The sequence below is a fragment of the Providencia sp. R33 genome, assembly GCF_019343475.1.
Taxonomy (GTDB): domain Bacteria; phylum Pseudomonadota; class Gammaproteobacteria; order Enterobacterales; family Enterobacteriaceae; genus Providencia.
This window is the reverse complement of the sequence record NZ_CP072453.1, coordinates 1,664,034-1,721,704: the sequence shown is the minus strand read 5'-3', so window position 1 is coordinate 1,721,704 and position 57,671 is coordinate 1,664,034. Positions and strand designations below refer to the sequence as shown.

The window sequence follows — 57,671 nt, the reverse complement described above, 5'->3', positions numbered from 1 at the left end:
TAAAGCGAAAACGTTGTTGTTAGCCAGCCCTTTTGATTACGAAAGCCAAACGATGCTGTGTGTTCCGCGTTTTTTACCTGAGCCAAACCAACGGGGTAGCGCGCAGAAGTTGGCAACCATGTTGCGGCCGTTGATTGAAAAAAATCAGGGGCGTTGTTTTTTTCTCTGTACGTCTCACTTAATGATGCGAGAGCTGGCTGAAGAGTTTAAAGCCTCGTTGACCCTGCCCGTGATGATGCAAGGGGAAAGCAGTAAAAATAAATTACTTGCCCAGTTTATTGCCGCAGGTAATGCGGTGTTAGTCGCGACGAGTAGCTTTTGGGAAGGCGTAGATGTGCGTGGTGATGAGTTAACCTGTGTGATCATCGATAAACTACCCTTTACCGCGCCCGATGACCCCCTATTAAGAGCACGTATTGAAGATTGTGAACTGCGTGGCGGTGATCCATTCGCGGATGTGCAATTACCCGATGCAGTGATCACCTTAAAACAAGGGGTGGGGCGTTTAATTCGTGATACCAGTGATTACGGGGTGATAGTGATTTGCGATAATCGCTTAGTCACGCGTCCTTATGGTGAAGTATTTTTACGCAGTTTGCCACCATCACCACGAACCCGCAGTTTAACCAAAGCGATAAATTTTCTTGCGAAAAAGAGGACACAGGCCGCTGCGAAATAACTGCGTGTTTTTCTGCAATCCTGTCGGCGGTTTATGTTACTATAAGCAGCATCTTTCAATTGAAATCTGTTAATTTGCCGGAGTTTAGGCATGTCGAGTCGTATTCTTGCTGTCGATACAGCAACTGAAGCCTGTTCTGTCGCACTATTATGTGGTGATGACATTATCTCACGTTTTGCTATTTCACCTCGCGAACACACGCAAAAAGTTTTACCAATGGTCGGGGAAGTACTAGCAGAGGCAGGTGTCACTTTAAATCAACTAGATGCACTCGCGTTCGGCCGCGGGCCGGGAAGTTTTACTGGTGTGCGTATTGGTGTGGGCATTGCTCAAGGCTTAGCACTCGGAGCTGATTTACCGATGATTGGCGTGTCATCGTTGATGACCTTGGCGCAAGGGGTATTTCGTACAACCAACCAATCAAACGTGCTGGTGGCGATAGATGCCCGTATGTCTGAAATCTATTGCGCACAATATTCACGTGCTGCTGACGGTGCTTGGCAGGGTGAAGAAACTGAAGCGGTCTTATTACCTGACGACTTTAAAACCAAATTTGCTGGTATTTCAGGGCAATGGAGTTATGCAGGAACAGGGTGGGAAGCATATCCATCATTACTAGACGGTTATGAATCTCTCAATAACAGCCAAATAACCCTACCTGCTGCACAAGATATGCTGCCTATTGCTGCGCAATTATGGCTTCAAGGTAAAACCGTTGCGGTTGAAAATGTGGAACCGACCTATTTACGTAATGAAGTGACGTGGAAAAAACTTCCAGGTCGCGAATAAGTCTAACGACAAAATCATCAAAATGAATAGGCTATTTTTCACAGATAGCCTTTTTTTGATGGATAAAAAAACACATCGAATCCTTCATAAATATAGGATATGATTAATAAGTATCCTATTTATATCTATCCGATTTAACATATTGTGTCTTCTTTGATACAGACTATTTTAAACCGTATGACCTAAATTTATACTGTTGCTAATCGGAGGTAGTCTATGAACATCGAATTGAACTGCCGTAATGCACTGAAAGGCCTTTTTGTTGCAAGCGTATTAGCACTAACTGGGTGCGTTTCAATACCCGCATCAATTCAAGGGTCAGTTCAGAATCCCGCAGATAGCTTAACATCTGTACAAAATGCACCTGAAATGTATATTGGTCAGGAAGCACGTTTTGGTGGTAAAGTTCTCGCAGTGGCGAATGAACCTACCCGGACACGTTTAGAAATTGCGGTGATGGCACTCAGTAAATACGACGCTGCGCCAGAACTTAATGCGCCATCTATTGGCCGTATTTATGCTTATATTAATGGTTTCCGTGAGCCAAGCGACTTTACCAATCGCTATGTGACTGTTGTAGGAAAAATTACCGGAGAACAACAGGGGAAAGTTGGGCAAGTCCCCTATAAATATGTCACTTTAGATGTGACAGGCTTCCAGCGTTGGAATGTCGCGCAAAGTGTGATGATCCCGCCGTCAGGCCCATGGGGCTACGGCTATTATGGCGACCCGTACTACTATAATCACCCTTGGGGTTATGGTTACGGTTATCCAGGAGGCCCTGCACAAGTCCATACCTACCTAACTGAATAATCATTAATCTCTTTCAAAGCTGGCATTCATGTACCGAATGTCAGCTTTGTGCTTTTTCATACCAAACTTCATCACGTTATCTAGCATTAGATAAATATACGTAAATAATGCTTTAAAAGGTGCTTTATCCCTCATTAACCTTTAATTCCCATGCTTACAAGTTGAATTGGTTACAGATTCTTCCGATAACATCTCCAAAATTAGTCTAGATCAGTGTATAATTAGGCATAACTTATGCAGATTTACATCTGATTAACGAAATTTAAGAAAACTGGGCGGCGTATGTCGCCCAGTTTTTTCTTGAAGGAACAAAATTTATTTAGTGATAGACCTCTCAACCTTGACATTGTCTGTTTTTCAAACTGGTACAATGAGTTAATAATTTGTTAATGAGACGTTGAGTATAATAACTTCACTAAATTCAGGAGCAACATTTTGGAAAAAATCTGGCTAAAAAATTACCCTGCTGATGTGCCGGAAGAAATCAATCCTGATCGCTTCGCTTCTTTAGCAGAGTTACTGGAAAACGCGGTTTCTCAATATGCCGATCAGCCTGCTTTCATTAATATGGGCGCAGTGATGACCTATCGGAAATTAGAAGAAAGAAGCCGCGCCTTTGCTGCCTACTTACAAAATGGACTGGGACTTAAAAAAGGTGACCGTGTTGCCTTAATGATGCCTAACTTATTGCAGTACCCAATTGCTTTATTTGGAATATTGCGAGCGGGAATGGTTGTTGTGAATGTGAATCCGCTCTATACCCCAAGGGAGTTAGAACATCAGCTTAATGATAGCGGCACAACTGCGATTGTGATTGTCTCAAACTTTGCCTCTACACTTGAAAAAATCGTCTATAACACCAAAGTTAAACACGTGATTTTAACCCGTATGGGGGATCAACTTTCGCGGCCTAAAGCGACGATTGTTGATTTTGTCGTTAAATACGTAAAACGCTTAGTACCAAAATACAATTTACCCGATGCCATCTCATTTCGCCGTGCTATGCATTATGGTTATCGGATGCAATACATTAAACCCAATATTTCAGGTGGTGATTTAGCCTTCTTGCAATATACAGGGGGAACTACTGGGGTGGCGAAAGGAGCGATGTTAACCCATCGCAACATGTTAGCTAACCTAGAACAAGCAAGAGCCGCATACGGCCCTGTATTGAAATTTGGTGCTGAATTTGTGGTGACCGCGTTGCCGTTGTACCATGTGTTTGCATTAACCGTAAATTGCTTACTTTTCATCAATGTGGGTGGCGTTAATTTACTTATCACTAACCCGCGGGATGTCCCTGATACCGTCAAACAACTGGGGCGTTATCCTATCACCTCAATTACTGGGGTTAACACGCTGTTTAATGCGTGGATCCACAATGCTGAGTTTCAAAAGTTGGATTTTTCACGCTTAAGGTTGTCAGTAGGCGGTGGGATGCCGGTGCAAAAAGCCGTGGCTGAAAAGTGGCAACAACTGACAGGCAAACATTTGCTTGAAGGTTATGGCCTAACAGAGTGTTCACCGCTGGTGACGGGGAACCCGTATAATCTCACGGCATATAGTGGTAGTATTGGTTTACCGGTTCCATCAACGGATGTGAAATTTCTTAATGATGAAGGCCAAGAAGTCCCTCTAGGTGAACCTGGTGAAATGTGGGTAAAAGGCCCGCAGGTGATGAAAGGGTATTGGAACCGTCCAGACTCCACCGCTGAAGCTATCGTTGATGGCTGGATAGCGACAGGGGATATCGCAGAAATCGACAGTGAGGGTTACATCCGCATTGTTGACCGTAAAAAAGACATGATCATTGTTTCAGGGTTTAACGTCTACCCTAATGAAATTGAAGATGTTATTGCAACTCACCCTGATGTCATTGAATGCGCGGCGATTGGCGTGCCAAGCGAAAGCACAGGGGAAGCCGTGAAAGTTTTTGTTGTCACGAAAAATGCGAATTTGACGGGGGATGAGCTAAAAACATTTTGCCGTCGTTCATTAACTGCGTATAAAGTGCCTAAAATATTTGAATTTCGCGAAGAATTACCTAAATCAAACGTTGGAAAAATCCTACGAAAAGACTTACGCGATGAAGAAAAATTGAAAAGAAATAAGTCACCCGCCTAAAAGTGATTTAGAATGTATAAATATAACGAATAGATGACGCCGGTTTATACCGGCGTCTCTGTACTGAAAATAGACAAAGAGAAACGTGTTTTGAATTATCGTTTAGTGACCACAGATAGCGAACTCGCCCAAATATGCCAAGAGGCCAGCGATGCACCTTGGCTTGCACTGGATACTGAGTTTGTTCGTACAAGAACATTTTATCCTCAATTAGGTTTGCTACAGCTGTATGATGGAAAGCAAGTTTCGTTGATTGACCCACTTTCAATATCGGATTTCAGCCCTTTTAAAGCGCTGCTGACGAATCCAAACCAGCTTAAATTTTTGCACGCAGGGAGTGAAGACCTTGAAGTGTTTATGCATGATTTTGATTGTGTACCGGAGCCTATGATTGATACTCAAATCGTTGCTGCTTTTCTGGGGTACCCAATTTCATGCGGCTTTGCATCATTGGTTGCAGAGCACCTAGGTATTGAGCTGGACAAAAGTGAATCACGGACAGATTGGCTAGCACGTCCGTTAAGTGCGAAACAATGTGACTATGCCACTGCGGATGTGTTGTATTTGTTGCCATTAGCTGAAATTCTCATGCAAAAGGTTACTGAAGCAGGCTATTTAGATGATGCTAAAGATGAATGTCTGCGTGTGGTTGCCCGTCGCCAAAAAGCCCTGAAACCAGAAAAAGCGTACTTAAATATCCACAATGCGTGGCAGTTACGTGATGAGCAACTCGCTTGCTTGCAACTACTTGCTGATTGGCGTTTGAACCAAGCCAAAGCACGGGACATGGCGATTAACTTTGTGGTGAAAGAAGAACATTTGTGGAAAGTTGCTCGTTTCTTACCGACTTCCCTTGGCGAGTTAGATAGCCTTGGTTTGACAGGGCAAGAGATCCGTTGCCATGGTAAGCGTTTGCTGAGCATTGTTGAGCAAGCTAAGAAGCTTGATGCAAGCCAATACCCAGCACCAGTGGCGAATATTACCGAACAAAGCCAATATAAAAATGTCTTTAAAGAAATTAAAGCGGTAGTTAAAGATATTGCTGAAAATGAAAAATTTAATGCTGAGTTATTAGCATCAAGGCGCCAAATAAATCAGTTGTTATCTATTCACTGGGGAATTAAATCTTCCAGCACACCACCTGAATTATTGGCAGGCTGGCGGGGTAAATTGCTTGCTGAGCCGCTCACTAAATTATTATCGAGCTTGTAATTAAAATTTAGTCTAAAAATGACATGCAAAAAAAGGAATAATTAAGGTTATTCCTTTTTTTATTTCTCCTTTTTATATGTTTTTTATTTTTAATGAAATTATTCTATTTTTTAAATTGAACTTAGTCCTAAAATCCCATCTATTTAAGTAAAATATTAACACTTAATTTTAATTTATACCCATTAATACAATATGGGCTATCAAATAATTTATTGAAATAAAAAGAAAATAAAACTCTATTTGAATTAATTATTTAAATTCAAATTATAATTATCTTATTTGTAAATGAAAATCATTTTCATATACTCAACCTCGCTTTAATGGAATGACTAAATAGGGTTAGTCATCAATATGAGGATAAACCTCGTTAATCATAGACAAGGGAATTCAAATGAAAAAATTAACATTAGTTGTATTAATGGCGTCATTATCAGGGGCTTCTACCAGTGTATTTGCAGAGGCAACATCACAGCAAAGCCAAAGTTATACTGACGGTGTTGTTGATATTCGTATCGATAAAACTGAGGCAATGGGGGGGCCTCATGGTGGAGTTGCGGGTACACCGGGTATCGGTTATCGCGGTACGCATAATGGTAAGACAATTGCATTTTCAGGTTTGAAGGGGATGGCTACGCAAAAACCTGATGATGTGTACCAGTTAGAAAGCAGCGGCGGCCGCCATGTCAATATGGGTAAATTTCAATTTAGCCAAGTTGCGGATGCTGAAATCTATTATGGGGATTGGTCACAAACTGGGGTAAATGGCGATAGCACACATACCGCTTATTTTTCAGGTAACAATGCGAGCACCGAAGTTCCCACCAATGGAAGCGCCGTATATAACATCGAGGGAGTTAACCAATTTGATGGTGAAGGTAAGTTAACAGGTACCTTTAATGTCGACTTTGGTCAGAAGTCGTATGTGGGCTTACTGGAGGGGAATGAATTAAAGCAGTCCATGGAAGGGGATGTTTTTGAAGATGGTAAATTTAAGGGAACAGCCGAAGCCATTTCCCATGATTCTCTTCTAGGGGATAGTATGGGGCAATTCTTTGGGGATAATGCGGAGCATGTCGCCGGTATCACCTCATTCAAAGATAACCATGAGTTAGACACCGCATTTGGTGGCAAAAAAGCGGACTAATTATTACTAAATAACCAATCTTAAATATGTAAGAGTAAAAAGTAGGCACAATGCGTTGCCTACTTTTTATTTTATAAAGGTAAACTATTTATGTTTAATACTATTAAAATTGGAATTAATTTTTTTATTGTTATTTTATTATCATGTTTGTCTTTTTTTGTTTCATCTCAAGCTGAAAAACAAAAACCTTTTGTTGATATTTTAAATAAAGCAAATAATCACAATCAACAACGCTCTTATTATTTAGAAGAAAATAATCAAAAAAATATCGACGAAATGGGTTTTCTCCTTTATGATTTCCTGCGTAAAAAAGAGCTAAAAAAAATTGATGCAATAATTAATGAATATATACGCTATCAACAGCATGATAAAAACTTGGTGAGATTTATTTTTGCCGAAAAAGAAATAATAAATCGAAATTATGATAAAGCGATTTTATATTACCAAGAAATATTAAGGGATAAACCAAATACACTCGCTGTTGAATTAAAACTAGCAAGGATTTTATTTGATATTAAACGCGACCAAGATGCGTTATCTGTATACCAAGGAATACGCCTTAGTTACAAAAATAAGTTACCGATAAGAATAAAAGAGTTTGTTAACCAGCAAATAACCTACTTACAAAATAAAAATAGTTGGCAAGGCGTCATCAAGCTTGGTTCCAGTTATAATTTGAATTTAAATGAGGCTTCAAATAAAAACAAACAACATTGTGCATATCGAATTTGTATGGGCAGTGGAAGTAAACCGATAGCGGGTGGAAAATGGCAGTATAGCGTTGACCTCTCCAAACGGTACCCAATATACCAACAGCACGCGGGGAAATGGCTGTTGAGTGGTTCAGGTATCGAACCCATGAAAGATATAACAAGCCGGAGAAATAGCTTATTTATTGGTGCGGGTTATCAGTTTGAGGATGACGTTAAAAAAGTTGAGTTATTCCCTGTGTTCAAAACACACTGGTGTGATAACCAATTTCGACATGCAAGTGTCGGTATTAAATCGGCAATAGGCTATTCGTTAGATGAACAAGTATCATTATCCGGTTATTTATCAGTCGATAAAAATTATCATATTGCTAATTATGATTTTAATGATGGCCTTGAAGTGTCTTATTTTCTCATGGGGCGACATATAATAACCCCAAGTACAGTATTATCATTAAGTTTTCATGGCGTGAATAGGGATAAAAAACTATCGAGTGATAGCTATCAACAGCAGGGCATTAAAGCTGATATTTTAAATTATTATGATTTGTTCGAACTATTAATAAGTACGGGGTATAAGAATACGCAGTTTAAGTCCTTTGACAGAAGTATTAATGTTAAAAGGGAAGACCATAATTGGTATTTAAATACACAGTTATCACTCAGAAATAAAAGTATCTTTAAATTTACTCCATCTATCTATTTTAATAATCAATTAAACAAAAGCACAGCGGATGTTATTTATTCTTTTAAGCAAAGTGAAGTCGGTGTCAATTTTATTAAGCGATTCTAATTTTCACCGGAAGGATTAATGAAAGTAAAGACAGTAATAGCAATCAATATTGCAACAGGGTTATCCCTATGCTGCATGCCAAGCGTATTATCTGCACAATTACGTGAAGATATTGGTGCCATTCAGGTTAATGACAAAGCCAATACGATCAAACAGCGGGATAAAAAAAAGGCGGATGAACAGTACGATAAAGATGAATCAAACATCTATATTGGTAAAGAGGAAGTGGAACGTTATAAAGGCACCAACCCCGCGGATACCATTAACCATGCAGTTGGTGTTTACAGCGGTGATGCACGTAACAGTGGCGCATTAGACCCGAATGTCCGAGGGATACAAGGGCAAGGGCGAGTTCCTGTAACTGTTGATGGTACAGAGCAAGCAATCACGGTTTGGCGGGGCTATAACGGAGCGAACAACCGTAATTATATCGACCCTAATATGATTAGCAGTATTTTGGTAATGAAAAGCGCAACATTAGACCGTGATGTGCGCACATCAACAGGGGGTGGCATTGCAATCAGTACAATAGGTATTGATGATGTGGTTAACCCTGATGACAAATTTGGTTTTGATATTAAATTAGAAACCAGCAGTAATACCACTAAGCCAAGGCTCGGCACATTAAACCATGGTATAGATTATCGCGACGATAAACGTTTATTTGACTCATTAAGTTATGACCGATTTTGTGCCATTTTTTTTCAAGATCAAGAGGTATTAATTAACCCACACGCTAAGGGCAGCGCCAATTTTTTTAATTTACAGGATAACGCAGCACGTATTGCCATCGGCACACGACAAGAAAAATTTAATGTAACGATGGCATACAGTGTTCGCCATCAAGGTAACTATTTTGCGGGAAGCCGTGGGGCGGAGCAATATGATGAAGAGATGATTACCTATGATGGCAATTATGGCAAAAAACAGATTGACCCTTACATTCCTTTCGCGGCTAAAGTTTATGGTCGAAATAAAGAGGTCGGAAATACTTCAGCGAAAATGTCGACATGGTTGACCAAGCTAAATTTTATGTTGCCGAACGGGCAAGATGTGTCCTTCGGTTATTACCGAACGGGCAGTCATTATGGCGAAATCATGCCATCCAAAATTCGTTATAATGATTTGGATGGCAAAGTGGTCCAATGGCCTTTAGCTAACCTCGCCTTAAATACGTTTTATGCAAATTATGCATTTAAGCCAGAGACGCATAATTGGGTGGATTTTCGTTTAAGTTATTGGCTAACTCGAACAGATTTAAATTCAAATACGGCAGGGGGGCAGCCGAGAGAACCCTTTGATAGAGATTGGCAGCATGAGTTTAAGCACCTGAACAAACCAAGAGACCTCAATATTGATGGGACACTAGTCGATGGCATTAAATTAAGTCAGCTGAATAACCGCCACGGTGTTTCACTTTCGAATAAATTCCAGCTTACCCCAGACTTTAGCTTAACATTGATGGGCAATTTAATTGATGAGCGTATAGATAGCCGAGTTGATGTTTATAGCTCACGCACTACCCCTAAATCAGGCATGTTTAGAGCCGTTCCACGGGAAGGTCAGCGCAGGGAATATAACGGCGCAGTTAGGTTGGATTGGCAGCCCACAGATAGGTTAAAGTTCAATGCAGGGGCGCAATACATCAGCTATTGGTCGAAAGATACTTTAAAAGAAAGGCGAGTGGCAGCCAAAGATGAACGGTTTGCCTTATATAGTGAAAAAACGGCAAGAAACTTCCAGTTATCCCGTGTACTGACACCTGAAGAGTACCAAAAAATCCAAAGCTATGTTGATAGAAAAGGGCAGACTTTTGAAGAACTAAGAAATGGGCGACCATATGAGCGAGAACGACTTGTTGAAGAAGCATTAGGCATGCCTGCTCGTTCTTTAGAATATGCAAAGTTTTGGCGTGGAAGGGGAGATAAAAAAGACTTGGAGTTTCGAATTTTAGAAACAAAGGGAATAGCTAAATGGCAGGCGGATGAAAATAAACGCTTTACCCGTAAAAATAACCCTTTTTATAACGGTGAAATAGATTTAAAAGAAACGGTTGTTGACCCCGTCACGCAGCTCACCACCGTAAAATATAGGGCAAGTGATGCGCAAAACCGCTGGGATGAAATTAAATTCAAAGGTGACGAACGGTTTAGACCACCAAAAAGAAAGGAAGATGCTGCGTGGGCACCTGCATTAGGGGCAACTATTTATGTGACAGAAAATGACCGTATTTTTGCACGTTATCTAGAAACGGTCAGAATGCCCAGTATTTTTGAAAGCACTGTCGGTTTTTCTGGTGGATCAGTGGATAACTATATTGCCCCCACATTTTTACCAGAGCGCAGCCACACCATAGAGCTGGGTTATGTGCGTAATTTCCAAGAGTTATTGAATGCACAAAACCACGCTGATTTACGAGTCAATTACTATAGTACCGTAGTGGCGAATGCCTTTGATAGGGATATGGACCTAAACTTTACCCAAGTTGATAAACACAACACGGCGGGGTTAGAGCTACTTGCCCGTTACGATAACGGGGCTGTTTTTGGTGATATTGGTATTGATTACCGCTTAAAAAATGAGGTGTGTGACCAAGTCAATTTTATGTTGATGGACCCTAAAAATGAATTTGGGGGTTCTGAATGCATAACCGCAGGTTTCCCCGGTGGTTATTTGCGCACTCAATTGCAGCCGAAATACAGTATTCATGCCAACTTAGGACTACGTTTCTTAGATGAAACATTAGAAGTTGGTAGCCGTATGCGTTATCACAGCACGGCCAAAAATGAAGACGAAGCGGAATTTATGGATAAATACCCGTATCAATTTATGCCATTAAATAACAGTCCAATGCGTTGGAATGCGGTGTTTACGACGGATGCTTACGCAAATTTCCATGTGAATAAAAATCTATCGTTGGAGTTTATTGCGACAAACCTTCTGGATGAATATTACATTGACCCACTGACACGTAGCATGATGCCAGCGCCAGGGCGGGCTTTCCGCTTTAGTGTCACCAGCAAATTCTAACTGTAAGCCCTTTGTACCTCGGTATAAGGGGCTTTTTATTGGAATGTAAAATGACGAATTCACGTTTTCTATTTGCCATAATTGGCTCTCTTGCATTGCATGGTGGGCTGGTGTATTACCACCTATTGAATCACAGTGATTCGAGCAAAATCATGATGCCAATAAATGCGCCGGTTATCGCCATCGCAGTGACCCAAGCAGTGATTGAGAAACACATCGTTAAAGTCGATGAGATTATTGATGACAGTGGTGGGGCAATTCATTCGCCTATTGAGGTCGATAAGGCTGCTATTGAAGTAGCAAAAGCGCGCAGCGAGAAAGCCAAAGATGGTCAGTCATCTAAAAAGCCAATTATCCCCACAAAGCCAGAGAAACCGCGCAAGATTGAGCCTAAAAAACGCATTGAAACGGAGAAAAAAACAAAAAAAGACCAAAGTGATGAAATCGAACAACAAGCAAAATTGGGGGAGAACCAAGCCGAATCTGTCGCCAGCGGTGAAGCGGGGACGCAGAAAAATTCAGTCGCAGGGGAGAATATTACGGACATTCGGCTCGCATATTTAGCCAAAGTGCGCAATGAATTAGAGCGCCATAAACAATATCCACGGCGAGCACGAGCGATGCAGATTCAAGGCGCTGTTGTGGTACATTTTCAAATTACGCAACAAGGTGATTTGGTGAATGCCACGATAGTTAAATCTGAGCGCAGTGAAATATTGGGAAAGGCGGTGCTTGATGCAACAAAACAGTATAAATCGGTAGGGGAAAGGCCTGCGGGTGTATCTCCGTTAGTAAGCTTAGTGATCCACTTTAATTTAGATAAATAAAACCAATAGGGAAACGTTGGCGCTTGGCACCAAAGAATGGGGGAATATTTAACGTAAAAGCAAGCCGCCATACAACATAGCGGCTTCTTTGCAAATTATTTTTCTGTTGTTGTAGTTTTAATTTCGTCACCTTCTGGTAGCGTGACGTTTAACTCAAGAACAGAAATATCATCGTCTTTTTGTTCAAATTGTACGGAGAGCATCTCAGGGTCAACTTGAACATATTTACAGATGACTTGCAAAATATCACGTTTCATATCAGCAAGATATGCGGGTTCGCTATCACCGCGGCGGCGTTCCGCAACGATGATTTGTAATCGCTCTTTTGCGATATTCGCTGTCGTCTTTTTTCTCGACAGAAAGAAATCCAATAAAGCCATTATTTACCCCCCAAATAGGCGTTTTAAGAAGCCTTTCTTCTCTTCTTCAATGAAACGGATAGGGCGATCTTCACCTAAAATGCGCGCGACACAGTCGTCGTAAGCTTGGCCTGCTTCAGACTCTTTATCTAAAATAACAGGTTCACCTTGGTTAGATGAGCGCAAGACAGATTGATCTTCTGGAATAACCCCAATTAATGGAATGCAAAGGATTTCCAGCACATCTTCCATACTTAACATATCACCGCGGGTAACACGCCCAGGGTTATAACGCGTCAATAGAAGGTGTTCTTTTATTGGGTCTTGGCCTTTTTCTGCACGGCGTGATTTAGAGGCTAGGATGCCTAAAATACGGTCAGAGTCACGAACTGAAGATACTTCTGGGTTGGTGGTAATAATCGCTTCGTCAGCAAAATACAGTGCCATCAATGCACCGCTTTCAATACCCGCAGGTGAATCGCAGACGATAAAATCAAAACCAAGGTTATCACCAAGCTCATCAAGGATTTTTTCAACACCTTCACGAGTTAGTGCGTCTTTATCGCGCGTTTGCGAAGCAGGTAAAATAAACAGGTTTTCGGTGCGTTTATCTTTAATTAAAGCCTGATTAAGCGTTGCATCACCTTGGATAACGTTGACGAAGTCATAGACAACCCGACGTTCACACCCCATGATGAGGTCAAGGTTACGTAGACCGATATCAAAATCGATTACGACGGTTTTTTTCCCTTTTTGTGCTAGGCCAGTTGCTATGGCCGCGCTTGAAGTGGTTTTACCAACACCACCTTTACCAGAAGTCACTACAATTATGCGTGCCATGAATAATTCCTTGTAAATAAGGTCTAATTTAAATATTCGATGTTAAGTTTATTATCAACTAAACGAAGTTTAGCTGCTTTGGCGAGAAATTCAGCAGGGATTTGATCGCTCAGCCAATATTCACCTGCAATAGAGACCAACTCTGCTTGCAAATGCGTACAATAAATCTGACTTTCAATATCACCAGAAGCACCTGCTAAGGCACGACCCCGCATCACACCATATATATGAATATTACCATCTGCTAACAGTTCTGCACCTGCACTCACGTTACTTGTGACGATAAGATCACTATTTGGCGCGTAAATGCGTTGCCCAGAACGAACAGGGGTATTGATAATTCGAGTCTTACGATAAACCGGCTCATTTTGTACTGCGGCAACACTTACCTCAGTATGAATTTCAACAGGTTTCTGGCTTTTACCTTCACTTAATATCGGTAAGCCAGCTTCATTGGCTTTTTGGCGCAATAAAGGGTCTGTACACCCACTAACTCCAACAATACGCAACCCCGCAGAAACTACAGATTTATGAATGCTGTATAAATCTGCCTGTGCAGTTAATTCTGCAATATTGATGACAACAGGGGCATTTTTAAAGAAATCAGGGGCTTGATTTACTTTATCTTGCAGCGCTTTTTTGATGAGTTTAGGCTCTTCACTGTGTAAGTGAATAACTGAAAGAGTAAAACTGCTGCCTTTAAGTTCTATTGGCGATTGTGGCATCTATCTAGACTCAGCAAATTAAAATTTCCGAAACAATCCTCGGGCGAAGATATTCTGTAAAACAATAGCATGTTATAGTTACTGTATTCTTCAAGCAAGCTAATGAACTAAGAAAAAGAGTTAAATATAATGATTTGTGCAATTTATAGAAGCCCTAAGCGTGAACAAACCTATCTTTATGTTGAAAAGAAAGATGATTTTTCACGCGTTCCTGAAGAGTTATTAGCCCAATTTGGAACACCTCAATTCGCCATGGTGATTGCGTTAGATAAGCGTGAAAAGCTTGCTAATGCTGATTTGGCGCGAGTTAAGGCCGACTTACAAGAAGTTGGTTATTATTTACAATTCCCGCCTCCAGTGGAGGATCTGCTTTCAGAACATAAAGAGCTTAATATTTAAAGCAATTTAAGAAAAACCTGAAAAACCCTTGTGTGTTCTGGAGGATACAAATGAAGCCAACGTTATTATATACATTAGTCGCTGGTTTGCTTTTAGCAAGTTGCTCAGTGAAACAACATGAAACAGTTACAGCTCAACCGATTACGGCAGAACAAAATGCCGCGATTGTCGAAGAAGTTGCTGCACTTGATAAAGCATTTCCTATTGAACAGCGTGAACCTTCGCAATTCCCTGCTTATGTGGAATTATTGAAAGAACATGCTATTGCGCAAGGGATCAAACCTGCCACGATCGAACGTGGTTTCGCTAACATTCACTTTATAGAACGAGTGGTAAAAGCGGATAAAGGACAGCCAGAAAAAAGAGCTACGGTTACATTAGCCAGCTACTTGAAAAATGTCCTCCCACAATCACGTATTAATGCGGGATATGACAAGTATATTGAAAACAAGGCACTGCTTGATTCAATTAGTCAAAAATATGGTGTTCCGCCGCAATTTATCGTTTCCCTATGGGGGCTTGAAAGCGGGTTTGGTCGCTCACAAGGCAAAGAAGACGTCATTTCAGCACTTGCCACATTATCTTTCGAAGGGCGTCGTGAAGCGCTTTTCAGCAAGCAATTACTGGCAGCACTTGAGATAATGGATAAAGGCTATATCCCTGAAGACCAACAATTAAAAGGCTCATGGGCTGGTGCGATGGGCCAAAGTCAGTTTATGCCAACATCCTATTTGTCCTATGCGGCAGATGGTGATGGCGATGGAAAGATGGATATTTGGAATAATAAAGCGGATGTTTTCGCGTCAATCGCCAATTATTTATCAACAGAAGGTTGGCAATCCCAATTACCCTGGGGTTACCAAGTCAATTTACCGGCGGACTTTAACCGAGCTTTAGAAGGCGTTAAAGCAGAGCAAGGCAAAACCGTCAGTGATTGGCAGCAATTAGGGGTTAAGTTACCTGCATTTGCACAATTATCGCCGGATGTAAAAACATGGGTTGTTATTCCGGATGATCCTGAAGGTAGAACATTTTTAGTGACTGAGAACTTTCGCACCATCATGCATTGGAATCGCTCATACTATTTTGCATTGAGTGTAAGTTTGATGGCCGACGGCATCGCTCAAAAAATACAATAACGATAATAGGAGTTACCCTTATGTATCAACATCGTGACTGGCAAGGTGCTTTACTTGATTTCCCAGCAAACAAAGTTGTTTGTGTAGGTAGTAACTATGCCAAGCATATCAAAGAGATGGGCTCAGCAATACCCGAAGAGCCTGTTATCTTTATCAAACCTGAAACCGCGCTTTGTGATATAACTCAATCAATTGTTATTCCAAAAGATTTAGGCGAGGTTCACCATGAAGTCGAAATGGCAATCTTGATTGGTATGCCATTAAAAAATGCAGATGAAGACCGTGTTTCCCGTGCAATTGCAGGTTATGCCGTTGCGTTGGACTTAACATTGCGTGATTTACAGGCAAAATTTAAGAAAGCGGGCCAGCCTTGGGAAAAAAGTAAAGCATTCGATGGCTCATGCCCAATTTCTGGGTTTATTCCTGTCAATAATCCAAGTGAGTTGCAGAATGTTCAGCTATCACTGGAAATTAATGGGGAAATTCGCCAAGAAGGCTCAACGCGTGATATGATCACACCGATTTTACCTCTTATTAGCTATATGTCCCGCTTCTTCACATTACGTGCAGGGGATGTCATTTTGACGGGGACCCCAGAAGGTGTTGGTCCATTGGCCTCTGGTGATATGTTAAAGCTATCGATTAATGATCACTCGCTGACTACTCGAGTTATTTAAGTATAGGATTAATAAGTATTATGTCGCAGTTCTGGCAGGTTAAGACACTAGATGAAATGACGGATGATGAATGGGAATCTTTGTGTGATGGATGTGGGCAATGCTGCTTACATAAACTAATGGATGAAGATACTGATGAAATCTATTTCACTAATGTGGCTTGCAACCAATTAAATTTAAAAACCTGCCAGTGCAAACACTATGAGAACCGCTTCGAATATGAAGCGGATTGCATCAAACTCAATCGTTATAATTTAGAAACCTTTGAGTGGCTACCAACGACGTGTGCTTATCGCTTATTACTTGAAGGAAAAACCTTACCCGCTTGGCACCCGTTAAAAACAGGTTCTAAAGCCGCAATGCACAATGAAAGAGTATCTGTGCGCCACATTGCTGTCAGGGAAATTGATGTGGTTGATTGGGAAGACCACATCATGAATAAGCCAAAGGGTAGGGGTTAGCCTATTGGTTTTATTCGATTAAATGGTTATCTATTTAACACCTGGGGCATGAGCGGGGCATTTTCTTCAAAACTTAGGTTTAGTAATGCTATCTGGCTATCACTTTTATCAGACATCCATTTTCCATATACAGCATAAATCACCTACACTGATATATGCCCTATCTGATTTGCAATAAAACTAGGGTTTGCTCCAGCACTTAGAGCCCAGCAAGTATATGTGTGCTTAGACTCATATGCTTTCCTGTGTCTGATGCCCGCCCATTTTTAATGTAGCCTTCCAAGTTGTCCCTATTGAGCCAACAGAAAGATATGTGCTTCACTGTTATTGCTAGATAGTATAGGGGAAGGCAACCCTGTTCTATCCTTGCTTACCTTACCGTGTATGTTTCGTGATCCAGGTCTAAAACAGTTATGTGGGCACTTCACATTGGTGGTTTTTATATTGCTAAAAATCACCAGTAGATTAGGATAGTTTTAGTTAAGTTTACAGGAGAATGGTATGCCTAGGCCCTCAACTAAGGATAGTTTATTGGAGCTAGCAGTAAAAAATTATAACGAGTTACTGAGTGTAATTGATTCACTTTCATTAGAAGATCAAAAAGGGATTTTTCCTTTTGAGGGAAGAGACCGTCAAATCCGTGATTGTTTAGTTCATCTATATGAGTGGCATAATTTATTTATTAAATGGGTTCAATCTAATTTGGGTGGTAATTTTATTCCATTTCTACCTGAGCCGTATAACTGGAAAAATTATCCTGAAATGAATATTAAATTTTGGGAAAAGCATCAAAGTACTTCATTAGATACGGCGAAAAACTTACTTACTACTACGTACGAGCAGTGTTTAGAATTGATTAATCAGTTTTCCAATGAAGAATTATTCATTAAAAAATATTTTAATTGGACAGGGACCACAAGCTTAGGGAGCTATGCTGTATCTGCAACATCTTCTCACTATGAGTGGGCCTTGAAAATAATCAAAAAATACAAAAAAACATTGAAAAATAACCAAGCATAAAACTAACCCACAAGCGCAGTTTTTTAAGCAGTGTCCTTTTAAATATTGAAGGTTAGCAACTAGGTGAGCTATAGATCCAAACTTTTCAGTTAAATCATTATTCCCCGTGTGATAGATGATCTTACCACCATATCTATGTATTTCACATGCAACCCCGCGAAGGTTTTCTTCACGTCTTGCGGTTAAACATACCGATGCCTCAGTAATAATCGCAACTAATCGCAACTTTTTTTTAATAATATTCTTATGCCCTCTCGTTTATATATATAAATTATAAGCTAAGGGGGACATCGCAATCTCTATTTCTTGTTTTATAATTTAATGATTGGGATTTAAATGTGTGGAAACGTATTAATAGGATTGTATTTGATAAATAGGTGTTAATAACATCCTTCAAATTTATTTGATGGTAATTTGGTTAAATGGGAAACTTAATATGATTGCTATTTTGGGCCTAACAGCGCTTATTGCAGTAGGTACGGTAGATCCTTTCTTGGTTTTTAAGCTATCACTGCTGGTCTTATAGTTCGTGTATAAGTGGATACTGAAGGAGAGGATGCGTGCCTATTTTTCTATTGGAGAAGATAGGCACGGGGTTGGTTAAAAATGTAGATAAATGAATTTATTCTTGCTGGTGTATTAAATATGGGAATAAATAATTCCAACACTTAGTGCTAGAATCGACCAAAAACCGATAAATAGAGTGTATTTAGTTAGCATGGAGTTTACTCCTTTTGTTTGGTGCTGGTATATATACTTAATTTATTTAAAGTTAAATATATAGTTAAACAAACTAACAAATTTTTACACTTATGACAATATTGTTTCAAATAAGATTTGCACTTCATTTTTATTAAGTATAAATACTTGTTTGGTTGTTATTATTCGCCAAATTTGCTAAGTTTCTTGTCCATTTTTTACGGTATAATGAAAAAATATGAAATTTATCTGCTCACTATTTTGTTTATGTGTTATCTCGTGCTGTTCTTCAGCGCCAACTTTTGAACCAAATAAGTCTACATGGCCAAAACAGCATAAAGACTCGCGTACATCGGAGCAAAAGCGCATAGATAGAGAAGCTGTTCATGAACAACAACGCGCAGTTATGAGGGGGGAAAGGCCAGATTATGGTGTTTTTGAGCGTTATTAAAGGTTTTTTTGAAAAACTCCCCTTGAGATTGAATAGTTTTATCGCTGTGAGTTGCTCTCCTATTATGTAAGGGGTAAATTTTAGTCATGTCTTCTGTAAGTGGTTTTTTATTGTGATTACAACTTTTTTCCGCATACTCTGCTTTTTAATCTTAGTACTTTTTGCATTTGTTCTGGGTGTATCATTGAATCTCAACCCTCAATTTGATGTGACTGCTCAGGCTAAACTGATGGTGACAAATTTTATGTATCAACCTAAAGCGACAGAATTCAGAAATGTGAAGCTGTATGCCGCCGCTGCAAATTCTCCTCATAATGTTGTCGGTAATGTGTGTGGTGAGGTATTTACTTTTAAAGATGAAGCCCCATACCAGTATGAAAAATTTATTATCCAAGTTGTAAAAGATCATAATGGAAAAAATATCTTATCGTTTCCTTTATTTGATTTTGAAGGGGAAATGATACCCGAAAAGGATTTCCAGAAAATCTGGCAACAACGCTGTGAAAATGAAATTTTGGTAATGGAACCATAGCATTAATATAAAGGTGTGGTCGTTTTAATCTTTAAATATATAGGTACTAAAGTGGAAGCATCTTTACCTGAACTTGATTTAATTATGTTATTAGATATTCTCTTTTCTACATCACAGTTCCCTGTATTAGAAAGATTTAGTCATTATACAACAATGATTAACTATGCTTTTTAATTAATCACTCATAGTTATTTTTAAAAAATCAGACTAATTTTTTGCTCATCAATCCTTCGTTAAAAAACCGAATGTGATACTGTTGGTTTTTCTCGCATTTTTTGTTAAATAATAAAAGATAAGAGCGAGCATAAGCTTTGCTTTTGTCTAGCTTGTTGGTTAACATATCCTAAATTAATGGGATTTAAGAGGAACAGGATGAAAACATTTGGTGTCGTTTTAACGATAGTTGGGCTCATTACTGCTTTTCTATCATATAATATGGATGTCAGCATTCCTATCGTCTACGGTGAGAATATAAAAGATGCTGGCCTTGCATTTGATAGGCAAAATTACATTATTGGGAGTTTTGTTGTTGCTTGCTTAGGAATTTTAATTGTTATTTTTGATAATCGTAAGAAGAAGTGATTTTATTAGCAGTTATTGGGGTAAAACGATAAATATAAAAAAATATTAGCAATAACAGGTATATACTTGTAAGCACTCTTATAAATCATTTAAGTATGTTAATTGTAGAAGTATTGGGAAGTTCACTCTAGTCATGTTACGACAAAAAATAGCCTATCGTGAAATGGGTTGAACTTACATGATTTGTTTTTCGTGCCTATCATCACCAATAATACAATGACATTCTGCAAGAAAGTGGTTCAATATCACTATTTTTTGTTATATTCCGTTTTTATAAAACACTCACACATCGTGAAATATTATTGTTATTTTCCGTAAAAACAAAACGTTATGGATTTCTTTGTTGTGTTGTTTTATCCATATCTTTCTTATACCTCTAAATAATATTTTTCACACAGGTTATTATAGTTGCAATAGAATAAACCGACTTAACTTAAATGGTATGCATATGAAAAAGCTTCTGGTATTTTCAGCTATACTTTTAGTTGTGGGGTGCACTGCAAAAGAAAGGAATGTGGTAAAGCCCATTGGAATGGCTAATCCAGCTTCAGTTTACTGTGAGAAACTAGGTGGGACATCTGAAATTACGGATACAGTACAAGGACAAGTAGGTATTTGTACATTACCTTCAGGTGAAAAAGTAGAAGAGTGGGCCTTATATCGTAGAGATCAACAATAAATTTTCTAGCCTTTCTCCTAAAGCAAAAGCCAGCTTGGTTTTTGCTTTATCTTTATTAAAAATAAATCATTTTTCACTCAAACTTTTTCTGTTATCGACCGATAACAATAGTGTCGATATCTAGTCGATCATTACCATAAATTAAGCATAAATATTTGTGGGTCACTTTAATCGCTCAGGCGGTGGTATTTTTATCGTTTCATATGGCTTTTGATATTATCGTTGATCAGACTATCGTAAATTACTGATGTAAAATATTTTTATGGTGTTTGGTCTCATTATGTTAAAAAAATAATACTAAAATATACTTAGCTACCTTATGTTATGTAATAGCACTGAAAACAGGCCTTATTGTACGAATTGAACATATATAAAAACGTTATGATGATGTTAAGAGTACGCATTTGTTTATTCTGCGGTCATTTTTTGATGTGTTTAAGGTGGTAGATCACACTCTTACACACCATATGCGTGAATTAGGAATATTCTTAATGCTAAAAATGAAGGTCACTATCCTAACTTTTCGTGTTGTTCGTTTTAAGAAATCATGATGATTTTCATATGGTTATAAAATGTGAAAATTGATGTGGAACAGTTTGTTTTTCATGCAAATTGACTGGGTTTTTTATTCTATATCAAAAACAATGATAATTTTTTTTTACATTGCCTCCATTGCTGATGTTCCTATTTTGATATTTTAGTTGTTTGTGCTGTTAAATGAATAAAGAATTTTATTGCGATTTTATTGTTATTTTCCCAATTACTTTTTTTCCAACATCCTTTTATATGTTTTTATTTGGATTTAATCAGATTTAAACCATTCCTTAACAATAATTCCATTGTTATTCTTTCAAGAAAAGCTAATTATTGATATAAATATCTTAGTATACTCTCTGTGTGTGTTTTTGAGGGGGTAAACATAATAATTCGCTATTATTATTTCTTTACTAGCTAAAAACTGACTCATTATTTGTACGAAAATTCATTAATAATGTTTATATATTGTGGTTTTTTCACTATTCAAAAAGTGATGTGTTAAATTGATATTTTGCGACAAAAAGTATCTAAATGTAAGCTAAATGCCACTTTTACTCATAAGAACCAAAAAAACATGTTTTATTAAAATTCTAATAATCAAATATTTTTTATATAAAACGCCATTAAATTGCGATAAATCACTTTTATATCTAAAAATTGAACTTTTTACGTGTAAATCAGCGAAAATAACACATTAGATAACTCAATCAATAGATCATTTTCAATAGTTATCACCTATCAAATAATTTAATATGCGATGATAAAAACGATTTAATAAAATTTAAGTTATTATGTATCCTCTCTTCGAAATCATATAGAGCATATGATTATTGATTCTAAGTAGGACTCATTAAGAAACATCTTTATTTGTATTAATACAGAAGGTTTCAAAATGAAACATAAACCTTATCATTCGTATATTCATTATACGATAGGTCTTTTGTTTTCATTTTTTCCACTAAATAAAACAAAAACTTAATGAATTCTAGTTCTGTAAGCGTAAGAATAAAAATCTCATATTAGGAAATGAAAATGAAGAAAATACTACTGACTGCTGTTGCAACTACAATTATCGGTTTATCAACAGCTAATGCAGCTGGCTTAAACGTTGGCGGCGGCCAAGTTAACTTCCACGGTAAAGTAACTGACGTTTCTTGTACTGTTTCTGTTGACGGTCAAGGTAGCGATGCTAGCGTTTACTTAGCACCAGTTTCATTAACTGAAGTTCGTGCTGGTGGTGCAGATGCACTTCTGAAAGCAAAACCATTTGTTATTGATGTAACTAATTGTATTGCTGCAGATGTGAAAGATCCTAAAGGCACAGGCACTGCAATCGATAAAACGTTATTAAATGTTAACTGGACTGGCGGTAATTTACTGCAAGGCGCATCTGTTAAATCAGAAGGCTACTTAGCAAATACTGAAACTACTGGCGCTAGCAACATCCAATTAGCACTTTCAACGTCTGATAAAGCAGATTTATCAGACAAAATCATCCCTGGTAACCCAGCACAGAAAAAAGTTGTTGGTGATGTAGCGAAAGTTGAAAACGGTGCTCGTTTCCAATATTACGTTGGTTATGCAACTTCTACACCTACAGCTGTAACTACAGGTGAAGTTAAAAGTTATGCAACTTACGAAATCACTTATCAATAAGAGATCCGTAAGTTAATTATTTACTAGTGTTATACCTATGACATTATTTAAATATTAAGTAAATATTACTTTAATAAGCGGTGGGTATGCTGCCGCTTTTATTTTGAGGTTTAAATGAAAGCAATAGTATTTATATTCTGCTTCATTTTCAGTATGCATTCATTTGCTAATAATATTATCGTTAATGGCACACGGTTTATTTACCCTGGAAATGAAAAAGAAATTACCGTGCAATTAAACAACACCGCGGATCGTCCTGCAATTGCACAAGCATGGCTTGATACCGGTGATGCTTCAGAAACGCCAGACACGATAAAAACACCTTTTCAAATTACACCGCCAATTTCACGTGTAGAGGCCAAAGGTGGTCAAACATTACGAATCAAATTAATGGATAAAGGAAGTATTCCTCAGGATAGAGAAAGTCTATGGTGGTTAAATATTTTAGACATTCCTCCTGTAGCCAAAGGCAAGGATGGAGATAATCAGAATGTATTACAATTAGCGATCCGCTCTCGTTTTAAATTCTTTTATCGTCCAACTGGGCTAGGTAGCCGTGAATTAGCACCAGAACAACTTGTTATTAAATCTAGTGGAAAAAATATTATTATCGATAATCCAACCCCTTACTATATTACGGTTACAAAGATTTCAACAGATGGTGAATCTGGCTTAAATGATAAAACCGTTTTATTAGAACCAAAAAGTCAGACTACGGTTGAGTTAATACAAGCCGTAAGATCAGGAAGTAATATCGTAATAAATAATATTAATGATTATGGTTCAGATATTGCGGTGAAAACCACCGTTAAATAGGAATATATGATGAAACAGCGAGAGTTAATAAATAAATATAGCAATACGCTCTCTGTGACCTGCTTTGTTACTGCATGCATGGTACCTACATTTTATGCATGGGGTGAAGAAGATACAGCCTATGAGTTTAATAGTGGTTTTATTATAGGTAGTAAAGAAGAAGTTGACCTAGCACGTTTCAATTCTTCAGGGATCAGCCCTGGAAAATATTCAGTTGATGTTTACACAAATAACAACTGGAAAGGGCGTTATGACCTTAGTTTTGAGGAGCAGAAAGATGGTCAACTGGCAGTATGCTACACGCCAGCAATGCTTTCAGACTTTGGTATTAATATTGAAAAACTGAATCCGACAGTTAGCAAAGAGAGTGATAGCTGCTTACCTTTAAAAGATTGGAATAATGGAAAAGATGTAGTGGATACATTTCACTCATCGACATTACGTTTAGATATTTCTGTTCCACAAATTTATGAACAGCGTATTTCTCGTGGATATGTTGCCCCTCAGTTTTGGGAAACAGGGATCCCGGCATTGAATATAGGCTATATGGCTAACTATTATGATAATCATACTAGTGGCTCTATGGGAAATGATAACGCAAGTGCGTATCTTGGATTAAACACGGGCCTAAGCTATGACGGTTGGTTACTTAAACATATTGGTAATCTTAATTGGCAGCGCCATGAAGGTACGAATTGGAATAGTAATCAGACCTACCTGCAGAAGCCTATTGCAGGGTTAAAATCAAAAGCAACCGCAGGCCAGTTTTATACAGATGGCGATCTATTCGATAGTATCAGCTTACGCGGTGCAAAGCTGGCGACAGATGACAATATGTATCCTGATGGGATGTCAACATATGCACCTGAGATCAGAGGTATAGCGCAAAGTAATGCTTTAGTCACGGTTAGGCAAAATGATTCTATTATTTACCAAACAACCGTCTCTCCTGGTCCTTTTAGTTTAACGGATGTTTATCCATCAGGTTATGGAAATGACTTGGTTGTAACAGTAAAAGAAGCGGATGGTCATGAAACGACTTTCAGTGTGCCATATTCATCGTTAGCACAATTATTACGTCCAGGTTTTACCCGTTACCAAGTTGCTGGTGGTAAAGCGGATGCCGATGGTTTGAGAAATCGTCCTTTTATTATGCAAGGTGCTATTCAGCATGGTTTGAATAATACCTTTACACTTTATAGTGGTGTGACTGCATTTGATGATTATCAAGCTTATTTAGTTGGTACAGGTATCAATACTGGATTCGGTGCAGTTGCTGTGGACTTAACACAATCAAGAACAGCATTTAAGTATAAAACTGAGAATGGGCAAAGTTACCGTTTGACATTTAGCCGTTTATTTACACAAACAGATACGAACTTAGTGTTGGCTGCTTATCGGTATTCAACAAAAGATTATTACAATGTTAATAATGCATTGTATGCAATAGACAATGATAAACGTGGTATTGAAAATACACTGGGTCGTGAGAAAAATGGGTTTAGCTACACAATAAATCAAAACTTATCTGAAGGGTATGGTGGTATTTATTTTACTGGACGTATTTCTAATTACTGGGATAAATCAGGGACTGAAGAGCAGTATCAACTGAGTTATAACAATAGTTATGACCGACTTTCATATGGTATAGCACTGATGAGAGTTTATGCAGATAATACTAAAAATAATAAAAAAGATGATCGTATAAGTTTGAATCTGAGTTATCCCTTGTACTTTGGCGAAAGCCAGAGCGCAACACTGACCTCAAATACAATATTTAATAACGAAAAATTCGGTTCAACTCAAATTGGTGCGAGTGGCGCATTTGATAAAGAGAATAACTGGACTTACGGTGTTAATACTTCAGTTGCAAATGGTGGTGAGAAAAATATTGGTTTGAATACGGGATACCGTTCTTCGCTAGTAAATACCAGTGCTAACTATAGCCAAGGCCAGGGATACCGCCAGTTTGGACTGGGCGCTAATGGTTCTATGGTGGTGCACTCAGGCGGTGTGACATTGACACCGAATAGTTCAACGACATTAGCGTTAATTGAAGCTAAAGGTGCTGAAGGTGCATCCATTATGGGCGCACCAGGAACACGCATAGACAGTAATGGTTATGCTATTGCACCTTATGTAAGAGCTTATCGTATTAATAATGTGGAAATTGACCCTAAAGGGAGTCCAGAGGACATTGTTTTCGAGAATACAGCGATTCAAGTTGTGCCTTATGAAGGTAGCGTAATTAAAGTTAAATTTGGTACTAAAGTAGAAAAAAACATTGCATTTAATGTTATACGCCCTGACAACAGACCATTACCGTTCGGCGCTACAGTGACTAATAAAGATGACGAGCCAATTGGTATTGTTGGTCAAGGGGGAACAGTCTTTATTAGTAGTGAAACAGCAAGAGAAGCATTTATTAAATGGGAAAAAGGTCAATGTTCATTCTCTTTAGAAACAATAAATAATAAGGAAATTCTATGTCAATAAATAATAAATATCGTTGTTATATAGGATTCATCTTGCTATTTACTACTAGCTACGCGGTCGCTGGCTCTTGCACTCGAACTAGTGAACCAGCTTACCGAGTCGAAATGAAAATGGGGACAGTGGTTGTAGATCCAGATTTACCCGTTGGATCCATCATTAAGAAGCAAGATTTTGGGATGCAGACGAACGCAACGTACATAAGATGTACTGGTAATGTTCAAATAGATGCTGATGTTATTTTCCCAGGTTTAACCCCGATAGGTGGTAAAGTTTACCAGACAAATGTTCAAGGAATTGGTTTAAAATTTCATCGAGAGTCTGGTCCATATACAATGACGTATCCCGATTTCTTACCATTAAATGCGGGATTTGGAACAAACTATACACTTAATAATTCAGTATTCACATTAAGTATTATTAAAACAGCGGAAGTTACGGGTTCTGGTGTATTAGCAAGCGGTGATTACACAACATATGGTTATAAAAGTAATCATAATCCATATTTAGTAAGCTACTTGGATGCGAATGCAATTACAATTGTCTCACCATCCTGTCGGGTGGATGGCGAGAGAAACCAACAGGTTTATCTAGATCCTATTAAACGTACACAACTGACAGGGGTAGGGGCTACAGCAGGCGAAAAGGATTTTGATATAAAGTTGATATGTAGTGGAGGTGTAAGCCAATCCGGTTTTGCGAATATAAAAATGACATTTAGTGGTAATGAATACAAGACATTAGATAAGGGCGTATTAGAAAATACCAGCACGACAAATATTGCTCAAGGTATAGGTATTCAAGTTCTAGATAAAAATAACGGCAAAAAACCTCTAGAATTTGAGAAAAAATATAACGTTGGTAGGTTAGTTAATAAAGGTGATTATATTTTTAATATGAAGTATTCTGCCCGTTATTATCAGTATGAGTCGAAAACATCAGCTGGTGAAGTTAATTCAAAAATGATATTTAATATCACTTATGATTAAGTTAATATAATTTCATTGAATTAATCATTAAAATGTGAAATTAGTGATTAATAGAATCTTATCAACGTAAAATTAGCATTGTAAAAAGCCAATCGTTATATAACGGTTGGCTTTTTATCTTAAATACATAAAAATAACATGGTACTTGTGGTATCCATGTTATTTTTATAGTCACTGAGTTTTCTAATGAAAATTTTTGTTAGGGTCGGTTTTTTGTTGGGGCAATAACGCTCTCAGCTGCATATTTTAACTCTTGATTGGCTTCATTAGATAGTTTATTTTTATTTAATGTTGCACTATTTGCATAACCGTGAAAAAACCATTCGATAGGGCAATCTAGTACTTCAGCAATATCAACTAAATGATTAATTGGTATTTTATTTATGCCATTCTCATAACGAGATATTTGCTGCTGACTTAAATTTAATTTATTAGCTAAATCAGCGCCAGAAAGACCAAGTTCTTTTCTCCGGTTTTTTATTTTTATACCGATGATACTATGAATGTCCATATGACATCCTCAATTTACATGAAAGGTTATTATTTGATAATTGTTGTTAATTTACACATAGGATTATATTAAAAAATAACATAATTTAAAAGTTTTAATATTCATAATTATGATAAAAATCCCTATTTATAATAAAATGGCTAAAACCATTATTTTTAGTGTGGGATATGCATTGACATTAAAACTGGGTCCTAAAGTTTAATTGTTAACATAATCAAGAAAAATAATAATATGAGTGATATTAAGTTATTATATTTATAAATTAAACTGGATGTTTCAACATGAAATCATCTTGAAGTAACCCATTAAAAACCAATGTGTTATAGGTGTTTTAAATAATTAAAATTGACTACCTTTTAAAATAGGTTAATGCTTGGATAATTCATTGTTAATAATCTGATCATTAATATCTAATCTAGATAATTAAATATTGATTATATTTATTGGCAATAACATAATTAATAAATGTTCGGTAAGGCTAAATATAAAAACATCTTATATGATGATTTTTGCAAAGGGATCGTTACTAGGGTCTTGATTCCATAAATATTCCATCCTTAATGCAATGTTTTTAGCTATTTCAACATCATAAAAGTCACTTATGATTTGTAGAGACATATCAATACCCGCACTAATGCCTGATGATGTATAAAACTTACCATCATGAACCCAACGCGCTGACGGTTGCCATAGAACAGATTGATTTAAGGAAGTCACCCAATCATAAGCAAGTTTATTCGTTGTTGCTTGTAACCCATCTAATAACGGAGTTTTTGCGAGTAGAGCTGCCCCCGTACAGACAGAAATAGCCGTATCAGCATATTCAAACTGCATTTTTACCCACTGAATATAATTCGTATCCATAGAAAGAGGGCGTGTACCTTGGCCTCCAGGGATTAAAATATGTTGGTAAGTAGGAACCGATACTGCGCGAGTATTGAGGGTCACACCTTGAGAGCTGGTCATCGCTGCGCCATTAGGTGAAATGAAATCTATCTGGCAGTGTTCTAGTCGGCCAAATACTTCAACAGGCCCCATCACATCAAGGGTTTCAAACTGATCGAACAGAATAATAGCAATATTATTTATCGGCATAGTGGGTGCTTTCTTGTGTTTAAAATGATTATTTTGCCATAACCTTATTTTTTCGATTGGGATTTTGTGCACTAAATACTAATGTACTTAAAAACAAAAAAATAATCACAAAATATATGTATTAACATATACTATTATTAAGGTTCTACGGGTGTTTATCACTATTCGTGAGGTGAAAAATGAAACTATATATTTATGACCACTGTCCATTTTGCGTTAGGGCAAGAATGATTTTTGGCTTAAAAAATATGGAAGTAGAGCAAATCGTTTTATTGGATAATGACTATGAAACGCCCATTAGAATGATTGGTAAGAAAATGCTGCCGATCTTAGAAAAAGATGATGGTAGCTATTTACCCGAAAGCTTAGATATCGTGCATTATATTGACCAACTAAGTGAAATAAAATACGCAGCAGGTGTTTTATCACCACAAATTGAAACTTGGTCTAAAGCCGTCTCTAGTGTTGTTTATAAATTGGTGACACCTCGTTTTGTCGAAACTGATTTTCCTGAAATAAGCACAAATGAAGCAAGAGCTGCATATATTGAGAGAACATCGAAATCCTATGGCGACCTTGCTGAGTTTCGAAAAGAAACGCATACATTACTGGTCGAGCTTGCTCCTCAACTGTCATTATTAGATGTCTGGCTAGAAAACCGTAACGAAACTATTGATATAAATGATTTTTATATCTTTCCTACATTACGTAGCTTGAGTATTGTTGCTGGACTAGCATTTAGTAGTAATATTCATAATTATATGGATAAAATGTCACATATAACAAAAGTAGGTTTGTTATTTGATAAGGCAAAGTAGAATCGAATGAATGCATGTCTATGAAAACCGCACTCATTTTAAGCTATATTAATGAGTACGGTTTTGTATCTAGAGTATTAGGTTAATTGATGTAATCACGTAGGGAATACACTAATTTATAATGGCCTTGAATTAAGACCAATTGGTTATTTTTTAAATTAATAGTCGCACCTTCTGTAAGCATACGCTTTAACATCGAATCCCATTTAGACAAATCTTCATCAACACATTCAAGTTCGGTTTTATTTAAGTTTTTAACGGTAATTTTGGCGTTATTAATATTGCCCAATCCATTAAAGTCATTGCACATTGATGCAGAAACAAACATCTTTTCGCCAAAAGCGATGTAAGGAACTGTTTGCTTCGCTTTAATGGGTTTACCATCAACCTCAGTTAAAACATAACGATGGTGAACTAAAGCATCTTGAATTGCTGTGTCATCGTTCTTCGCATCAACTTGATGTGTTTGGCAAGCTGCTAATAATAAGCCCAAAAGGGTCAGTGGAATTAAACGTTTCATCAATCCGATGCCCAATCAAGCACTAACAATATTCGGGCAGGCTTTGCCATGGCTAACCTGGTCGATGTTGCTAAGTGTTGTTTGACTAATACTGGTTAAAGCTTCTTCAGTTAAAAATGCTTGGTGACCTGTAAATAACACATTGTGGCAAGATGAAAGGCGACGGAATACGTCATCTTGAATCACATCATTAGATTTATCTTCAAAAAATAAATCACGTTCATTTTCATAGACATCCATACCAAGTGAACCAATTTTTTGTGATTTTAATGCGTTAATTGCGGCGACAGAATCAACCAAGGCTCCCCGACTAGTGTTGATGATCATAACCCCTTTTTTCATCTTGTTAAATGCACCTTCATCGAGTAAATGATGGTTTTCAGGCGTTAAGGGACAATGAAGGGAGATAACATCTGATTGTTCATATAAAGTATCTAAGTCGACATACTCTGCGCCAAGGTCTAAAACGGCCTGATTAGGGTAGGGATCGTGCGCAAGTAAGCGCATACCAAAACCTTTTAAAATCCGCAAAGTTGCTTGCCCGATTTTGCCTGTTCCTATGATCCCTGCGGTACGATTATGCATGTTAAAGCCCGTTAAACCCTCGAGTGAAAAGTTTGCATCTCGGGTTCGTTGGTAAGCTCGGTGGATACGGCGGTTTAGGCATAACATCATTCCTACAGCATGTTCAGCAACCGCTTCTGGTGAATAAGCAGGAACACGAACAACGTGAATTCCAAGCTCTTTTGCGGCATCAAGATCAACATTGTTAAATCCAGCACAGCGCAAAGCTAAAATACGAATATTTAAAGCAGCAAGTTCTTCTAAAACATCACGATTCGCTTCATCATTGACAAAAATACAAACCGCATCTGCTCCTACGGCATTTTTGGCAGTTTGAACAGTTAATGGAAAATCAAAGTACTCAATACTAAAATTAAATTCTGAGCCTTGATTAACTTGCTCCATGTGCTTGCGGTCATACTGTTTGGTACTATAAGAAACAATTTTCATCGAAGAGACTCCAATTTTTAGGAACCAATAAAAATAGTAGGTAAAATGGTGTACCTACAAAAGATAAACTCAGAATAAGGCAATTAAGTTTGTAAATCACCTAGAAATTAAGAAAATAGGTATCTGCTTACGCCTGAATATGGTTTATGCTTTTTAGACAACGGGTTAATGTAAAAATTGAATTAAAATTCAACAATAATGATACAGAGCTAATCGAACAAGGATGCAGTTGATGCAGGTATTTAAAAGAGCAGGTAAAATTTTACTCTGGTTTTTCGGAGGAAGTGCTGTTCTCTTAGCTATATTATGGATAACAATTGCTCGCTGGCTACCTGTCGTAGCTTCTCACTATTTACCAAAACCACTCCAGTTATCTTTCTCAGACCCACGAATTACTGAAGGGCAATTGCATCTATCTGAACTCAGTTTAACCGCAAAGAATTGCAAACTTGTTGAGTTAAGTGATGCGCGTCTTTCCATTTTCCCACTTCATTTGAACATTGATAATGCGAATGTCTCTACTGAATGTGTGAGCGCACTTGAAACGGATCAAGATAATTCAAGTGAACCACTGAATATTGCTGAATTGATAGACAATATCCCGCTATTTTCGTTGGTGATAAAGAATATAAATATTCAACCATGGAATGCCTATCAGGGAAGTATTTGGTTGCGTCATACTGAAAAAAACACACCGCTACAGTTTGATTTTATAGGGGATAACTTAAGATTATCTTCGTTTATTACTAGCGATAAGCAGTTAGCCGTCAGCGAGTTTTCTGCGTATTTACCAGAACAACAGCAAACAATAACGTTATCAGGTGAAATCCAGCTCCCTATAGTTTCAAGCCAACTTCCACAAAATGGTGAGTTAACGGCATATTTCAAATTATTAGAATCAGAAAAGCATTTGCAAGCCAAACTTGAATGGATTGACGAAAATGGAACCTTAATTGTCACAGATACAGCTAAGCAAAAAGAGTTGCTTAACCTGCCTTGGGCATTATCTGCATCAATGTTTACCGTTTCACAGGGGCAGTGGCAATGGGAAGATGCGGGGATCCCGGTTGAAGGTGGTGTCAGCTTTCAAATTGAAAATTGGAATCAACCATTAGGGAATATGGTTTTTTCTGGTCGCTTGAATATGTTAACCCAAGCGAAGAAAGGTAAAGGAAATATCGTTTTAACACTACCAGAAACGCATCTCGACTTATTAAATACAGATGTCAATTTTAAGTTAAATGGGCAAGTTAAATATGACGATATGGTACTTGATATTAACTTGCCAGCAAAAATCTCAGGGCAATTAATATCGCCTAAAGTTTCTTTTTTATCTGGCTCATTATTGAGAGCTTATGGACGAGCGTCGTCAACAGTCTTGTTAAAAGAAATCCGGTTGCCTTTAGCGGGAACGTCATTAAGCGAAGAGGGAATATCTGGCAGGTTGCAAGCAATATTAAAAGTACAGGAGCAGTACTGGGGGGACTTTGATATTCACCTTGATGGTAAAGCCAATAAATTCACCTTAGATAATGGTAAATGGTTTTGGAATTACTGGGGAAATGCCAAGCTACCTGCGTTAGACGCTCGTTGGGATGTTAAGGGCAATGGCAGCTGGCAAGACACATTAATTACTTTAAATAACCTGACAACAGGCTTTGACCAAATTAAATATGGTTTGTTATCGATGAGTGCCCCGCGGCTAAAGCTCACAAAGCCATTACAGTGGCAAAGAGATAGGACAAAAGCCAGCTTTAATGGTGCATTGCAGTTAACGAGTAATCGAATGCAGTTTGGCGCTGAAAGCTATTTACCTAAAATAACAGTAAATGCGGATATTAAAGGGAAGTCACCTGCTGAATTTCAATTAAAAGGTGATTTAAGCACACAAAATGTGGGGCCTATTGTTATTTTTGGGCGTTGGGATGGTGAGCGGCTTAGGGGGGAAGCTCGTTGGCCCGAACAGTCAGTTACAGCTTTCCAAACGTTAATACCTGCTGATCTAGGGCTCGAATTAAAACAAGGCAAACTATTCTCACAGGCGGCATTTTCAATTACCCCAGAAGATGGGTTTATCGCCGGTGGGCACTGGCGTGTTGAAAATACCAGCCTTTGGCTAAAAGATGGTGAGCTAGCTGGTTTGAACTTTGTATTACCATGGCGTTTGAAACAAAGTATATGGACCTTTGGGGAAAAATCCCCCGTAGAGCTGCGAATTAAAAAACTCAATAATCTCTTTGAATTGACGGATATTAAAGCAGACTTAGTTGGAACCTACCCACCGACAGATGTGACACCACTGAAGCTAACGAATGTTGGATTTAAAATGTTGGGTGGTGATGTCTCTATGGACTTATTGCGTTGGCCGCAAACGGATGCATCAACGATACGCTTACATCAAATTGAACTGAGCCAATTATTTACCATACTGAAAGTGTCTCAATTCGCCGTTTCAGGCAAAGTAAATGGTGAACTTCCGTTTTATTTGAATAACCCAGAGTGGATTGTCAAACAAGGGTGGGTAGAGAACAGTGGTCCTTTGACATTACGATTAGATACACAATTTGTTGAATCTATTCAGAATGATAATATTTCAGCTGGCTCTGCCATTGGCTGGTTACAGTATTTGGAAATAAAACGTAGCCGTACTGATGTGAATATTACCAATTTAGGGCAACTGACGATGAAAACGATTTTGGAAGGATTCAATGCCCAAGAAAAGAAAAAACGCGAAGTGCATTTAAACTATCAACATGAAGAAAATATCTTTCAGTTGTGGCGTAGTTTACGATTTGGTAGTTCTTTAGAAGAATGGCTAGAAAAGAACCTATGAAGGTTCTAAGGAATAACGTGGGTACATTAAAAGCAAGCGCAGTGATCATCATGGCCTTTTTATTAGTGGCGTGTTTACGGGTGGAAGTCGCTACTCCCGATAAGCCAATTAATATTAATATGAATGTGAAAATAGAGCATGAAATACAAATAAAAGCCGATAGGCAAGTTGAAGAGTTACTCAAAGAGAACAGTGATTTATTCGGGGAGGTCAGTGATAAATGAACCGAATAATAAAAGCATTAGCCTTGTGTTCATTATTAAGTGTATTTTCTGCATTTGCACTTACGGTGGATGAAGCAAAAGAAAAGGGTGTTTTAGGTGAAACACTATCTGGGTATTTAGCAGTGGTAAAAACAGATAATACTGATGCAGTGAAATTGGCAGAAAAAATTAACGGTGAACGCGAAAAGAAATACAGCGAAATTGCATCTAAAAATAATCTTAAAACGAATGAAGTTGCTCGTATTGCAGGGCAAAAATTAGTTGAGAGAGCAGGCTCAGGGGAATATGTTAGGGGTATTAATGGCCAATGGCTTAAGAAAAAATAAAAATGCGCACTAAGAAAGTGCGCAAAGTATAACAAAGGTAGTTTAGGTTGTTTTGATGATTGATTTAGATAACAAGGTCATTAATGTGTTGTTGAGCGTGCTGATGGGCTTTTTCGACTGAATCAGTGCCTAAAGCTGTACCTTCAGCAAAAATAAACTCAACATCTTTAATGCCCAGAAAATTTAAAAATAAAGTCATGTAAGGCACCATGGTATCTGCTGGGGTATCTTTATAGATCCCACCACGGCTGGTTAAGACAAATGCACGTTTATTTTCCAGTAAACCAACAGAACCTTGTTCGGTATATTTAAATGTATGGCCAGATCTTGCAATAAAATCAAAGTAATGTTTTAAGTGTGATGGAATCGTAAAGTTGTACATTGGCGCAGCAATGACAATGACATCGTGTGCTTTTATTTCATCAATTAATGTATTAGACAGGTCCAAATGTGCTTGTTGTTGCTCAGTTTTCGTGTCACTAGGGCCAAAAGCTGCTAAAATTTCACCATCAATGGCTGGGATTGGCTCATTGACGAGATCTCGAACAGTCACTGTGTCCTCAGGGTTCTTTTCTTGCCATTGTTGAATAAAGTAATCGGCCATTTTATTGCTTTGAGAGTAGTCTGCCAGAATACTTGATTTCAATAGTAATACGTTACTCATTATGGTCCTTAAATTTATTGATATTGCTTTACGTATAATCATACGTGATACATAACTGATTGATAGAAAGAAAATTAGACTGCCTTCTTCAAAAAAACTGATGGTATTATTTATGTAATAACAACAACTAAAAACTAAAACGAAATATTGTTGCTAAACGACGAAGTAAAAGGCCGTCGTGTATTATAATTGATTAAAAATAAGGGTTTAAAGCGTGAAATCCATACTGACGGCATTAGATGCTGAAATAGGACAAACTTCACTGCGTGATCAGTGGTTATTGAGAAAAAGAATTCATGGTATTGCAAAAATTCGTGATGAAAAATCGCGTAGCGCTGTACTGGATGTTATTAAAGTAGATATCGAATCGGCAAAACAAAAAGTTGCGGTTAAAAAACTGAACCCACCTAAAATCGTTTATCCAGATAATCTCCCTGTTAGCCAAAAGAAAGATGCCATATTAGAAGCAATTAAAAAGCATCAAGTGGTAATTATTGCGGGTGAAACAGGGTCAGGGAAAACAACTCAAATCCCGAAAATTTGCCTCGAACTTGGCCGTGGTATCCAAGGTTTTATTGGTCATACACAGCCGAGACGATTGGCTGCGCGCTCAGTTGCGACGCGTCTTGCACACGAGTTAGAGTGCGAACTTGGTACAAATGTGGGTTATAAGGTGCGTTTTAGCGATCAAGTTAGCGAAACAACTCAAGTCAAACTCATGACCGACGGGATTTTGCTGGCGGAATTGCAAAATGACAAATTGCTCCTGCAATATGACACCATTATTATCGATGAGGCTCATGAAAGAAGTTTAAATATTGATTTCATCCTAGGTTACCTTCGCCAGTTATTGCCAAGACGGCCTGATTTAAAAGTTATCATTACTTCTGCAACCATTGATCCTGAACGTTTTTCTAAACACTTTAACCATGCGCCTATTGTTGAGGTTTCTGGGCGTACTTACCCAGTTGAAGTACGTTATCGACCAATCATGGGTGATGATAACGATAGTGAACGTGACCAAATTGATGGGATCATTGATGCAGTTAATGAGCTATCTATTGAAGGTAATGGCGATATTTTGATTTTTATGAGCGGTGAACGGGAAATTCGTGACACTGCAGATGCACTCTCCAAATTGTCATTACGCCATACTGAAATACTGCCTTTATTTGCCAGACTATCCAATAGCGAGCAGAACCGAATTTTCCACCCTCATGGTGGGCGCCGTATTATTTTATCGACTAACGTTGCAGAAACATCACTCACTGTTCCGGGTATCAAATATGTTATTGATACTGGCTATGCGCGAATTAGTCGTTATAGCTATCGAACCAAAGTTCAACGTTTACCGGTTGAAGCCATTTCACAGGCTTCAGCAAATCAGCGAAAAGGGCGTTGTGGACGTGTCTCGGACGGTATTTGTATCCGGTTATATTCAGAGGAAGACTTCCTTTCACGCTCTGAATTTACCGATCCTGAAATTCTAAGAACCAATTTAGCTTCTGTTATTTTGCAAATGACCTCGATAGGATTGGGGGATATTGCCGCATTTCCATTTGTTGAAGCGCCAGATAAGCGCAATATTCAAGATGGGGTGAAGTTGCTCGAAGAACTTGGTGGCATTAAACCACATAAACAAGTAGATAAAGGTTATCAACTCACAGATACAGGTCGACAATTAGCACAGTTACCTGTCGACCCCCGCTTGGCGCGTATGGTGATTGAGGCAAGAAAATACGGTGCAGTGCGCGAAACGATGGTTATTGTATCGGCGCTATCGATTCAAGACCCAAGAGAACGGCCATTAGATAAGCAGCAGGCTTCTGATGAGAAACACCGGCGCTTTCATGATAAGCAATCGGATTTTATGGCGTTTTTGAACCTTTGGGATTATCTCAAAGAGCAACAAACACAGCTTTCGAATGCGCAATTTCGCAAAATGTGCCGTCAAGATTTTCTAAATTACTTACGCATCCGTGAGTGGCAAGATCTTTATACTCAGCTTCGCCAAGTGGTGAAAGAGCAAGGTTTTGCAATTAATAGCGCTGAAGCTGATTTTCGTAGTATTCACGTTTCGTTATTGTCAGGCTTGCTCTCGCACATTGGGCAAAAAGATGCAGATAAACATGAGTTTACAGGGGTAAGGAATGCGCGTTTTACTATCTTCCCGGGCTCAGGTTTGTTTAAAAAGCCCCCTAAATGGACTATGGTTGCTGAACTGGTTGAAACATCAAAATTATGGGGGCGCATAGCGGCTTCTATTGATGTTGAGTGGATTGAACCACTCGCGGGTCATCTAACAAAACATAACTACAGTGAGCCACATTGGTCAAAATCGGAAGGCGCCGTGATGGCATCTGAAAAAGTGACGTTATATGGCTTGCCAATAGTCGCATCACGCCAAGTGAATTATGGCAATATTGACCCACTGCTGTGTCGTGAATTATTTATTCGCCATGCCTTAGTTGAAGGAGATTGGTCAACACGTCATGCATTCTTTAAAGAAAACCTGAAGTTACTATCAGAAGTTGAAGATTTAGAGCATAAATCTCGTCGCCGCGACATCCTTGTTGATGATGAAACCCTGTTTGCCTTTTATGACCAACGGATTCCAAACGATGTGATTTCATCCCGTCACTTTGATAACTGGTGGAAAACAGCGTCAAAACAGCAAGCTGATTTGCTGAATTTTGAAAAGAGTATGTTAATCAAGGAGGATGCAGGCAATGTTTCTGCGCTTGATTATCCGAATTATTGGTATCAAGGGGAACTGAAATTCCGCTTAAGTTACCAATTTGAACCAGGAACTGATGCCGATGGGGTGACGGTACATATTCCATTAGCAATTTTAAATCAGGTGCAAAATATTGGGTTTGATTGGCAGGTACCAGGTTTACGGCATGAGCTGATTGTCGCGCTAATAAAATCATTGCCTAAGCCTATCAGAAGGAACTTTGTCCCTGCGCCTAATTATGCATCAGCCTTTCTTGAGCGTGTATCTGAGCCTGAAGGAAATGTATTAGATAAACTGGAAAAAGAGCTGCGGCGGATGACGGGGGTTACGGTTGAGCGTGATGCGTGGCAACTTAACCAACTTCCTGTGCATTTAAAAATGACTTATCGCGTGATTGGAGAAAAAAATAAAACCATCGCGGAAGGGCAGGACCTTGATGTTTTGAAAAATAACTTAAAGGAAAAAGTACAAGAAACGCTTTCTGAAGTTGTTGACGATGGTATTGAGCAATCAGGCTTACACATCTGGAGTTTTGGTGAGCTGCCACAGCGCTATGAGCAAAAGCGGGGTGGTTATTCAGTGAAAGCCTATCCAGCGTTGGTTGATGAAAAAAACAGTGTGGGTATTCGGGTATTTGAAACAGAATTTGAGCAGCAACAGGCCATGTGGAGTGGTGTTCGTCGGTTATTATTGCTTAATATTCCTTCACCAATTAAATATTTACACGAAAAACTACCAAACAAATCTAAATTAGGTTTGTACTTTAATCCATATGGAAAAGTATTAGACCTCATTGATGATTGTATCGCTTGCGGTGTCGATCAACTGATTGCCAACTTTGGTGGTGCTGTATGGGATGAAGTACAATTCGAGAAACTTAAAGAGTTTGCCCGTGCTGAGTTAAATGATGTTGTCGTTAGTATTGCGAAGCAAGTTGAGCAAATCCTCAGTGCCGTATTTGCCATTAATAAGCGTTTAAAAGGGCGAGTTGATTTTTCCATGGCGTTAGCACTTTCTGATTTAAAAGCGCAAATGGGGAACTTAGTTTTTAAAGGCTTTGTTACTGCGCATGGCTGGAAGCGCTTACCTGATGTGCTGCGTTATTTAAATGGTATCGAACGCCGCCTTGAAAAATTGGCTATCGATCCAAACCGTGATCGCGCACAAATGAGTAAAGTTGAGCATGTACAAAACATGTGGCAACAATGGTTAGCCAAACTTTCACCCATTCAAAAAAATATGCCGGAAGTACAGGAAGTTCGCTGGATGATTGAAGAGTTACGCATAAGCTTATTTGCTCAACAATTAGGGACGCCATACCCAATTTCAGACAAACGTATCATTCAAACGATGGAAAGTTTGTCGCAAAAACTCTAGTATTTTTTGAAGTTAGATAAATAAAACCGCTTTGGGCTTAATAGCTTGAAGCGGTTTTATTATAGTTAATGGCATTAAATCGCCAATTTAGTTACAACATACTATGGTTTGGTAGAAATTATACGCATATGAGTCAATACAACAGTTATAGGTCACTAAGTGCAAATGGAAAATAGCGAGGGGGAATGGGTGGGAGATTTGAAGGAATAGAAGATTAGGATGGTATACGAGAGGTTTGTATTGAAAGGTGGTGAGTAAGGAGGGCTGAAACCCTCCTTTTACCTATCAAGCAACTAAATAATAAAGAGCAGGTAGTGCTGTGATCATAATAGCGAATGCCATGGTAGTCTCGATAACTTTTAATGGGGCTTTGTTAGACTGCTGCTGGCGTGCATAGAAAAAGACCAATATCCCCGGCGCATATAGTACAACAGACAACATGAGATTGATTAGCCCAGAGGCATATAACAACCATAGGCCATAACCACTTGCAATGAATCCAACCATTAATAAGGCTTTGCTGTGTCTTTCAAACGCAACTTTCATTAAGAATGCACCGACCAGGAAATATGGAACTAAAATCATCTCGGAGGCAATTGTTAACAATGTATTGTAATTGCTTCCGCTGAGCCAAATTAACACCAGTGACAGTTGTACAGCACCGTTTGTTAACCATAAAGATGAAGAAGGGGCATCATTTTTATTTAGCTTATTGAAGATTTTCGGGAAGGATTGATATTGCGCTGCGATATAAGGCACTTCAGCGGCCATAATAGTCCAACTCAGGTAGGCACCACAAACCGAGATAATTAACCCTGCGGCGATGATGATGTCACCGCTAGACCCTATCAAATTAACCATCAAAGTGGCCATTGATGGGTTTTTGATTTCAGCCAATTCGGCACGAGGCATAATACCTAGTGATAATAACGTGACAAGTATATAAATAATGAGGGCGGAGCTAACCGCAAATATGGTTGCTAATCCCACATCTCGACGGTTTCTGGCGCGAGCAGAAACGACAACTGCACCTTCAATACCAATAAATACCCAAAGGGTGATTAACATGGTGTCTTTAACTTGTTCCCAAACCGGCATTTTTAGCTCAATACCGCTAAAATCAGCATTAAAAACATCTATTTTAAATGCAAAAAAAGCCAAGACGATAAATAATCCAAGAGGGACTAATTTTGCCATGGTCGCTAATTTATTAATACCTGCGGCAGTTTGTACACCCCGTAGAACCAAATAATGAACAAACCATAACAGGATAGATTCACCAATCAATGCTTGCCATGTATTCCCATCACCAAAAATGATGTTATCAGGGGTATCAGTGAAAAAGCTGATCGCCGCAAAAACAATAACTAAGTAGGAGACGTTTGCCACAACAGCGCAGAGCCAGTACCCCCACGCAGAACAAAAACCAACAAGCTCACCGAAGCCAACTTTTGCATAGGTAAAAATTCCGCCATCCAAGTCAGGACGTATACGCGATAGCAGTAAAAGCGCAAAAGCAAGAAATAGGATACCAACGCCTGTAATAGACCAACCAATGATTAATGCGAGTGGGCTTGCCACTTCAGCCATATTCTGAGGAAGACTAAATACACCTGCACCTACCATTGAGCTAAGAACAAGGGCGGTTAATGCAGTAAGGCTTAACGTATTTTTCAAAGTAAATCCTGAATGTTTAGCAATCAAAAGTTAAAATGACGTTAAAACGCCACAGTAGCGATGAGTTTAACTGGCAGGTTTAAATAATCTAGTGACTTTGACTGCCATAATTTGAGTGGTGGATTCTACGAATGAAACGACAGATATGCAATGGAAAAATATGCATTTTATCAGGTGATTTATTCACTTTTGCGCTAATCTTAAAAAAGGACTGTAAGAAATGAGGTATAGAGGCGTGGCGCTGTAATCAGAGGCAAAAAAAACAGCCTAGTGATTTAGGCTGTTTTTTAGAAGAGTGTGCTATTTATTATTTAAATAGGTCGGCGCTAATTGTGACGCTTCCGCCATTAGACTGCCATTCTCTTGTAATATGGAAATATTTTGCACCTTTAGCTTCTGCACGTTTCGCAATTTGATAACGTACTTCAGGTGTATTGGTGTAGTAACCAGAGAATGTAATTGAGTCAAAAGGAACCATCTGCGCAGCAGCAGTTTTATTAACTTCTTCAATTACATAGCCACTTGGTAAAGTAACACTAGTACGACCCGGTTGGCTACTTGACGTTTCAAAGAAACGACCAACAGCTGTTGTTGGTTCTTCTGAGGAAGCAACACCAGGGATACGGACTTTTTTAGCAGCTTCGCCACCTTCAGCTAACAGAGCACGTCCTGCATCTGAATCGGCTGGCACAACAGCTTCTTCATTAAGAACTTGGCGTTTTGGCGCATCTTTCTTATAGATATAAGCGGTTGCTAATGTATTCCCACCATCATTCATTGCGATATTGCGAACGACATAAAATGAAGCAGCATTCTTTTCGAGTGCTTTTTTCGCTATGGCTTCGTATAAGTCTGGCTGGGAAGGGTAAAAACCACTTACAGTCACAGTATCGAATGGTTCGTACTGAACTGCATCGGTTTTAGACATTTCTTCAACACCACCGAATACACGGCGTTTTGGTTCATCGACACTTGATGCATCTTTGGCATAGACATCAGCCACAACACGCATGTTGCCACTATCACCTATATCATCAAGGCTTTGAATGTAAAAGGCATATGCCCCCATTTTATCAGCCCTACGGGAGACGGCATCGGATGCTTCATAGATAGCATTAAAGCGCCCTGTGACTGTTATACGCTCATAAGGTTTTAATTCAGTAGCCTGTTTTGGCGTCAACTCAACAGCCGCCTGAGTAGCAGTTATACTCGTTAATGATAACACCGCGGCTGCGATGACCGTAGTTTTCAGCTTCATACAAAATCCTTCCGCCTTGCGCAATTTATTATAATAAACGTGCTGAATCTTTGTTGTATCACATGTACGTGATTATTACACGTAACTGAACCTGTTGTCTCATGATTTTCTTTTTATAAGAAATAAATAATTATTGACTAGTCAAATTTACCAGAATTTTTAAAGTATCCAGTATTTTATTGACCTAAAACTAAGATTTTCATTGTGAATTCCATTTACTGTTTAAGAATCGCGATCAATTATGGATCAAGAAGCATATTTTCAGTAGGTTATTAGGACATTTAAAATCTGTTTATGCACAAAATAAGACTTTTCTCTGTGATGATGGTCATTATTTTAGCAAACACCCTATAAACAACATTACATTAGGCTTTAAAAAGGGAACATTATGCGTATTGGTATACCAAGAGAACGACTTGCCAATGAAGCGCGTGTTGCTGCTACACCGTCAACAGTCACCCAACTACTTAAGTTGGGTTTTTCTGTTTGTGTAGAACACAACGCTGGCCATTTAGCAAGTTTTGATGATATCGCCTACGAGCAAGCTGGGGCTGAGATTGTCGATCGTGACACAGCCTTTGCCGCGGATATTGTTTTTAAAGTCAACGCACCATTTGAAGATGAAATCCCGTTATTAAAAGAAGGGGCTACACTGGTGAGTTTCATCTGGCCAGCACAGAATGCTGAACTGATGGATGCTTTAAAAGCACGTAATATCAACGTGATGGCAATGGATGCTGTACCTCGTATTTCACGTGCTCAATCACTAGATGCGCTAAGCTCGATGGCAAATATTGCAGGGTATCGTGCCATCGTAGAAGCCGCTCATGAATTTGGTCGCTTCTTCACTGGGCAAATTACAGCTGCAGGTAAAGTTCCACCAGCGAAGGTGATGATCATCGGTGCTGGAGTTGCAGGGCTTGCTGCCATTGGCGCCGCAGGTAGCCTTGGTGCGATTGTACGTGCATTCGACACTCGCCCAGAGGTGAAAGAGCAAGTTCAAAGTATGGGTGCTGAGTTCCTTGAACTCGATTTCAAAGAGGAAGCTGGTAGCGGTGATGGTTATGCAAAAGTGATGTCTGAAGCCTTTATTAAGGCGGAGATGGAACTGTTTGCGGCTCAAGCAAAAGATGTTGATATCATTGTAACTACTGCGTTGATTCCGGGTAAACCAGCACCAAAATTGATCACTAAAGAGATGGTCGAGTCCATGAAGCCGGGCAGTGTTATCGTGGATCTAGCTGCACAAACGGGCGGTAACTGCGAATTAACACAAGCAGATAAATTAGTTGTTACTGACAATGGCGTCAAAATCATCGGTTATACCGATTTACCAAGTCGCCTGCCGACACAATCATCACAGTTATACGGTACCAACCTTGTTAACTTGATGAAACTCCTGTGCAAAGAAAAAGATGGCGAAATTAATATTGATTTTGACGATCTGGTTATTCGCGGTGTAACTGTCATCAAACAAGGTGAAATCACTTGGCCCGCGCCACCAATTCAGGTATCTGTACAGCCGCAGGCGAAACCGAAAGCGGTGGAGAAAGTTAAAGCGCCTGAGAAGAAAATGTCGCCAACGCTGAAATATGGTTTGATGGCATTAGCTATTATCCTTTTCGGCTGGTTCGCAAATTCTGCGCCAAAAGAGTTTTTATCACACTTTACCGTGTTCGCGCTTGCGTGTGTTGTCGGTTATTACGTGGTTTGGAATGTGACACACGCATTGCACACGCCATTGATGTCAGTCACCAATGCGATTTCAGGGATCATTGTTGTTGGTGCGTTACTGCAAATTGGCAGTGGCGGCTGGGTAAGCTTCTTATCCTTTATTGCCATATTGATCGCAAGTATCAATATTTTCGGTGGGTTCACAGTAACTCAACGCATGTTAAAAATGTTTCGTAAAGGGTAAGGGGTAACTTATGTTGTCGAGTGGAATTGTGACAGCGGCGTACATTGTTGCTGCTATCCTATTTATTTTCAGTCTTGCAGGGCTATCACGCCATGAAAGTTCTCAACGTGGGAACACATATGGTGTAGTAGGTATGGCTATTGCGCTTATCGCCACCATTTTGGGACCTCACAGTGCCAATGTAGGCTGGATGATCGTTGCGATGGTTATTGGTGCCGTGATTGGTATTCGTTTAGCGAAAAAAGTTGAAATGACTGAAATGCCTGAATTGGTTGCTATTTTGCATAGCTTCGTCGGTTTAGCGGCAGTGCTAGTCGGTTTTAACAGCTTTATCGCAAGTGAAGGCCATGCTGATGTTGTGATGGAAAACATTCATTTAACCGAAGTTTTCTTAGGTATCTTCATCGGTGCAGTAACCTTTACGGGTTCGGTTGTGGCTTACGGCAAGTTGTCAGGCAAAATGTCATCCAAACCGATGATGCTGCCAAATCGCCATAAACTTAACTTAGCAGCACTGGTCGTTTCATTTATCTTACTCGTGATTTTCGTTAAGACACAAAGCGTTGGTTTGCAAGTATTCTTAATGTTAATCATGACAGTGATTGCATTAGCCTTTGGCTGGCACTTAGTGGCTTCTATTGGCGGTGCAGATATGCCAGTGGTTGTTTCGATGCTGAATTCATATTCAGGTTGGGCAGCGGCGGCGGCAGGTTTCATGCTAAGCAATGACTTGCTGATTGTTACAGGGGCATTAGTTGGTTCATCTGGTGCTATCCTGTCTTACATTATGTGTAAGGCAATGAATCGTTCATTTTTCAGTGTGATAGCGGGGGGCTTTGGTACAGACGGCTCTTCAACAGGCGCGGAAGAAGAAATGGGTGAGTACCGTGAAAGCACTGCTGAAGAAGTCGCTGAAATGTTGAAAAACTCAACATCAGTGATCATCACCCCAGGCTACGGCATGGCAGTTGCTCAAGCACAGTACCCAGTTGCGGATATTACAACTAAACTGCGCGAGCGCGGTATTAACGTCCGTTTTGGTATTCACCCAGTTGCGGGGCGTTTGCCAGGTCACATGAACGTGTTATTGGCTGAAGCCAAAGTCCCTTATGATATCGTATTGGAAATGGATGAAATTAATGATGATTTCTCTAACACTGATACAGTATTAGTCATTGGGGCGAATGATACCGTTAACCCAGCGGCGCAAGAAGATCCAAATAGCCCAATTGCGGGTATGCCTGTTCTGGAAGTTTGGAAAGCGAATAATGTGATTGTATTTAAACGCTCAATGAATACTGGCTATGCCGGTGTGCAAAACCCATTGTTCTTTAAAGAAAATACACAAATGTTGTTTGGTGATGCGAAAGACAGTGTTGACGCTATCTTACGTGCATTGTAATCACTGAATAATTAGGTAGGTATTATGGGGTTATTGGCTGATGCCAGTAACCCCATTTTTTAATTATTTATTGGTACAAAATCGAGCGCAATTGGTTAAACCGCGTGCAAAAGTAAAGACCAGTAAGAATGCGAGTGACGCAATCATTAACATGCTAGCCATTAAGACACCGCCATCAAAATGATCCATCACATACCCACCCACTAAGCTACCGATAGTAATTAAAATCAAAAACATAAAGGTAATTAAAGCGGAACCTTTCTCTGTTAGCTCAGGAACATGGACATGCATCCACATATTGATTGTGGCAGGAACCATACCCGCCGCCACACCCCATGAGAAAACGAATATTACGCTAGTTGCCCAATTAAAATCTAAGGTAGATAACGCCAAAAATGCTAAGGCTAACAATAATGCGCTGATGGCAAAATTATAGCGAACGTTAAATTTCCCCACGTAACCCGCTAAAATATTGCCTACGACACTGGCGAGGCCAAAAAATAGTAATAATGCAGAAATTTGCCCTTCAACAAACCCTGCGGTTTGTTTGAAAAACACGGTAAAATAGTTATAAGCCGAAAAATGTGCTAGAAAAATTAGGGTAAATATAATCAAGCCCTTACGTGCAATTGGGTGTGAAGGCATGAGCAATAATTCCTTCCACTGCATTGATGATGACGGTTTCAACGAAGGTAACGAAAAATATTGCATTAATAGCGCTGCAATTCCCGCAACAACTAATGCGATGTAGGGCATTCTCCAACCATAGTTGTCAGATAACAATGCACCTAAAGGAACCCCAATGACGGTCACCAATGTTACCGCAGAAAAGAAAATGGTTACCGATGTTGTAATTGCCATATTTTTAGGTGCTAAACGGATCACAAGGCCAGCTGCAACACCCCAGAAACCGCCTAATGCGATGCCGAGAGCAAAACGGCCTAATAGAACCAAACTAAAGTTGGATGCGAATGCGGTAATGGCATTGGCAAATATCATCAGTGCAACTAAAAAGAGTAATACTTGGCGTCTATCGATATTTTTTGCATATATTGGGACGAACAGCGAAGAGACCATCCCAGCGATTGAGGTTACTGTTACCGTTAAGCCGGCAGTCCCTGTTGATATTTGAAAATCACGAGCGATATCATTTAGCACGCTTATGGCTAAAAATTCGCCTGTAACAATAATGAAGCAGGCAAACGTTGCAGATAATAGTGAAAGCCAGTTACCATTGTGCGAAGAAAGATTAATTGTTGTCATGTGCTTTCCATGGAAAATTGAATAAAGTGTAAAGATATAATTTTATAGTGACCGCTATAGAATTATTACGCTATTCTTTATACTTATTTAAACGCTGTCAATTATTATTATAGTGATCGTTATAAAATGTTTGTGCTACACTGTATCGATGACGGGTGAAGTGAGAATATGAAACCGATAAAACGTGGGCGGCCCAAAGGGTTTGACCAACAAGACGCATTAGAAAAGGCCATGTTATTATTTTGGCAAAATGGTTATGTGGCAACATCGATTAGTGATTTAACGCAAGCACTAGGTATTACTGCGCCCAGTCTTTACTGCGCTTTTGGTGATAAAGCATCACTGTTTAATCAATGTATTGAGTATTATTTAGCCAATGAAGCCTGCCCGATTTTATCTATCGTTAAGCAAGCGAAAACGGCGAAAGTGGCGATTGAGTTGTTGATGTATGAAAGTGCAAAAAAACTTATTCAACCCGGTAAACCCGCAGGTTGCATGTTAATTACTGCCACCATGAACGGCTCTAAGCAAATTGAAGACGTGCAATTGAATGTGCAAGAAAAACGCAAAAGTTACCAAGAAATTTTGTTGCAGCGCATGCAAAAAGGGATTGAAGATGGTGATGTCGCGCCTGATGCTCCCATTCATGCCATTGTGGATTTTTATATTACGGTGATTGATGGTTTTACCATTCAAGCTTGTGATGGTATTGAGTTAGAAAGGTTGAACCAAGTTATTTTTAATGCGATGCAGGCGTGGCCTATCTTCAATACAAACTTACAGTCACAAACATGACCTTTGAATAGAAAACCCCCAAATGAATGGGGGTTAAATTTTAGGGGATAGCTTAATCGTCATTATCAGTGGCATTAATCGGGCACACAAAACCATCTGGTTTTATTGCCAATAAGTCACATTTCAGTTTATCGATAACGTGTTCAGCAGTATTTCCTAAGAACGCAGCAGATAGGCCTGTACGACCTAAAATACCGAGCACAACAACGCCAGCTTGCAATTCCTCACACATTTCTGGAATAATTTTTTCTGGTAACCCTTCGCGAACATGAGTGTATTTCTCATCGATACTGAATTTCTGCCTTAATTCCTTCATGGCGATTAGGTGCTGGCCACGTAGCGCATTGTTATAAAGGCTTGGGTCAAAATCAGGCAGCTCAATTGCAATATTCATCGGCGCGACAGGGTAGGCGCTGACAAGATGAATTTCTTGTTCCTTAATGATTCGCGTCGCTAAATCACGCGTTTTTTCGACCAACTTAATATTTAAGTCATCGTGGTAGGATTCTTCATTGGATAAATTAACCGCAACCACTACTGAGCCGTGATCAGGCCAGACCTTATCTTTTACCATCCATACTGGAGATGGACATTTTCTGAGTAAGTGCCAATCTAAAGGTGTGAAGATAATGGATTCAAAATTATCGGTCTGGTGAGCCATTTTCAATAACAAGTCATGTTCGCCACTGATGACTTCTTGAATAATGGCTTCATAAGGCTTGTTATGCCAGATCACTTTAATTTCGATATCAATACCCGCTTCGAGGTAGAAGTGAGCTTGCTGTTTAATCCACGCCGCTTTTTGGCTAATGACACCTTTACGCATAGCATTACGCTCTTCAGGAGAAAGTAATGTCGTCATGTCATAAGATAAATCATAGATAGGTAAAAACGCTTTTATCCGTCCACCATTACGCTGCACGATGTAGACAGCACGTCTTAATGCAGGTTGATCATCCTGATTTGGGTCAATTGCAACTAGCAGGTTTTTATAGTTTGCCATATTGGAGTCCTCTCGATACACGGATATTTCCACATAGATAAACTAAGTTATTGGCGTTAAATAGGCAAGAAATCTGGAAAAAAAAACGAAAACGGACCACCATTAATGTGATCCGTTTGTGGAAGTTAGCTAGTAATTGCTGAAACTTTACCTGCAATATCAGTCAATTTAGTCATATCTTCGATAGTGATATACTTGCCTTTTACGCTAAGCATGCCACTTTTTTGGAAGCGACCTAATAGACGGCTAATTGTTTCAACGGTTAAACCGAGGTAATTACCGATGTCGCCACGGGTCATGGTTAATCTGAATTCTCTTGGTGAAAAACCACGTTCAGCGAAACGATGGGAGAGGTTAAGAATAAATGCAGCTAAACGCTCTTCCGCATTTTTCTTGGATAATAAAAGGATCATTTCTTGATCGCCTTTAATCTCACCACTCATTAAACGCATGATTTGTTGACGTAGATTTGGCATTTTACCAGATAAATCATCTAACGTTTCAAATGGAATTTCACAAACCATTGATGTTTCAAGCGCTTGTGCAAAACTTGGGTGCTGTGTATGAATAATGGCATCAAAACCAACGAGATCGCCCGCTAAATGGAAACCTGTGATTTGCTCATCACCTTCTTCAGTTATGGTGTAGCTTTTTATTGTGCCTGAGCGGATGGCATATAAAGAACGTAACTCATCCCCAGCCTTAAATAACGCTTGGCCTTTTTGAATAGGTTTTTTACGCTCAATGATATTATCAAGTTGATCCAGTTCATGTTCATTCAGTGTGAAAGGAATGCAAAGTTGACTAATACTGCAGTCCTGACAATGAATTGCACAACCACCAGACTGGATGCGACGAACAACTCTTTTTTCTGGGATCATATTAAATGCTCAATCAAGTTAAAATTATTGATATGAGTCAATTTTAACATAAGATAAGGCGGCTGGTAAGTAGTAATATATGACAGAATTGGCTAATTAAATAAAATAGCCAGATAAGTGAAGGGCATCAAGTTAGTAAAATTAGACGTTAATGCTAAATTAACGCAGATTACTAAATATTATGTTTGATATAGATTAAATATTAGCACCTAAACAATAAAAAGATGACTTACGTCACCATTAGAATTAATACTTAAAAATGCAAATTTAAAGCACGTTTTATTAAACTAATTAGCATTAATTTAACACAAAAATAAATTTAAAAATATCAATTTTTCAAATTAACATCAAAAAGGAGACCATGATGACTCATGTTCAACAGCCTTTACCAACTACAATGACCGTGGTGGATATTATAGAGCCAGGTGGCCCTGAAAAATTGCAATTAATTAAAAAACCGCTTCCAAGAATTTCTGCAGGATATTTACTTGTTAAGGTTGAAGCTGCGGGTGTTAATCGCCCTGATATTTTTCAACGCGAGGGTTCTTATCCACCACCTGCTGATGCATCTCCAATTATGGGATTGGAAATAGCGGGGACAGTTGTTGCGAAAGCAGATGATGTTGATAATTGGCAATTAGGTGACACACTTTTTGCGTTGGTGGCAGGAGGCGGTTATGCAGAATATTGCTTAGTGCATAAAGATATTGCATTGCCATTAGGTAATTTATCATTTATTGAAGGCGCTGCCATTCCTGAAAACTTTTTTACTGTCTGGGCGAATATGTGCCAGATTGGCCAACTAAAGAAAGATGAAACTGTGCTTATTCACGGGGGAACATCTGGTATTGGCAGTGTGGCTATCATGATAGCGAAAGCAATAGGGGCAACAGTGATCACGACTGTCGGTTCTGAAGAAAAAGCCAATGCTGCAAAAACATTAGGCGCAGATTGTATAATTAATTACCGAACTGATGATTTTGTCGACGCCACGCAAAACTTCACATTATCACGTGGCGTGAATATGGTTGTTGATATTATTGGTGGTGACTATGTGGCTAAAAACTATTTAGCTGCGGCAAAATTTGGTCGAATAATTCAAATTGGCATGATGAAAGGAAACCCAGAACGACTCAACATGATGCCGCTCATGGTGAAACGGTTAACGCATACAGGTTCAACTATGCGTTCACGTTCTATTGATGAAAAAGTGCAGATTGCAGCAGAGTTAAAAGTACACATTCTGCCAATGTTACAAAATGGTAAAATGAAACCAATAATTAACAAGGTATATACGTTATCACAAGTGAAAGAGGCTCATCAATATATGACGTCAGGTGATTTAATTGGTAAAATAGTGCTATTAAACAAATAATTATAAAATTAAATGTATAAAAAACGACTTTCTGTTACCTAATGGAAAGTCGCTACAGGTAATTTTTGATATAACAAATTATTTACATTATCAAGCTTTTTTAGCGTAAATAACTCTTTACAGCTGAATAATTTTTGATTTTTTGTGCCCGCCCACAATTCCAAACAAAATTCTGATTAGTTTGTTAATAATTAAATAAAAATGAATTATACCTATAAGTAAGTTGGCCATTAACGGTTTGTTTATCAATAAGTAACACTTAAATGATATTTTTAAATGTATATCATTAATATATTGATATCTTTTATATAAACACAGTCCGTTATGCACTTTCCAATGATATTAAGTGAATGAACTTAAGTACAATTAGATGAATGCTAATTGTAAGTTGAAGGTGTAGTGAAATGAATAATTTTAATAATTCGAAAATGAATGTGGATGCACTTTTTTTAGGTCCAAAATCTGAGAATGCTGTATTTTTCAAAGAGATGATGGAGTATTCGGTTACAGAACACATACATTGGCGTTCAAGTTACCACCCTGAAGACCCCGAGCATATTACCACTGTTGACCGTTATGATCCCGAATACAGGGACACATTGTACCGAACTGAGGGGATCCTCAATCAATTATCTTCAAAATTAAAAAGCACGTCTGTTCCTTGGTTTTCACCACGTTATATGGGGCACATGAATGCAGATACATTCATGGTTTCAAATCTCGCCTATGTAATGGCAATGATGTACAACCCAAATAATTGTACCCAAGAAGCATCCCCAACAACGACCGTACTTGAACTTGAGGCAGGGTTAGATCTGTGTGCTATGTTTGGGTATGACGTGAACACCGCATGGGGGCACATTACATCGGGCGGGACAGTGGCGAACTATGAAGGTGTATGGGTGGCTCGAAACCTGAAAAGTTTGCCATTAGCCATTGCTAAACATGAAAAGTCACAGCATCTATTGAGAGATAAATCAGAAAAGGAACTGCTCAATTTACCTGTAGGTACAGTGTTAGATCTTATCGATGAACTGAAGAAATTAAATATTTTTGAAGAGGTTAGAGAGCTAACAGTGCGTGGCGAAGGTGTGCCACAACATAAATTGGGCAAGTTATTAGTACCTCAATCTAAGCACTATTCATGGATGAAAGCGATGGATATCTTAGGGCTTGGCCAGCAAAATATCGTACAGCTACCTGTTGATGCAAGCTATCGTACTGATGTGCAGAAAATGCGTGAAACAGTATTTTCATTAATCGAGGCAGGAGAGCCTATTCTTGCCGTCGTTGCTGTTGTCGGCACGACAGAAACAGGCGCTATAGATAATGTAAAAGCTGTTATTGATTTGCGTCGTGAATGTGAAGAGCAATTTGGTGTGTCTTTTTATGTGCATATCGATGCCGCATATGCAGGTTATGCCTGTGCGATGTTCCGTGATGAAAACAATCAATTTATGGAATATGACGCACTTATACAGCGTTATCATCAGGATAGTATTTTCCCCAAGGATCTTACTTGGCCAAAAGCAGATGTTTATGAAAGCTTTAAAGCGTTAAATCAAGCGGATTCCATTACAGTTGACCCTCACAAAGTGGGGTTTATCCCCTATGCTGCAGGGGCTATTTGTATGAAAGATAAGCGCATTGTTGATTTAATTTCTTATCATGCAGCTTATGTCTTTGAAGAAGTTCAAGAAAAGCACCGTAAATTAGACAAACAGCAAAATGTTGTTTTAGGGTCATCAATAATGGAAGGTTCAAAGGCGGGAGCAACAGCAGCGGCGGTTTGGGCTGCACATAGGTTAGTTCCGTTGAATCTTTTAGGGTATGGCAAAGTGCTTGCTGCGGGTATCACAACTGCTAATTGGATGATAGAAAAAATCAATCAATGTGAGCCGTTTAATATTGATGGGCGCAAATTTACAATTCTTGCGATGCCAGACCCTGATTTTCATATGATTAACTTTATGTTCCGTGAATTAGGAAGTTCATCGTTAGAAAAGCAAAATCGCTTAAACAAACGGCTTTATGAACTGTGTTCTTATGCAGCTGGTCGCACCTATTCAAACGATTTTTTAACCTCATCAACATCACTCACCTATGAAGAATATGGTGATAACCCATTGAATTTATGTCGAGATGCTAATTTTACTGACAGCGAATGGCATAACGTTCAGTCGGTGTATGTTTTAAGAGCCGCTGTCATGACTCATTGCTTACGTGATAAGCAACATTTTGAAAATTATTGGGACGCACTAACTTCAACGTTTGAAGAAAAATTACAGCAACTCGTTGATGAAGAAAATAAAATAACGCATTCCAATTATAAAATAGCCTCTAATTAATTTGTTAGGATCTCAATATGAAAAATCGCACATTGGGTAGTGTTTTTATTGTTGCAGGTACGACGATTGGCGCTGGGATGTTAGCAATGCCAATAGCAGCTGCAGGTAATGGCTTTTTAGTTAGTTTAGGTATGTTATTGGCTCTGTGGGCTTTGATGTGCTACACCGCGCTTCTATTAGTGGAGGTTTACCAGCATGAATCCCATGAAACAGGAATTGGTAGTGTTGCTCAACGCTATTTAGGGTCTGGTGGCAAGTTTATTACTGGTTTTAGCATGATGTTCCTGATGTACGCGTTAACCGCGGCTTATGTGAGTGGTGCGGGTGAAATCATTACTTCAAATCTAAAAAGTAGTTTTGCGGTTGAAATGGCGGATTGGATGGGGATTGTCCTGTTTACGGTAATTGGTGGTGGGGTTGTCTGTTTTGGAACCTCATCAGTCGATTTTATTAACCGTATATTATTCACTGCAAAAATTATTTTCTTGGTCATTATCTTGGCGTTAATGATGCCACATGTAGAGCAGCAAAATTTGTTGGCTGCACCAACTGAGAAGGTTCTTATTTTATCTGCAATCCCCGTCTTTTTTACCTCATTTGGTTTTCACGGAAGCGTCCCAAGTATTGTGAAATACATGGGGGGAGATGTGAAAAAACTGCGAATTATCTTTATTATTGGTAGTGCTATTCCTCTTATCGCCTATATTTTATGGCAAATCGCGACATTAGGGAGTATTGGAACAACGACATTTGTGGGCATTTTAGCTGAAAATGCAGGGCTTAATGGCTTATTAGATGCGATTAAAGATGTCGCCCAATCAGGCCGTACTGAGTTAGTCGCACAAATGTTTATGAGTTTGGCATTGGCAACATCGTTCTTAGGTGTAGCGTTAGGGTTATTTGATTTCTTAGCCGATTTATTTAAGCGACAAGATAATGCAGCAGGGCGTATACAAACAGGTTTGTTGACGTTTGGGCCTCCTTTAGTATTTGCACTATTTTATCCGAAAGGGTTTGTGATGGCTCTGGGTTATGCTGCAATTGCTTTATCCATTCTTGCGTTATTATTACCAAGTGCAATGGCATTTAAATCACGCACATTAAATCAGCGCAGCTACCAAGTATTGGGCGGGCGAATTGGTTTGCTAGTCGTATTTTTATGCGGAATAGTTGTTATTGGTGTTCAACTGGGTATTGTATTTAAAGTTTTACCCGATATCGGTTAACCACCTATTTTAAAGATAAACCAGTCTGCGGGCTGGTTTTTTTATGCTCAAAAATAAGCGATTCAGATAATTTACAGCACAATAATGACTGTTTTACGGTATATCAATGCGTATAATCTAACTAAGAATGATTATCATTAGCACGTTATGCACAAAAACAGATATATCTAAAGCTGGCATTTTTCGTAGAAGTGACTATTATATTCGATATATCGGTTTTAGCATCAAAACAATCACTGAGAATTTGAATGGCTAACGAACAACAACTTGATCCTTGCTTATGTAATGGCAAGAGTGTGAGTCGGATGTTTAACCCTAAGCAGCTAAGAATATATATTCTACACTTACTGACTGGGGGGATAAACTACGGCTATGAGCTGATCAAAAAAATTTCAGAGGAAACGGCAGGGTTCTATTGCCCGAGCCCCGGAGTGATTTATCCGACTCTAACATTGTTAGAAGAATTAGGCTTTATTACTGCAGGCGTAGGTAAAGAGAATGATAAAGGGCGTAAGTGTTTTGTCATCACACCAGAAGGGCGGTGCTTTTTATTATTAAAAGCTGAACTTTTAGCAGAAGTTCAACTAAAGTTAAATTATGCACAAGAGCTTAAAGCGGGAAACCAGTTTGCCAATGAAATTGAATGTGCAGTGGATAAATTTAAATCACTCTTAAGGCATAAAATCGTCTTACAGCAATTAAGTAAAGATGAATCAGCCCAAGTTGTTGAAATTATTAACCGAGCGGTTGAACGGATAGAAGAGGTCAACGCGGTGTTAGTTAAGGAAGGGAAACTAAATGGCTAAAACTAATGACATAATTCAAGCAAAAGAGCACTTATATATGACAAATAATCGTAAAGAGACGCAGGATAACACTTCTCCACCGACTGAAGCTGATAAAAGCATAAAAAAAGAAGATAAATTTAAAGAAGTTATCTGCCCAAATGTGCCGACATCCTATTTTAAGCGTGCAAAAAAACAAAAAATTAAATATTAAGATGGATGGTTTACAAAATCTTTATTCAACAGCGGCTTGAATGAGTGGTTAGCTCTCGCTATATGAAGATAGGTCATATTAAAATAAAACCCCGAGCGGTTAATATGATTAAAAATTTTAATGATATTTATTGTGTAACTATTGGGTTAAATCAGGTAACCCGTTGTAATTATATAAAGTATATCGGTGGTGGATTGCTATGCATTGATTTTATCATAAAAAAAAATACTGGGTTTCGGGGTGTTTTCAATACTTTAAAAAGCCTCCCCAAAACCCCACCAAAACTCATCCCCAAAACAGCATGGAAAATGAGCTAATTAAATTACTACAATTTGCCATTCTTTTCCTCGGTCATCATTATATTTATCTGTCATTATTTGATTTTGGTGCCCAAGTAATTTTTGTGTATCTATACCTTGCTCTCTGTACAATCTCTCAGATAATGATCTAAGCTCATGGAATGATGGAGCAGTACCTTCTTTCCATTCCAGCCCACACTTATTTCGTGCGTTTTTAAACGATGTGGTCAGTGATGAGTTTGATACTTGCCCTCCGACTTTTGCATTTCCTGCTGTGTGTTTGTAATGTAGCAGGTAAGGACTAACAACAAGATCTCGACACATAGATACGACATCACCAAGTGTTAGATTTAATGCATTGCACCTTAGTGAAAGAGGTATCGCTAATTTTGTTCCTGTCTTCTCTTGCTGTACATGTAACATTCCATCCCAAATATCTGAGAATTTCATCTTTGTAATATCACCAAGTCGCTGACCTGTAATAACAGCCAATAACATTCCATGTCGTAAATAGCGCTGGTGGTTTGCGGATTGTTTATAGATTTCCTCCCATTCCTCAAAAGATAAACGTTCACGCTTGACTTTATTGCGTGGTTTTTTGGTGGCTTGTGCTGGATTATAGCCAGGTGGTACATGCCCCATGTGCTGTGCTTCTTTAAATACATCGATAAGAACAAATCGCACAACTTGAGCCATTCGATTGTGTCCAAGCGCTTTTACTTCATCGATGATCCTAACAATCTCTAATGCTGTGATATCTTTTAGTGACAATGTTCCACAATGCTGCTTGAATAAATTTAAGGGCTTTATTTTTTGTTTGTATGAATTTAATTTTAATTCACCTAAGTCAACACGTTCCTGCTGAATTTCTAGGTATCTATCAATCCAATTAGTAACACTAATACCTATTTTTTTATTTTTAATTGTAGATAAGCGCTCATTGACGCTGAGTATTTGCTTTGTTTGTTGCTCCGCGATAACGGTGTTTGCTTGAGATGCCACTAATGCAGCTTCCTCGGCATCCGTGCCAAGGCTATGAAAGGTTCCAGTTAATGGGTGCTTATATTGCCAATAGACTTTCCCATTCCGTTTATCAAGTTTTCGATATAGATTGGGAATTGTGATTTTATGAGAGCGTGGTCTTGCTGCCATCAGATAATATCCTTTTTAATTTGTCGCTGGCCCCATTCGGTAATTGCGGCTTTGAAACAATCCCAACCCATCGAGAATCACGATCTATTACCCATCTTTTACCCATTTTAAGGGCTGGCGGTACCATCATGTTCGCTTTTGCGTACTTTCTTAGCACTTGGGTGCTGGGAGCGCTTTCACCGAATTCTATTTTTGCCCACGCTTCTAGAGATACCATTCTAGACATAATCACCTCCACATCTGCCGCATACAGATTTAAAAATTAAATATTGTCGTTAACTGGTTTAATTAAATGCTGGTGGATAATAGACACATACTTAGCCTGATGGATTGCATCAGCTAACGCATTGTGTTGTTCACCCTCGAACTGAAGTGTTTTCTTTGGGTCGATGCCAGCGTTACGGCCTAGCTCTACAATCGTTCTCACGCAGCGATTATTCCAATGTTTCCAAAACGGCTCTAAATCAACGGCAATATAAGCATTACGAAGAATGACGTTATCGTAATCAACACCATTTCCCCACACTTGAACATCTTCAGTTAAAGAGTCCTCTGCAAAGCAGTTAAGATCATGTAATGCTCTACGTAAATTAACCCCGTCAGCAACGATGGCAGATCTAGCCTCACTACTTTGCTTCATCCACCAAATAACGGTATCAGCATCTATATGAAGCCCTGCACTTTGGCAGCTAGGTAAATCGACTACTTGATAAAATGTAGGGCCGATTTCACCAGTGGAAGGCTCAAAAGCTACAGCACCAATAGAAACAATGGCCGCATT

At 38.8% G+C, this 57,671-nt stretch carries 50 protein-coding genes (2 of these 50 cut by a window edge); 34 read left to right on the top strand and 16 right to left on the bottom strand.

Annotation, left to right across the window (positions count from 1 at the left end; genetic code table 11):
* The 9 genes from J6836_RS08105 to J6836_RS08065 all read left to right on the top strand — a co-directional run.
* Positions 1 to 679, top strand: partial view of an ATP-dependent DNA helicase gene (locus J6836_RS08105; RefSeq protein WP_219248347.1) — the 3' end only. It extends 1,244 nt beyond the left edge of the window; only the last 679 of its 1,923 coding nucleotides appear in the window; the start codon falls outside the window, past its left edge; it ends in the stop codon at positions 677 to 679.
* A 90-nt stretch (positions 680 to 769) separates the two neighbouring features.
* A complete protein-coding gene (gene tsaB / locus J6836_RS08100) occupies positions 770 to 1,468 on the top strand; it encodes a tRNA (adenosine(37)-N6)-threonylcarbamoyltransferase complex dimerization subunit type 1 TsaB (protein ID WP_219248345.1) in 699 nt (232 codons plus the stop codon).
* A gap of 216 nt (positions 1,469 to 1,684) precedes the next feature.
* Positions 1,685 to 2,281 (top strand): Slp family lipoprotein, encoded by a 597-nt coding sequence (locus J6836_RS08095; protein ID WP_219248343.1) that lies wholly within the window; start codon positions 1,685 to 1,687, stop codon positions 2,279 to 2,281.
* Between the two features lie 435 nt (positions 2,282 to 2,716).
* Complete coding sequence (gene fadD, locus J6836_RS08090; protein ID WP_219248341.1) at positions 2,717 to 4,405, top strand: long-chain-fatty-acid--CoA ligase FadD; 1,689 nt, start codon at positions 2,717 to 2,719, stop codon at positions 4,403 to 4,405.
* 90 nt (positions 4,406 to 4,495) lie between these two features.
* Positions 4,496 to 5,617 (top strand): ribonuclease D, encoded by a 1,122-nt coding sequence (rnd, locus tag J6836_RS08085; RefSeq protein ID WP_219249444.1) that lies wholly within the window; start codon positions 4,496 to 4,498, stop codon positions 5,615 to 5,617.
* 391 nt (positions 5,618 to 6,008) lie between these two features.
* Entirely contained in the window at positions 6,009 to 6,761 is a 753-nt protein-coding gene (locus J6836_RS08080) for a Slam-dependent surface lipoprotein (protein WP_219248339.1), read from the top strand.
* 90 nt (positions 6,762 to 6,851) lie between these two features.
* Complete coding sequence (locus tag J6836_RS08075; protein WP_219248336.1) at positions 6,852 to 8,264, top strand: porin family protein; 1,413 nt, start codon at positions 6,852 to 6,854, stop codon at positions 8,262 to 8,264.
* An 18-nt stretch (positions 8,265 to 8,282) separates the two neighbouring features.
* A complete protein-coding gene (locus J6836_RS08070; RefSeq protein ID WP_219248335.1) occupies positions 8,283 to 11,294 on the top strand; it encodes a TonB-dependent receptor domain-containing protein in 3,012 nt (1,003 codons plus the stop codon).
* A gap of 50 nt (positions 11,295 to 11,344) precedes the next feature.
* Positions 11,345 to 12,121, top strand: a complete 777-nt coding sequence (locus J6836_RS08065) for an energy transducer TonB (RefSeq protein WP_219248333.1) — start codon at positions 11,345 to 11,347, stop codon at positions 12,119 to 12,121.
* A 95-nt stretch (positions 12,122 to 12,216) separates the two neighbouring features.
* Here J6836_RS08065 and minE read toward each other — a convergent pair whose 3' ends face one another.
* The 3 genes from minE to minC are packed head-to-tail and all read right to left on the bottom strand — an operon-like array spanning position 12,217 to position 14,045.
* Entirely contained in the window at positions 12,217 to 12,501 is a 285-nt protein-coding gene (minE, locus tag J6836_RS08060) for a cell division topological specificity factor MinE (protein WP_206084203.1), read from the bottom strand.
* A 3-nt stretch (positions 12,502 to 12,504) separates the two neighbouring features.
* The gene (gene minD, locus J6836_RS08055; RefSeq protein WP_206084204.1) at positions 12,505 to 13,320 is read right to left on the bottom strand and encodes a septum site-determining protein MinD; all 816 of its coding nucleotides are present in this window, start codon (positions 13,318 to 13,320) and stop codon (positions 12,505 to 12,507) included.
* A 23-nt stretch (positions 13,321 to 13,343) separates the two neighbouring features.
* Positions 13,344 to 14,045 (bottom strand): septum site-determining protein MinC, encoded by a 702-nt coding sequence (gene minC / locus J6836_RS08050; RefSeq protein ID WP_219248331.1) that lies wholly within the window; start codon positions 14,043 to 14,045, stop codon positions 13,344 to 13,346.
* A gap of 129 nt (positions 14,046 to 14,174) precedes the next feature.
* On the opposite strand from minC, the gene J6836_RS08045 reads away from it, so the two are divergent.
* The 12 genes from J6836_RS08045 (at position 14,175) to J6836_RS07990 (ending at position 27,175) form a co-directional block, all read left to right on the top strand.
* Positions 14,175 to 14,444 carry a YcgL domain-containing protein gene (locus J6836_RS08045; protein WP_219248329.1) on the top strand — a complete coding sequence of 90 codons (270 nt, stop codon included), beginning with the start codon at positions 14,175 to 14,177 and terminating at the stop codon, positions 14,442 to 14,444.
* A gap of 50 nt (positions 14,445 to 14,494) precedes the next feature.
* Positions 14,495 to 15,583: a lytic murein transglycosylase gene (locus J6836_RS08040; RefSeq protein ID WP_219248327.1), complete on the top strand. Its 1,089-nt coding sequence runs from the start codon at positions 14,495 to 14,497 to the stop codon at positions 15,581 to 15,583.
* A gap of 20 nt (positions 15,584 to 15,603) precedes the next feature.
* Positions 15,604 to 16,260: a fumarylacetoacetate hydrolase family protein gene (locus tag J6836_RS08035; protein ID WP_219248324.1), complete on the top strand. Its 657-nt coding sequence runs from the start codon at positions 15,604 to 15,606 to the stop codon at positions 16,258 to 16,260.
* A gap of 20 nt (positions 16,261 to 16,280) precedes the next feature.
* On the top strand, positions 16,281 to 16,721 hold the full coding sequence (locus tag J6836_RS08030) for a YcgN family cysteine cluster protein (RefSeq protein WP_219248323.1): 441 nt from the start codon (positions 16,281 to 16,283) through the stop codon (positions 16,719 to 16,721).
* Positions 16,722 to 17,222: 501 nt separating this feature from the next.
* Positions 17,223 to 17,741 (top strand): ClbS/DfsB family four-helix bundle protein, encoded by a 519-nt coding sequence (locus J6836_RS08025; RefSeq protein ID WP_219248321.1) that lies wholly within the window; start codon positions 17,223 to 17,225, stop codon positions 17,739 to 17,741.
* 1,334 nt (positions 17,742 to 19,075) lie between these two features.
* Positions 19,076 to 19,423 carry a hypothetical protein gene (locus J6836_RS08020; protein WP_219248319.1) on the top strand — a complete coding sequence of 116 codons (348 nt, stop codon included), beginning with the start codon at positions 19,076 to 19,078 and terminating at the stop codon, positions 19,421 to 19,423.
* Between the two features lie 372 nt (positions 19,424 to 19,795).
* On the top strand, positions 19,796 to 20,005 hold the full coding sequence (locus J6836_RS08015) for a hypothetical protein (RefSeq protein WP_219248317.1): 210 nt from the start codon (positions 19,796 to 19,798) through the stop codon (positions 20,003 to 20,005).
* A 448-nt stretch (positions 20,006 to 20,453) separates the two neighbouring features.
* The gene (locus J6836_RS08010; RefSeq protein WP_219248315.1) at positions 20,454 to 20,684 is read left to right on the top strand and encodes a putative hemolysin; all 231 of its coding nucleotides are present in this window, start codon (positions 20,454 to 20,456) and stop codon (positions 20,682 to 20,684) included.
* Positions 20,685 to 22,253: 1,569 nt separating this feature from the next.
* Positions 22,254 to 22,877: a fimbrial protein gene (locus J6836_RS08005; protein WP_219248313.1), complete on the top strand. Its 624-nt coding sequence runs from the start codon at positions 22,254 to 22,256 to the stop codon at positions 22,875 to 22,877.
* A gap of 114 nt (positions 22,878 to 22,991) precedes the next feature.
* Complete coding sequence (locus J6836_RS08000; protein WP_219248311.1) at positions 22,992 to 23,693, top strand: fimbrial biogenesis chaperone; 702 nt, start codon at positions 22,992 to 22,994, stop codon at positions 23,691 to 23,693.
* Between the two features lie 9 nt (positions 23,694 to 23,702).
* The gene (locus tag J6836_RS07995; protein WP_219249442.1) at positions 23,703 to 26,189 is read left to right on the top strand and encodes a fimbria/pilus outer membrane usher protein; all 2,487 of its coding nucleotides are present in this window, start codon (positions 23,703 to 23,705) and stop codon (positions 26,187 to 26,189) included.
* On the top strand, positions 26,180 to 27,175 hold the full coding sequence (locus J6836_RS07990) for a fimbrial protein (RefSeq protein WP_219248309.1): 996 nt from the start codon (positions 26,180 to 26,182) through the stop codon (positions 27,173 to 27,175). The genes J6836_RS07995 and J6836_RS07990 overlap by 10 nt, the downstream gene beginning before the upstream one ends.
* A 199-nt stretch (positions 27,176 to 27,374) precedes the next feature.
* On the opposite strand, the gene J6836_RS07985 is transcribed toward J6836_RS07990, so the two are convergent.
* On the bottom strand, positions 27,375 to 27,686 hold the full coding sequence (locus J6836_RS07985) for a helix-turn-helix domain-containing protein (protein ID WP_219248307.1): 312 nt from the start codon (positions 27,684 to 27,686) through the stop codon (positions 27,375 to 27,377).
* 495 nt (positions 27,687 to 28,181) lie between these two features.
* On the bottom strand, positions 28,182 to 28,781 hold the full coding sequence (locus J6836_RS07980) for a DJ-1/PfpI family protein (RefSeq protein ID WP_219248305.1): 600 nt from the start codon (positions 28,779 to 28,781) through the stop codon (positions 28,182 to 28,184).
* A gap of 179 nt (positions 28,782 to 28,960) precedes the next feature.
* Between J6836_RS07980 and grxB the strand changes: the two genes are divergently transcribed.
* On the top strand, positions 28,961 to 29,599 hold the full coding sequence (gene grxB, locus J6836_RS07975; protein ID WP_219248303.1) for a glutaredoxin 2: 639 nt from the start codon (positions 28,961 to 28,963) through the stop codon (positions 29,597 to 29,599).
* An 82-nt stretch (positions 29,600 to 29,681) separates the two neighbouring features.
* Here the strand turns inward: grxB and J6836_RS23150 are convergent, their stop codons facing one another.
* Entirely contained in the window at positions 29,682 to 30,119 is a 438-nt protein-coding gene (locus J6836_RS23150; RefSeq protein WP_219248301.1) for an META domain-containing protein, read from the bottom strand.
* Between the two features lie 15 nt (positions 30,120 to 30,134).
* Positions 30,135 to 31,133: a 2-hydroxyacid dehydrogenase gene (locus J6836_RS07965; RefSeq protein WP_219248299.1), complete on the bottom strand. Its 999-nt coding sequence runs from the start codon at positions 31,131 to 31,133 to the stop codon at positions 30,135 to 30,137.
* Between the two features lie 232 nt (positions 31,134 to 31,365).
* Between J6836_RS07965 and J6836_RS07960 the strand changes: the two genes are divergently transcribed.
* The 3 genes from J6836_RS07960 to J6836_RS07950 are packed head-to-tail and all read left to right on the top strand — an operon-like array spanning position 31,366 to position 34,516.
* Positions 31,366 to 33,966: a YdbH family protein gene (locus tag J6836_RS07960; protein ID WP_219248298.1), complete on the top strand. Its 2,601-nt coding sequence runs from the start codon at positions 31,366 to 31,368 to the stop codon at positions 33,964 to 33,966.
* Positions 33,963 to 34,190 (top strand): YnbE family lipoprotein, encoded by a 228-nt coding sequence (locus tag J6836_RS07955; protein WP_219248296.1) that lies wholly within the window; start codon positions 33,963 to 33,965, stop codon positions 34,188 to 34,190. Before J6836_RS07960 ends, J6836_RS07955 begins: the two co-directional genes overlap by 4 nt.
* A complete protein-coding gene (locus tag J6836_RS07950) occupies positions 34,187 to 34,516 on the top strand; it encodes a YdbL family protein (protein ID WP_219248294.1) in 330 nt (109 codons plus the stop codon). Before J6836_RS07955 ends, J6836_RS07950 begins: the two co-directional genes overlap by 4 nt.
* A 64-nt stretch (positions 34,517 to 34,580) precedes the next feature.
* On the opposite strand, the gene J6836_RS07945 is transcribed toward J6836_RS07950, so the two are convergent.
* Positions 34,581 to 35,180 (bottom strand): FMN-dependent NADH-azoreductase, encoded by a 600-nt coding sequence (locus tag J6836_RS07945; protein WP_219248292.1) that lies wholly within the window; start codon positions 35,178 to 35,180, stop codon positions 34,581 to 34,583.
* Between the two features lie 214 nt (positions 35,181 to 35,394).
* Here J6836_RS07945 and hrpA point away from each other — a divergent pair, with 214 nt between their 5' ends.
* Positions 35,395 to 39,294 carry an ATP-dependent RNA helicase HrpA gene (hrpA, locus tag J6836_RS07940; RefSeq protein WP_219248290.1) on the top strand — a complete coding sequence of 1,300 codons (3,900 nt, stop codon included), beginning with the start codon at positions 35,395 to 35,397 and terminating at the stop codon, positions 39,292 to 39,294.
* Positions 39,295 to 39,579: 285 nt separating this feature from the next.
* Here hrpA and J6836_RS07935 read toward each other — a convergent pair whose 3' ends face one another.
* Both J6836_RS07935 and ydgH read right to left on the bottom strand, forming a co-directional pair.
* On the bottom strand, positions 39,580 to 40,920 hold the full coding sequence (locus J6836_RS07935) for a basic amino acid/polyamine antiporter (protein WP_428846743.1): 1,341 nt from the start codon (positions 40,918 to 40,920) through the stop codon (positions 39,580 to 39,582).
* A 358-nt stretch (positions 40,921 to 41,278) separates the two neighbouring features.
* Positions 41,279 to 42,229 (bottom strand): DUF1471 family protein YdgH, encoded by a 951-nt coding sequence (ydgH, locus tag J6836_RS07930; RefSeq protein ID WP_219248286.1) that lies wholly within the window; start codon positions 42,227 to 42,229, stop codon positions 41,279 to 41,281.
* Positions 42,230 to 42,617: 388 nt separating this feature from the next.
* On the opposite strand from ydgH, the gene pntA reads away from it, so the two are divergent.
* Both pntA and pntB read left to right on the top strand, forming a co-directional pair.
* Entirely contained in the window at positions 42,618 to 44,147 is a 1,530-nt protein-coding gene (gene pntA, locus J6836_RS07925; protein ID WP_219248284.1) for a Re/Si-specific NAD(P)(+) transhydrogenase subunit alpha, read from the top strand.
* 13 nt (positions 44,148 to 44,160) lie between these two features.
* Positions 44,161 to 45,549: a Re/Si-specific NAD(P)(+) transhydrogenase subunit beta gene (gene pntB / locus J6836_RS07920; protein WP_219249440.1), complete on the top strand. Its 1,389-nt coding sequence runs from the start codon at positions 44,161 to 44,163 to the stop codon at positions 45,547 to 45,549.
* 63 nt (positions 45,550 to 45,612) lie between these two features.
* On the opposite strand, the gene J6836_RS07915 is transcribed toward pntB, so the two are convergent.
* Positions 45,613 to 46,812 carry an MFS transporter gene (locus J6836_RS07915; RefSeq protein ID WP_219248281.1) on the bottom strand — a complete coding sequence of 400 codons (1,200 nt, stop codon included), beginning with the start codon at positions 46,810 to 46,812 and terminating at the stop codon, positions 45,613 to 45,615.
* A gap of 168 nt (positions 46,813 to 46,980) precedes the next feature.
* Here J6836_RS07915 and J6836_RS07910 point away from each other — a divergent pair, with 168 nt between their 5' ends.
* Entirely contained in the window at positions 46,981 to 47,607 is a 627-nt protein-coding gene (locus tag J6836_RS07910; RefSeq protein ID WP_219248279.1) for a TetR/AcrR family transcriptional regulator, read from the top strand.
* 52 nt (positions 47,608 to 47,659) lie between these two features.
* Here J6836_RS07910 and uspE read toward each other — a convergent pair whose 3' ends face one another.
* Both uspE and J6836_RS07900 read right to left on the bottom strand, forming a co-directional pair.
* Complete coding sequence (gene uspE, locus J6836_RS07905) at positions 47,660 to 48,610, bottom strand: universal stress protein UspE (protein ID WP_219248277.1); 951 nt, start codon at positions 48,608 to 48,610, stop codon at positions 47,660 to 47,662.
* A 125-nt stretch (positions 48,611 to 48,735) separates the two neighbouring features.
* Positions 48,736 to 49,491: an FNR family transcription factor gene (locus tag J6836_RS07900; protein WP_219248275.1), complete on the bottom strand. Its 756-nt coding sequence runs from the start codon at positions 49,489 to 49,491 to the stop codon at positions 48,736 to 48,738.
* A gap of 364 nt (positions 49,492 to 49,855) precedes the next feature.
* Between J6836_RS07900 and J6836_RS07895 the strand changes: the two genes are divergently transcribed.
* The 5 genes from J6836_RS07895 (at position 49,856) to J6836_RS07875 (ending at position 55,439) form a co-directional block, all read left to right on the top strand.
* Positions 49,856 to 50,866, top strand: coding sequence for an NAD(P)H-quinone oxidoreductase (locus J6836_RS07895; RefSeq protein ID WP_442959474.1), 1,011 nt, complete (start codon positions 49,856 to 49,858; stop codon positions 50,864 to 50,866).
* 404 nt (positions 50,867 to 51,270) lie between these two features.
* On the top strand, positions 51,271 to 53,214 hold the full coding sequence (locus J6836_RS07890) for a pyridoxal phosphate-dependent decarboxylase family protein (RefSeq protein WP_219248273.1): 1,944 nt from the start codon (positions 51,271 to 51,273) through the stop codon (positions 53,212 to 53,214).
* A 77-nt stretch (positions 53,215 to 53,291) separates the two neighbouring features.
* Entirely contained in the window at positions 53,292 to 54,440 is a 1,149-nt protein-coding gene (gene tyrP, locus J6836_RS07885) for a tyrosine transporter TyrP (protein WP_255586403.1), read from the top strand.
* Positions 54,441 to 54,688: 248 nt separating this feature from the next.
* The gene (locus tag J6836_RS07880) at positions 54,689 to 55,246 is read left to right on the top strand and encodes a PadR family transcriptional regulator (RefSeq protein ID WP_219248269.1); all 558 of its coding nucleotides are present in this window, start codon (positions 54,689 to 54,691) and stop codon (positions 55,244 to 55,246) included.
* Positions 55,239 to 55,439 (top strand): DEAD/DEAH box helicase, encoded by a 201-nt coding sequence (locus J6836_RS07875; RefSeq protein ID WP_219248268.1) that lies wholly within the window; start codon positions 55,239 to 55,241, stop codon positions 55,437 to 55,439. Before J6836_RS07880 ends, J6836_RS07875 begins: the two co-directional genes overlap by 8 nt.
* A gap of 317 nt (positions 55,440 to 55,756) precedes the next feature.
* Here the strand turns inward: J6836_RS07875 and J6836_RS07870 are convergent, their stop codons facing one another.
* The 3 genes in view from J6836_RS07870 to J6836_RS07860 are tightly spaced (at most 36 nt apart) and all read right to left on the bottom strand, a layout consistent with a single transcriptional unit that may run on beyond the window.
* Complete coding sequence (locus J6836_RS07870; protein WP_219248266.1) at positions 55,757 to 56,890, bottom strand: phage integrase Arm DNA-binding domain-containing protein; 1,134 nt, start codon at positions 56,888 to 56,890, stop codon at positions 55,757 to 55,759.
* A complete protein-coding gene (locus J6836_RS07865; RefSeq protein ID WP_219248261.1) occupies positions 56,865 to 57,116 on the bottom strand; it encodes an excisionase in 252 nt (83 codons plus the stop codon). Before J6836_RS07865 ends, J6836_RS07870 begins: the two co-directional genes overlap by 26 nt.
* A gap of 36 nt (positions 57,117 to 57,152) precedes the next feature.
* Positions 57,153 to 57,671: the 3' portion of a 3'-5' exonuclease gene (locus J6836_RS07860; RefSeq protein WP_255586351.1), read on the bottom strand. It continues 51 nt past the right edge of the window; only the last 519 of its 570 coding nucleotides appear in the window; its start codon lies beyond the right edge, outside the window; its stop codon occupies positions 57,153 to 57,155.

Coding starts and splice junctions, on each gene's coding strand:
- J6836_RS07995 (WP_219249442.1), top strand. CDS start 23,703: ATGAAACAGCGAGAGTTAATAAATAAATATAGCAATACGCTCTCTGTG.
- J6836_RS07910 (WP_219248279.1), top strand. CDS start 46,981: ATGAAACCGATAAAACGTGGGCGGCCCAAAGGGTTTGACCAACAAGAC.
- J6836_RS08000 (WP_219248311.1), top strand. CDS start 22,992: ATGAAAGCAATAGTATTTATATTCTGCTTCATTTTCAGTATGCATTCA.
- J6836_RS08025 (WP_219248321.1), top strand. CDS start 17,223: ATGCCTAGGCCCTCAACTAAGGATAGTTTATTGGAGCTAGCAGTAAAA.
- J6836_RS08070 (WP_219248335.1), top strand. CDS start 8,283: ATGAAAGTAAAGACAGTAATAGCAATCAATATTGCAACAGGGTTATCC.
- minE (WP_206084203.1), bottom strand. CDS start 12,501: ATGGCTTTATTGGATTTCTTTCTGTCGAGAAAAAAGACGACAGCGAAT.
- J6836_RS08015 (WP_219248317.1), top strand. CDS start 19,796: ATGAAAACATTTGGTGTCGTTTTAACGATAGTTGGGCTCATTACTGCT.
- J6836_RS07980 (WP_219248305.1), bottom strand. CDS start 28,781: ATGCCGATAAATAATATTGCTATTATTCTGTTCGATCAGTTTGAAACC.
- J6836_RS07870 (WP_219248266.1), bottom strand. CDS start 56,890: ATGGCAGCAAGACCACGCTCTCATAAAATCACAATTCCCAATCTATAT.
- J6836_RS07990 (WP_219248309.1), top strand. CDS start 26,180: ATGTCAATAAATAATAAATATCGTTGTTATATAGGATTCATCTTGCTA.
- uspE (WP_219248277.1), bottom strand. CDS start 48,610: ATGGCAAACTATAAAAACCTGCTAGTTGCAATTGACCCAAATCAGGAT.
- J6836_RS07865 (WP_219248261.1), bottom strand. CDS start 57,116: ATGTCTAGAATGGTATCTCTAGAAGCGTGGGCAAAAATAGAATTCGGT.
- J6836_RS08035 (WP_219248324.1), top strand. CDS start 15,604: ATGTATCAACATCGTGACTGGCAAGGTGCTTTACTTGATTTCCCAGCA.
- J6836_RS08065 (WP_219248333.1), top strand. CDS start 11,345: ATGACGAATTCACGTTTTCTATTTGCCATAATTGGCTCTCTTGCATTG.
- J6836_RS08095 (WP_219248343.1), top strand. CDS start 1,685: ATGAACATCGAATTGAACTGCCGTAATGCACTGAAAGGCCTTTTTGTT.
- J6836_RS07895 (WP_442959474.1), top strand. CDS start 49,856: ATGACTCATGTTCAACAGCCTTTACCAACTACAATGACCGTGGTGGAT.
- J6836_RS07945 (WP_219248292.1), bottom strand. CDS start 35,180: ATGAGTAACGTATTACTATTGAAATCAAGTATTCTGGCAGACTACTCT.
- J6836_RS07985 (WP_219248307.1), bottom strand. CDS start 27,686: ATGGACATTCATAGTATCATCGGTATAAAAATAAAAAACCGGAGAAAA.
- minD (WP_206084204.1), bottom strand. CDS start 13,320: ATGGCACGCATAATTGTAGTGACTTCTGGTAAAGGTGGTGTTGGTAAA.
- grxB (WP_219248303.1), top strand. CDS start 28,961: ATGAAACTATATATTTATGACCACTGTCCATTTTGCGTTAGGGCAAGA.
- J6836_RS07960 (WP_219248298.1), top strand. CDS start 31,366: ATGCAGGTATTTAAAAGAGCAGGTAAAATTTTACTCTGGTTTTTCGGA.
- J6836_RS07890 (WP_219248273.1), top strand. CDS start 51,271: ATGAATAATTTTAATAATTCGAAAATGAATGTGGATGCACTTTTTTTA.
- pntA (WP_219248284.1), top strand. CDS start 42,618: ATGCGTATTGGTATACCAAGAGAACGACTTGCCAATGAAGCGCGTGTT.
- J6836_RS08010 (WP_219248315.1), top strand. CDS start 20,454: ATGAAAAAGCTTCTGGTATTTTCAGCTATACTTTTAGTTGTGGGGTGC.
- J6836_RS07950 (WP_219248294.1), top strand. CDS start 34,187: ATGAACCGAATAATAAAAGCATTAGCCTTGTGTTCATTATTAAGTGTA.
- J6836_RS07965 (WP_219248299.1), bottom strand. CDS start 31,133: ATGAAAATTGTTTCTTATAGTACCAAACAGTATGACCGCAAGCACATG.
- tsaB (WP_219248345.1), top strand. CDS start 770: ATGTCGAGTCGTATTCTTGCTGTCGATACAGCAACTGAAGCCTGTTCT.
- J6836_RS08030 (WP_219248323.1), top strand. CDS start 16,281: ATGTCGCAGTTCTGGCAGGTTAAGACACTAGATGAAATGACGGATGAT.
- J6836_RS07935 (WP_428846743.1), bottom strand. CDS start 40,920: ATGGTAGGTGCAGGTGTATTTAGTCTTCCTCAGAATATGGCTGAAGTG.
- J6836_RS07880 (WP_219248269.1), top strand. CDS start 54,689: ATGGCTAACGAACAACAACTTGATCCTTGCTTATGTAATGGCAAGAGT.
- J6836_RS07875 (WP_219248268.1), top strand. CDS start 55,239: ATGGCTAAAACTAATGACATAATTCAAGCAAAAGAGCACTTATATATG.
- J6836_RS23150 (WP_219248301.1), bottom strand. CDS start 30,119: ATGAAACGTTTAATTCCACTGACCCTTTTGGGCTTATTATTAGCAGCT.
- J6836_RS07900 (WP_219248275.1), bottom strand. CDS start 49,491: ATGATCCCAGAAAAAAGAGTTGTTCGTCGCATCCAGTCTGGTGGTTGT.
- J6836_RS08075 (WP_219248336.1), top strand. CDS start 6,852: ATGTTTAATACTATTAAAATTGGAATTAATTTTTTTATTGTTATTTTA.
- J6836_RS08045 (WP_219248329.1), top strand. CDS start 14,175: ATGATTTGTGCAATTTATAGAAGCCCTAAGCGTGAACAAACCTATCTT.
- J6836_RS08040 (WP_219248327.1), top strand. CDS start 14,495: ATGAAGCCAACGTTATTATATACATTAGTCGCTGGTTTGCTTTTAGCA.
- minC (WP_219248331.1), bottom strand. CDS start 14,045: ATGCCACAATCGCCAATAGAACTTAAAGGCAGCAGTTTTACTCTTTCA.
- J6836_RS07955 (WP_219248296.1), top strand. CDS start 33,963: ATGAAGGTTCTAAGGAATAACGTGGGTACATTAAAAGCAAGCGCAGTG.
- J6836_RS08005 (WP_219248313.1), top strand. CDS start 22,254: ATGAAGAAAATACTACTGACTGCTGTTGCAACTACAATTATCGGTTTA.
- tyrP (WP_255586403.1), top strand. CDS start 53,292: ATGTTAGCAATGCCAATAGCAGCTGCAGGTAATGGCTTTTTAGTTAGT.
- ydgH (WP_219248286.1), bottom strand. CDS start 42,229: ATGAAGCTGAAAACTACGGTCATCGCAGCCGCGGTGTTATCATTAACG.
- J6836_RS07915 (WP_219248281.1), bottom strand. CDS start 46,812: ATGACAACAATTAATCTTTCTTCGCACAATGGTAACTGGCTTTCACTA.
- J6836_RS08080 (WP_219248339.1), top strand. CDS start 6,009: ATGAAAAAATTAACATTAGTTGTATTAATGGCGTCATTATCAGGGGCT.